This window comes from Humibacter soli (genome assembly GCF_054779035.1).
Window position 1 is genome coordinate 1 of sequence record NZ_BAAGYX010000002.1, and the last position, 55,627, is coordinate 55,627.

At 67.9% G+C, this 55,627-nt stretch carries 57 protein-coding genes (1 of these 57 cut by a window edge); 34 read left to right on the forward strand and 23 right to left on the reverse strand.

All coding sequences use genetic code 11. The features are described from left to right. Positions 1–349: 349 nt before the first annotated feature. The 10 genes from ACYVDN_RS13150 to ACYVDN_RS13195 all read left to right on the forward strand — a co-directional run bounded on the left by ACYVDN_RS13150 (position 350) and on the right by ACYVDN_RS13195 (position 12,401). Positions 350–1,294 carry an ABC transporter ATP-binding protein gene (locus tag ACYVDN_RS13150; protein WP_460572368.1) on the forward strand — a complete coding sequence of 315 codons (945 nt, stop codon included), beginning with the start codon at positions 350–352 and terminating at the stop codon, positions 1,292–1,294. Beyond that, positions 1,291–2,907, forward strand: coding sequence for an ABC transporter permease (locus ACYVDN_RS13155; RefSeq protein ID WP_460572370.1), 1,617 nt, complete (start codon positions 1,291–1,293; stop codon positions 2,905–2,907). Before ACYVDN_RS13150 ends, ACYVDN_RS13155 begins: the two co-directional genes overlap by 4 nt. A 76-nt stretch (positions 2,908–2,983) precedes the next feature. Continuing rightward, the gene (locus ACYVDN_RS13160) at positions 2,984–3,457 is read left to right on the forward strand and encodes a GbsR/MarR family transcriptional regulator (protein WP_460572372.1); all 474 of its coding nucleotides are present in this window, start codon (positions 2,984–2,986) and stop codon (positions 3,455–3,457) included. A gap of 123 nt (positions 3,458–3,580) precedes the next feature. After that, complete coding sequence (locus tag ACYVDN_RS13165) at positions 3,581–5,536, forward strand: M13 family metallopeptidase (protein WP_460573511.1); 1,956 nt, start codon at positions 3,581–3,583, stop codon at positions 5,534–5,536. Positions 5,537–5,728: 192 nt separating this feature from the next. Beyond that, complete coding sequence (locus tag ACYVDN_RS13170; RefSeq protein WP_460572374.1) at positions 5,729–6,625, forward strand: serine hydrolase; 897 nt, start codon at positions 5,729–5,731, stop codon at positions 6,623–6,625. 392 nt (positions 6,626–7,017) lie between these two features. Further along, the gene (locus tag ACYVDN_RS13175; RefSeq protein ID WP_460572376.1) at positions 7,018–8,238 is read left to right on the forward strand and encodes a branched-chain amino acid ABC transporter substrate-binding protein; all 1,221 of its coding nucleotides are present in this window, start codon (positions 7,018–7,020) and stop codon (positions 8,236–8,238) included. Between the two features lie 126 nt (positions 8,239–8,364). Beyond that, positions 8,365–9,393, forward strand: a complete 1,029-nt coding sequence (locus ACYVDN_RS13180) for a branched-chain amino acid ABC transporter permease (RefSeq protein WP_460572379.1) — start codon at positions 8,365–8,367, stop codon at positions 9,391–9,393. 110 nt (positions 9,394–9,503) lie between these two features. Then, positions 9,504–10,646 (forward strand): branched-chain amino acid ABC transporter permease, encoded by a 1,143-nt coding sequence (locus ACYVDN_RS13185; RefSeq protein ID WP_460573513.1) that lies wholly within the window; start codon positions 9,504–9,506, stop codon positions 10,644–10,646. A 203-nt stretch (positions 10,647–10,849) separates the two neighbouring features. Beyond that, positions 10,850–11,701 (forward strand): ABC transporter ATP-binding protein, encoded by an 852-nt coding sequence (locus tag ACYVDN_RS13190; protein ID WP_460573515.1) that lies wholly within the window; start codon positions 10,850–10,852, stop codon positions 11,699–11,701. Next, positions 11,685–12,401: an ABC transporter ATP-binding protein gene (locus ACYVDN_RS13195; protein WP_460572381.1), complete on the forward strand. Its 717-nt coding sequence runs from the start codon at positions 11,685–11,687 to the stop codon at positions 12,399–12,401. The genes ACYVDN_RS13190 and ACYVDN_RS13195 overlap by 17 nt, the downstream gene beginning before the upstream one ends. A gap of 16 nt (positions 12,402–12,417) precedes the next feature. Here the strand turns inward: ACYVDN_RS13195 and ACYVDN_RS13200 are convergent, their stop codons facing one another. The 5 genes from ACYVDN_RS13200 to ACYVDN_RS13220 all read right to left on the reverse strand — a co-directional run bounded on the left by ACYVDN_RS13200 (position 12,418) and on the right by ACYVDN_RS13220 (position 17,064). Then, positions 12,418–13,476 (reverse strand): Rossmann-fold NAD(P)-binding domain-containing protein, encoded by a 1,059-nt coding sequence (locus tag ACYVDN_RS13200; RefSeq protein WP_460572383.1) that lies wholly within the window; start codon positions 13,474–13,476, stop codon positions 12,418–12,420. Between the two features lie 76 nt (positions 13,477–13,552). Next, positions 13,553–14,275 carry a DUF4232 domain-containing protein gene (locus ACYVDN_RS13205; protein ID WP_460572385.1) on the reverse strand — a complete coding sequence of 241 codons (723 nt, stop codon included), beginning with the start codon at positions 14,273–14,275 and terminating at the stop codon, positions 13,553–13,555. An 80-nt stretch (positions 14,276–14,355) separates the two neighbouring features. Continuing rightward, a complete protein-coding gene (locus ACYVDN_RS13210) occupies positions 14,356–15,030 on the reverse strand; it encodes a trimeric intracellular cation channel family protein (protein ID WP_460572387.1) in 675 nt (224 codons plus the stop codon). Between the two features lie 65 nt (positions 15,031–15,095). After that, on the reverse strand, positions 15,096–15,773 hold the full coding sequence (locus tag ACYVDN_RS13215) for a GNAT family N-acetyltransferase (protein WP_460572389.1): 678 nt from the start codon (positions 15,771–15,773) through the stop codon (positions 15,096–15,098). Positions 15,774–15,777: 4 nt separating this feature from the next. Continuing rightward, positions 15,778–17,064, reverse strand: a complete 1,287-nt coding sequence (locus ACYVDN_RS13220) for a glutamyl-tRNA reductase (RefSeq protein WP_460572391.1) — start codon at positions 17,062–17,064, stop codon at positions 15,778–15,780. A 385-nt stretch (positions 17,065–17,449) separates the two neighbouring features. Between ACYVDN_RS13220 and hemE the strand changes: the two genes are divergently transcribed. Genes hemE through ACYVDN_RS13245 form a run of 5 tightly spaced genes read left to right on the forward strand, consistent with a single transcriptional unit; the run spans position 17,450 to position 21,286 of the window. Beyond that, positions 17,450–18,694: a uroporphyrinogen decarboxylase gene (gene hemE, locus ACYVDN_RS13225; RefSeq protein WP_460572393.1), complete on the forward strand. Its 1,245-nt coding sequence runs from the start codon at positions 17,450–17,452 to the stop codon at positions 18,692–18,694. Continuing rightward, positions 18,691–20,280, forward strand: a complete 1,590-nt coding sequence (locus ACYVDN_RS13230) for a protoporphyrinogen/coproporphyrinogen oxidase (RefSeq protein ID WP_460572395.1) — start codon at positions 18,691–18,693, stop codon at positions 20,278–20,280. Before hemE ends, ACYVDN_RS13230 begins: the two co-directional genes overlap by 4 nt. A 25-nt stretch (positions 20,281–20,305) precedes the next feature. Further along, positions 20,306–20,626 carry a hypothetical protein gene (locus ACYVDN_RS13235; RefSeq protein WP_460572397.1) on the forward strand — a complete coding sequence of 107 codons (321 nt, stop codon included), beginning with the start codon at positions 20,306–20,308 and terminating at the stop codon, positions 20,624–20,626. Continuing rightward, the gene (locus ACYVDN_RS13240) at positions 20,626–21,039 is read left to right on the forward strand and encodes a phage holin family protein (RefSeq protein WP_460572399.1); all 414 of its coding nucleotides are present in this window, start codon (positions 20,626–20,628) and stop codon (positions 21,037–21,039) included. Before ACYVDN_RS13235 ends, ACYVDN_RS13240 begins: the two co-directional genes overlap by 1 nt. Beyond that, entirely contained in the window at positions 21,029–21,286 is a 258-nt protein-coding gene (locus tag ACYVDN_RS13245) for a hypothetical protein (protein ID WP_460572401.1), read from the forward strand. The genes ACYVDN_RS13240 and ACYVDN_RS13245 overlap by 11 nt, the downstream gene beginning before the upstream one ends. A 24-nt stretch (positions 21,287–21,310) precedes the next feature. On the opposite strand, the gene ACYVDN_RS13250 is transcribed toward ACYVDN_RS13245, so the two are convergent. Together ACYVDN_RS13250 and ACYVDN_RS13255 are read right to left on the reverse strand one after the other, a co-directional pair. Beyond that, positions 21,311–21,886 (reverse strand): septum formation family protein, encoded by a 576-nt coding sequence (locus ACYVDN_RS13250; RefSeq protein WP_460572403.1) that lies wholly within the window; start codon positions 21,884–21,886, stop codon positions 21,311–21,313. Positions 21,887–21,936: 50 nt separating this feature from the next. Then, entirely contained in the window at positions 21,937–22,209 is a 273-nt protein-coding gene (locus tag ACYVDN_RS13255) for a hypothetical protein (protein WP_460572405.1), read from the reverse strand. A 213-nt stretch (positions 22,210–22,422) separates the two neighbouring features. Between ACYVDN_RS13255 and hemQ the strand changes: the two genes are divergently transcribed. From hemQ to idi, 5 genes are read left to right on the forward strand one after another with little or no spacing between them, the layout of a single operon-like run. Beyond that, positions 22,423–23,193, forward strand: a complete 771-nt coding sequence (hemQ, locus tag ACYVDN_RS13260; RefSeq protein ID WP_460572407.1) for a hydrogen peroxide-dependent heme synthase — start codon at positions 22,423–22,425, stop codon at positions 23,191–23,193. Continuing rightward, positions 23,190–24,332, forward strand: a complete 1,143-nt coding sequence (locus tag ACYVDN_RS13265) for a ferrochelatase (protein ID WP_460572409.1) — start codon at positions 23,190–23,192, stop codon at positions 24,330–24,332. The genes hemQ and ACYVDN_RS13265 overlap by 4 nt, the downstream gene beginning before the upstream one ends. Then, positions 24,329–25,321 (forward strand): hydroxymethylbilane synthase, encoded by a 993-nt coding sequence (hemC, locus tag ACYVDN_RS13270; protein WP_460572411.1) that lies wholly within the window; start codon positions 24,329–24,331, stop codon positions 25,319–25,321. The genes ACYVDN_RS13265 and hemC overlap by 4 nt, the downstream gene beginning before the upstream one ends. Continuing rightward, positions 25,318–26,115: a uroporphyrinogen-III synthase gene (locus ACYVDN_RS13275; protein WP_460572413.1), complete on the forward strand. Its 798-nt coding sequence runs from the start codon at positions 25,318–25,320 to the stop codon at positions 26,113–26,115. The genes hemC and ACYVDN_RS13275 overlap by 4 nt, the downstream gene beginning before the upstream one ends. Then, on the forward strand, positions 26,112–26,690 hold the full coding sequence (idi, locus tag ACYVDN_RS13280) for an isopentenyl-diphosphate delta-isomerase (protein WP_460572415.1): 579 nt from the start codon (positions 26,112–26,114) through the stop codon (positions 26,688–26,690). The genes ACYVDN_RS13275 and idi overlap by 4 nt, the downstream gene beginning before the upstream one ends. A gap of 27 nt (positions 26,691–26,717) precedes the next feature. Here the strand turns inward: idi and ACYVDN_RS13285 are convergent, their stop codons facing one another. Further along, the gene (locus ACYVDN_RS13285; RefSeq protein WP_460572417.1) at positions 26,718–27,290 is read right to left on the reverse strand and encodes a MarR family winged helix-turn-helix transcriptional regulator; all 573 of its coding nucleotides are present in this window, start codon (positions 27,288–27,290) and stop codon (positions 26,718–26,720) included. 81 nt (positions 27,291–27,371) lie between these two features. Between ACYVDN_RS13285 and ACYVDN_RS13290 the strand changes: the two genes are divergently transcribed. The 6 genes from ACYVDN_RS13290 to ACYVDN_RS13315 are packed head-to-tail and all read left to right on the forward strand — an operon-like array spanning position 27,372 to position 32,472. Then, the gene (locus tag ACYVDN_RS13290; RefSeq protein WP_460572418.1) at positions 27,372–28,370 is read left to right on the forward strand and encodes a polyprenyl synthetase family protein; all 999 of its coding nucleotides are present in this window, start codon (positions 27,372–27,374) and stop codon (positions 28,368–28,370) included. Continuing rightward, a complete protein-coding gene (locus ACYVDN_RS13295) occupies positions 28,367–29,293 on the forward strand; it encodes a phytoene/squalene synthase family protein (protein ID WP_460572419.1) in 927 nt (308 codons plus the stop codon). The genes ACYVDN_RS13290 and ACYVDN_RS13295 overlap by 4 nt, the downstream gene beginning before the upstream one ends. Continuing rightward, entirely contained in the window at positions 29,290–30,891 is a 1,602-nt protein-coding gene (gene crtI, locus ACYVDN_RS13300; RefSeq protein WP_460572420.1) for a phytoene desaturase family protein, read from the forward strand. Before ACYVDN_RS13295 ends, crtI begins: the two co-directional genes overlap by 4 nt. Continuing rightward, on the forward strand, positions 30,891–31,229 hold the full coding sequence (locus tag ACYVDN_RS13305; protein WP_460572421.1) for a lycopene cyclase domain-containing protein: 339 nt from the start codon (positions 30,891–30,893) through the stop codon (positions 31,227–31,229). The genes crtI and ACYVDN_RS13305 overlap by 1 nt, the downstream gene beginning before the upstream one ends. Further along, positions 31,226–31,582 carry a lycopene cyclase domain-containing protein gene (locus ACYVDN_RS13310; RefSeq protein ID WP_460572422.1) on the forward strand — a complete coding sequence of 119 codons (357 nt, stop codon included), beginning with the start codon at positions 31,226–31,228 and terminating at the stop codon, positions 31,580–31,582. Before ACYVDN_RS13305 ends, ACYVDN_RS13310 begins: the two co-directional genes overlap by 4 nt. Beyond that, positions 31,579–32,472, forward strand: a complete 894-nt coding sequence (locus tag ACYVDN_RS13315; RefSeq protein WP_460572423.1) for a prenyltransferase — start codon at positions 31,579–31,581, stop codon at positions 32,470–32,472. Before ACYVDN_RS13310 ends, ACYVDN_RS13315 begins: the two co-directional genes overlap by 4 nt. A 21-nt stretch (positions 32,473–32,493) precedes the next feature. Here ACYVDN_RS13315 and rimK read toward each other — a convergent pair whose 3' ends face one another. Continuing rightward, positions 32,494–33,690 (reverse strand): 30S ribosomal protein S6--L-glutamate ligase, encoded by a 1,197-nt coding sequence (gene rimK, locus ACYVDN_RS13320; protein ID WP_460572424.1) that lies wholly within the window; start codon positions 33,688–33,690, stop codon positions 32,494–32,496. A gap of 98 nt (positions 33,691–33,788) precedes the next feature. Between rimK and ACYVDN_RS13325 the strand changes: the two genes are divergently transcribed. After that, positions 33,789–34,262, forward strand: a complete 474-nt coding sequence (locus ACYVDN_RS13325; protein ID WP_460572425.1) for an ATP-dependent zinc protease family protein — start codon at positions 33,789–33,791, stop codon at positions 34,260–34,262. Between the two features lie 17 nt (positions 34,263–34,279). Here the strand turns inward: ACYVDN_RS13325 and ACYVDN_RS13330 are convergent, their stop codons facing one another. After that, positions 34,280–35,710: an MFS transporter gene (locus ACYVDN_RS13330; protein ID WP_460572426.1), complete on the reverse strand. Its 1,431-nt coding sequence runs from the start codon at positions 35,708–35,710 to the stop codon at positions 34,280–34,282. 47 nt (positions 35,711–35,757) lie between these two features. Continuing rightward, entirely contained in the window at positions 35,758–36,636 is an 879-nt protein-coding gene (locus tag ACYVDN_RS13335; RefSeq protein ID WP_460572427.1) for an SDR family oxidoreductase, read from the reverse strand. 75 nt (positions 36,637–36,711) lie between these two features. On the opposite strand from ACYVDN_RS13335, the gene hemB reads away from it, so the two are divergent. From hemB to ACYVDN_RS13350, 3 genes are all read left to right on the forward strand, one after another. Then, positions 36,712–37,638, forward strand: coding sequence for a porphobilinogen synthase (hemB, locus tag ACYVDN_RS13340; protein ID WP_460573517.1), 927 nt, complete (start codon positions 36,712–36,714; stop codon positions 37,636–37,638). Between the two features lie 41 nt (positions 37,639–37,679). Further along, positions 37,680–39,071, forward strand: a complete 1,392-nt coding sequence (hemL, locus tag ACYVDN_RS13345; RefSeq protein WP_460573518.1) for a glutamate-1-semialdehyde 2,1-aminomutase — start codon at positions 37,680–37,682, stop codon at positions 39,069–39,071. A gap of 345 nt (positions 39,072–39,416) precedes the next feature. Further along, the gene (locus ACYVDN_RS13350; RefSeq protein ID WP_460572428.1) at positions 39,417–40,571 is read left to right on the forward strand and encodes a hypothetical protein; all 1,155 of its coding nucleotides are present in this window, start codon (positions 39,417–39,419) and stop codon (positions 40,569–40,571) included. 251 nt (positions 40,572–40,822) lie between these two features. On the opposite strand, the gene ACYVDN_RS13355 is transcribed toward ACYVDN_RS13350, so the two are convergent. Genes ACYVDN_RS13355 through ACYVDN_RS13370 form a run of 4 tightly spaced genes read right to left on the reverse strand, consistent with a single transcriptional unit; the run spans position 40,823 to position 45,169 of the window. Continuing rightward, a complete protein-coding gene (locus ACYVDN_RS13355) occupies positions 40,823–42,031 on the reverse strand; it encodes a sugar ABC transporter permease (RefSeq protein ID WP_460572430.1) in 1,209 nt (402 codons plus the stop codon). 32 nt (positions 42,032–42,063) lie between these two features. Then, complete coding sequence (locus tag ACYVDN_RS13360) at positions 42,064–42,864, reverse strand: sugar ABC transporter ATP-binding protein (protein WP_460572432.1); 801 nt, start codon at positions 42,862–42,864, stop codon at positions 42,064–42,066. Continuing rightward, on the reverse strand, positions 42,861–43,958 hold the full coding sequence (locus ACYVDN_RS13365; RefSeq protein ID WP_460572434.1) for a sugar ABC transporter substrate-binding protein: 1,098 nt from the start codon (positions 43,956–43,958) through the stop codon (positions 42,861–42,863). Before ACYVDN_RS13365 ends, ACYVDN_RS13360 begins: the two co-directional genes overlap by 4 nt. Further along, on the reverse strand, positions 43,955–45,169 hold the full coding sequence (locus tag ACYVDN_RS13370; RefSeq protein WP_460572436.1) for an ROK family transcriptional regulator: 1,215 nt from the start codon (positions 45,167–45,169) through the stop codon (positions 43,955–43,957). Before ACYVDN_RS13370 ends, ACYVDN_RS13365 begins: the two co-directional genes overlap by 4 nt. Positions 45,170–45,297: 128 nt before the next feature. Between ACYVDN_RS13370 and ACYVDN_RS13375 the strand changes: the two genes are divergently transcribed. Next, entirely contained in the window at positions 45,298–45,813 is a 516-nt protein-coding gene (locus tag ACYVDN_RS13375) for a hypothetical protein (protein WP_460572438.1), read from the forward strand. Positions 45,814–45,815: 2 nt separating this feature from the next. Then, on the forward strand, positions 45,816–47,156 hold the full coding sequence (locus ACYVDN_RS13380; protein ID WP_460572440.1) for an FAD-dependent oxidoreductase: 1,341 nt from the start codon (positions 45,816–45,818) through the stop codon (positions 47,154–47,156). A gap of 119 nt (positions 47,157–47,275) precedes the next feature. Here ACYVDN_RS13380 and ACYVDN_RS13385 read toward each other — a convergent pair whose 3' ends face one another. The 6 genes from ACYVDN_RS13385 to ACYVDN_RS13410 all read right to left on the reverse strand — a co-directional run bounded on the left by ACYVDN_RS13385 (position 47,276) and on the right by ACYVDN_RS13410 (position 52,540). After that, positions 47,276–47,668 (reverse strand): DUF1304 domain-containing protein, encoded by a 393-nt coding sequence (locus ACYVDN_RS13385; RefSeq protein WP_460572442.1) that lies wholly within the window; start codon positions 47,666–47,668, stop codon positions 47,276–47,278. Positions 47,669–47,715: 47 nt separating this feature from the next. Next, on the reverse strand, positions 47,716–48,720 hold the full coding sequence (locus tag ACYVDN_RS13390) for an MDR family oxidoreductase (protein ID WP_460572444.1): 1,005 nt from the start codon (positions 48,718–48,720) through the stop codon (positions 47,716–47,718). A gap of 9 nt (positions 48,721–48,729) precedes the next feature. Then, positions 48,730–49,191 carry a hypothetical protein gene (locus tag ACYVDN_RS13395; RefSeq protein WP_460572448.1) on the reverse strand — a complete coding sequence of 154 codons (462 nt, stop codon included), beginning with the start codon at positions 49,189–49,191 and terminating at the stop codon, positions 48,730–48,732. 141 nt (positions 49,192–49,332) lie between these two features. Beyond that, on the reverse strand, positions 49,333–50,619 hold the full coding sequence (locus ACYVDN_RS13400; RefSeq protein WP_460572452.1) for a sugar ABC transporter permease: 1,287 nt from the start codon (positions 50,617–50,619) through the stop codon (positions 49,333–49,335). Beyond that, positions 50,616–51,368, reverse strand: a complete 753-nt coding sequence (locus tag ACYVDN_RS13405) for a sugar ABC transporter ATP-binding protein (RefSeq protein WP_460572456.1) — start codon at positions 51,366–51,368, stop codon at positions 50,616–50,618. Before ACYVDN_RS13405 ends, ACYVDN_RS13400 begins: the two co-directional genes overlap by 4 nt. A gap of 116 nt (positions 51,369–51,484) precedes the next feature. After that, entirely contained in the window at positions 51,485–52,540 is a 1,056-nt protein-coding gene (locus tag ACYVDN_RS13410) for a sugar ABC transporter substrate-binding protein (RefSeq protein WP_460572458.1), read from the reverse strand. A 173-nt stretch (positions 52,541–52,713) separates the two neighbouring features. On the opposite strand from ACYVDN_RS13410, the gene ACYVDN_RS13415 reads away from it, so the two are divergent. Beyond that, entirely contained in the window at positions 52,714–54,135 is a 1,422-nt protein-coding gene (locus tag ACYVDN_RS13415) for an LssY C-terminal domain-containing protein (RefSeq protein WP_460572460.1), read from the forward strand. Between the two features lie 110 nt (positions 54,136–54,245). Here the strand turns inward: ACYVDN_RS13415 and ACYVDN_RS13420 are convergent, their stop codons facing one another. After that, entirely contained in the window at positions 54,246–54,596 is a 351-nt protein-coding gene (locus tag ACYVDN_RS13420) for a metalloregulator ArsR/SmtB family transcription factor (protein ID WP_460572462.1), read from the reverse strand. Between the two features lie 259 nt (positions 54,597–54,855). On the opposite strand from ACYVDN_RS13420, the gene ACYVDN_RS13425 reads away from it, so the two are divergent. After that, positions 54,856–55,263 carry an arsenate-mycothiol transferase ArsC gene (locus ACYVDN_RS13425; protein ID WP_460572464.1) on the forward strand — a complete coding sequence of 136 codons (408 nt, stop codon included), beginning with the start codon at positions 54,856–54,858 and terminating at the stop codon, positions 55,261–55,263. A 184-nt stretch (positions 55,264–55,447) separates the two neighbouring features. On the opposite strand, the gene ACYVDN_RS13430 is transcribed toward ACYVDN_RS13425, so the two are convergent. After that, positions 55,448–55,627: the 3' end of a GNAT family N-acetyltransferase gene (locus ACYVDN_RS13430; protein ID WP_460572466.1), read on the reverse strand. It continues 360 nt past the right edge of the window; the window shows 180 of its 540 coding nt (coding positions 361–540); its start codon lies beyond the right edge, outside the window — the gene reads right to left on this strand; its stop codon occupies positions 55,448–55,450.

The window sequence follows — 55,627 nt, forward strand, 5'->3', positions numbered from 1 at the left end:
ACCCGTCCTTTCGCCACCCGCCCTCCTGCGCCTTCCCCGGCCCACCCTCCTGCGCATAATTCCTGCAGATCGTGGTAGCCGCCGCGGTACTACCCGGTGTTTCCAAGGCGGCGGTATGCTGCCGCCGGCGATCTGCAGGAGTTATGCGCACCGCGAGCCGCGCACCGCGAGCCGCGCACCGCGAGCCGGGCAGGGTGGGCCGCCCACCGCAGACCGCGCAGGGTGGGCCGCCCACCGCGGGCCGCGCACCCTGGCGAGGGCGGCGCAGGGGCCCGCAGGGCGGGCGGGTCCTGTAAGGAATCCGTTAGGAGTATTCACAAATTTGTGAATCGGGCGTAGCGTCACGCTCATGACCTCAGTGATAGAAACCCGCGGCCTGCAGAAGCGCTTCGGTCGCGTGCACGCTCTCGACGGTCTCGACCTTACGGTCGCAGGCGGAGAGGTGCACGGATTCCTCGGACCGAACGGTGCAGGCAAGTCCACGACGATTCGCGTGCTGCTCGGCCTGCTCCGCTCCAGCGGCGGAGAGGCGCGCGTGTTCGGCGAAGACCCCTGGTCCAAGGCGAGCAGCCTGCACCAGGACATCGCCTATGTGCCAGGCGACGTCGCGCTCTGGCCCAATCTCTCCGGCGGCGAGACCATCGACCTCATCGCGCGGCTGCGCGGCGCAGACACGCGCGCTGACGACTACCGGCAGCGCCGTGCACGGCTGGTCGAGGCGTTCCAGTTCGACCCCCGCAAGAAGGCCGGCACGTACTCGAAGGGCAACCGCCAGAAGGTCTCGCTGATCGCCGCGTTCGCTGTGCCGGCGCGGCTCTACATCCTCGACGAGCCGACGAGCGGACTCGACCCCGTGATGGAAGCGGTCTTCTCCGACGAGATCGCACGCATTCGAAGGGAGGATGGCGCAAGCATCCTGCTTTCCAGCCACATCCTCTCCGAGGTGGAGGCGCTCTGCGACCGGGTGACGATCATCCGCGCGGGCAAGGCGGTCGAGTCCGGCAGCCTCGCCGACCTGCGTCATCTCACCCGCACAGAGGTGTCGTTCGCCGACGACGGCGTGAACGTCGCCGCGGTCGCGGCGATCCCCTTCGCGCACGACGTGACCCAGGCATCCGACCGCATCCACTTCACGGTGGACAGCTCGGATGTCGCATCCATCCTTCCCAGCCTCGGCTCTTTGCACGTGCAGGGGCTGACCATCACGCCCCCTTCGCTCGAAGAGCTCTTCCTGCGCCACTACGGCGACGAGATCAGCGCGGCCGACAGCTCGCTCGAGAAGGTGTCCCGATGAATGTGACCGCCGCACTCCTGCGGTTCCGATTGCGCAGGGACCGCATCCTGGTCCCCGTCTGGGTCGTCGTGATGGCGTTCAGCGTGCTGTTCGTCGCCGCCGCCCTCGCGTCGACCTACAACACGGAGGCGCTGCGCACGGATGTCGTGCGTCTCGCCGCCACGAATCCGACCCTGCTCGCCCTGCGTGGCGACCCGGACGGCGCCTCGGCCGGCGCGTTCTTCATCATGGAGATCGGCGCCTACCTCGGCATCCTCGTCGGGTTCATGAACACCTTCCTCGCCGTTCGTCACACGCGAGCGGATGAGCAGGCCGGGCGCACCGAGCTGGTGCTCGCCACGCGAGCGTCGCGCGGGTCGATGACCGGGTCGACGCTGATGCTCGCCGTCATGGCCAACATCGCCGTCGGGCTCTTCGGGGCTCTCGCTGCGATGGCGACCGGATACGACCCGTACGGCTCGATCGTGCTCGGCTGGGCGCTTGCCACGACGGGTCTCGCGTTCTTCGCGATCGGCCTGCTGTTCGCGCAGATCTTCTCGACCTCGCGCGCCGCCAACGGTTGGGGCACTGCCGCGATCGGGCTGTTCTGGGTGCTCGCTGCGGCGGGCAACGCTGCCGGCAAGGTGTCGAGCGACGGTCTGCACGCGACACCGGGAGCTGCGATCTGGTTCGGCCCGATCGGCTGGGCCCTACGCACGCTGCCGTACACGCAGAACCTCTGGTGGCCGGGATTCCTGAGCCTCGCCCTCGCCGTCGTGCTCGTCGTGATCGCCGTGCTGCTGCAGAACGCGCGTGACACCGGAGCCGGACTGGTCGCTGCGCGACTGGGCAGGGCGACGGCGTCAGCGGTGCTCGGCGGTCCGATCGGACTCGCCTGGCGTCTGCAGCGCGGCTCGATCATCGGCTGGGGCATCGGCGCCGTGCTGGGCGCTGCGGCGATCGGCGGCCTTGGCAAGACCTTGAACGACACGATCAGCCAGAACGCGGACGTGTCGAAGGCCATCAAGGAGATGGGCACAGGGCACGGCACCGTGTTCGAGGTGTTCATCGGCGTGATGATCGCCTTGATCGGGCTGGTCGTCGCGGGAGCAGCTGTGCAGACCGCGATGCGGCTCCGGCAAGAAGAGGCGGCGACGACGGCAGAGACCGTGCTGTCGACCGGTGTCTCGAAGCTGCAGTGGTTCGTGTCGTACGTGGTCGTCGGGCTGGTGGCCTCCGCGGTCATCCTGCTGATCTCCGGCGTTGTCGCCGGTCTCGCCCTCGCGAACATCGACACCAACCTCGTCGGCCAGACGATCGTGCTGGCGATCGCGCAGCTTCCGGCCGTCGCGGTCTACATGGGTGTGACGGCCCTGGTGTTCGCCGTGCTGCCGAAGGCGACGATTCCCGTCGGATGGATCGTGTTCGGCTTCGGGCTGGTGCTCGGCGAGTTCGGCAGCCTGCTGAACCTCCCCGACTGGGTGCGGCAGATCGCGCCGACGGCTCACACGCCGGTTCCGCCGCTCTCCACAGCGGACTGGAGCGGGACCTGGTGGCTGATCGGCATCGCGATCGTGGCGTTCGTCGCCGCGGGTGCGATCTTCACCAGACGTGGCCTCGTGTCCAACGGCTGACCGCAGGCGCCCGCGCCGCTCCTCCCGCACAGACGGGGGAGCGGCGCGGGACCGGCAGAATAGAGGGGGAGGAAACGTGGCGCGTGACGAGCAGCAGGTGCGGGAGTACGTCGAACGCGCCGCAGCGCTGCTCACGGGCGCCGGTTTTCCCCGCATGCCTGCGAGAGTGCTCATGACGCTCACCGCGGCTGAGACGGGACTCACTGCCGCCGAGTTGGCGGAGCGACTGGATGCCAGTGCCGCAGCCATCTCGGGTGCCGTCCGTTACTTGCAGACCCTCGCCATGCTCAACCGGGTGTCGATCGCGGGCAGCCGCCGTGACCTCTACGTGCTGCCGCACAACGCCTGGTATGCCGCGTCGATGGCGGAGGGCCGCATCTTCGACGCGATGGTCGCGATGAGCGAGGCCGCCGTCGACGCGGTGGGAGGCATCGAGTCGGATGCCGGCCAGCGCGTGCAGGAGATGGCCGACTTCATGCGGTTCATCCAGCACCGCCTACCCGAGCTGCTCGGAGAGTGGGACGAGCAGCGCAGGAGGGAATGGGAGTAGGGCTGAGAGCCAGGCTCGCGCCGTAGTCTTGATGGCATGAGCGATGCGCTGCAGCAGCCTGACGATGACGCCGAGCCCACGACGCCCGCGGGCGGACCGGATGCACAGGCATCCGGTGTTCTGATGGATGAGCTCGACCCGAGCGTGCGCCCGCAGGACGACCTCTTCAGGCACGTCAACGGCAGCTGGATCGGGCGCACCGAGATTCCGGCGGACAAGGCGCGTTGGGGATCGTTCATGCTGCTCGCCGAGCAGTCGGAGCGGGCCGTTCGGCAGATCATCGATGACGCGCAGGGTGCCGAAGAGGGCTCGGACGCCCGCAAGTTCGGCGACCTCTTCACCAGCTTCATGGACACCGAGAGAGTCGAGGCGCTCGGCGTCTCACCCGTGCAGTCCCGCCTGGCGCTCGCCGGCAACGTGAGCTCGATTCCGAGCCTGCTCGAGACCATCGGTCGGCTGGAGAAGAGCGGCCTCAGCGGCTTCTACCAGCTGTTCGTCGACAACGATCCAGGCGACCCCGACCGCTACCTGGTGTTCTTCGAGCAGGGCGGCATCTCGCTCCCCGACGAGAGCTACTACCGCGAGGAGCGGTTCGCCGCCATCCGCGATTCCTTCGTCGCACACGTGCAGCGCATGTTCGAGCTGGCCGACATCACGGATGCCCCGCGTCGCGCTCAGAACGTGCTCGACCTCGAGACCGAGATCGCCGCCCAGCACTGGGACAACGTCGCCAGCCGCGACAGCGAGAAGACGTACAACCTGTTCGGCTGGAACGACGCGATCGCGTGCGCACAGGGAGTGAACCTCGACATCTGGGCGAAAGCCCTCGGTGCGCCGTCGGCCGCGTTCGACGAGGTCGTTCTGCGACAGCCGGGCTTCACCGCAGGTCTCGCGTCGCTGCTGACCGAGCACAAGTTGTCGCAGTGGCGAGACTGGCTGCGGTGGCGCGTGCTGCACGATGCGGCGCCGTACCTCAGCGCAGACTTCGTCAGCACGAACTTCGACTTCTACGGGCGCACCCTCACCGGAACCCCGCAGATCCGCGAACGGTGGAAGCGCGGCGTCTCGCTGGTCGAAGGCGCGATGGGCGAGGCCGTCGGTCGCGTGTACGTCGAGCGGCACTTTCCGCCGGAGTCGAAGCGACGCATGGACATCCTCGTCGGCAACCTCATCGAGGCGTACCGGCAGTCGATCGCCAAGCTGGAGTGGATGGGCGAGCGCACCAGGAGCCGCGCCCTCGAGAAGCTGTCGAAGTTCACGCCCAAGATCGGCTATCCCGTCAAGTGGCGCGATTACTCGGCGCTGCTGATCGACCCGACGGATCTGATCGGCAACGTGCGAAGGGCCGCGGAGTTCGAGTTCCACCGCGAGCTCGGCAAGATCGGCAAGCCGATCGACCGCGACGAGTGGTTCATGACCCCGCAGACGATCAACGCCTACTACAACCCCGGCTTCAACGAGATCGTGTTCCCCGCGGCCATCCTGCAGTTCCCGTTCTTCGATCCGGATCGGGATGACGCGGCGAACTACGGTGCCATCGGTGCGGTGATCGGTCACGAGATCGGCCACGGATTCGACGACCAGGGCTCGAAGTTCGACGGTGACGGCAAGCTGCAGGACTGGTGGACGCAGGCGGACCGCCGGGCGTTCGAGAAGCGCACGCACGCGCTCATCGCGCAGTACGACGCCCTCGCTCCGGCCCAGGTGCCCGACCACCACGTGAACGGCGCACTCACCATCGGCGAGAACATCGGCGACCTCGGCGGTCTGGGCATCGCCTGGAAGGCCTACCTCATCTCGCTCGACTCCTCGATGGGGTCCGGGCTGGCCGCAGCAGAGCCCGAGGTCATCGACGGGCTGACCGGCGCCGAGCGGTTCTTCCTCTCCTGGGCGCAGGCCTGGCAGCAGAAGAGCCGCGACGCCGAGGTGATCAGGCTGCTCGCGATCGATCCGCACTCGCCCAACGAGTTCCGGTGCAACCAGATCGTGCGCAACATCGACGCCTACTACGACGCCTTCGACGTGCAGCCGACGGACGCCGCGTGGCTCGACCCCGACCAGCGCGTCACCATCTGGTGACATCCGCAGTGCCGCGTTCTTCGGGACGACTGCTGACCCATTTTTGAGAATGCCGCGAGGGTGGCGCAGGCGTCATGAGCACCCTCCTGCGCGTGGTTTGATGGAGACATCGTCGGATGCCCCGCAGGGGGTACGAGGTGTCCGATTCCAGCGCTGATTCCCGACCAGGATGACCACACCGTGAGTTCCCCCGTGCAAAGCTCCGAGCGTCGCGCCCGGCACATGACGCCGCGCCGCGGAAAGCACCGCGGGCGCGACACGGGTGACAGCTTCACGAGGGGATTCACCGCACTCGGCGAGCTCGCGCTGGCAGGCGTGCAGGTCTCGGCCCGTGCCGTCGACTTGGCGACCGGTGCCGTGCTGTTCTCGGTGGACGACCACGTGGTGATGCCGACAGCGTCGATCGGCAAGGTTCTGCTGCTCGTCGAGGTCGCGGCTCGGCTCGAGTCCAGGGAGACCAGCCCGCTCAGCCTTGTCGACCGGCTGCACACCGACGCCGTCGGCTCGTCGGGCATCTGGCAGCACCTCGCGGTTCCGTCGCTCCCGCTCGCCGACCTCGCTGCGCTGGTCGGCGCCACCAGCGACAACCTCGCCACCAACGTGCTGCTGCGCCGCATCGGCCTCGACTCGGTCGGTGCACGCACCCAGGAGCTCGGCCTCACCCGCACCGCGCTGCTCGACCTGGTGCGCGACCATCGCGGTCCTGACGACGCCCCGCAGCTCTCCGTCGGCAGCGCCAAAGAGCTGACCTGGCTCTTCTCAGCGCTCGCGAGGGGCGAGGTTGTCGATGCGCGCACCAGCAAGCGCGTCGTCGGCTGGCTCTCGCTCAACTACGACCTCTCCATGGTCGCGAGCGCGTTCGGCCTCGACCCGCTCGCACATCGCGTTCCGGATCACGGCGTGCTGCTGATGAACAAGACCGGGTCCGAACTCGGTGTCCGAAGCGAGGTCGGTGTGCTCCGCGGCCCCCGCGCTGGCGTCGCCTACGCGGTGTCGACGCACTACGACGACACCGATCTCGTTGCGCGGCTCGGCGTGCTAGACGGCATGCGCGCGGTCGGCCGCGACCTGCTGGAGTATGTGCACTGACCTGTTTTGCACGCCGGTCCCCGCCCGGCGTGCCGCGGTTGGCTGAGTGGATGGGTTGGTTCGGCGGCGGCGGAGCCCCCGCCTGTGGAGCGTGTTTCGTTCTGGGGATGGCGCCGGTCCCCGCCCGGCGTGCCGCGGTTGGCGGAGTGGATGGTTTGGTTCGGCGACGGCGGAGCCCCCGCCTTGTGGAGCGTGTTGCGTTCTGGAGATGGTGCCGGTCCCTCCTCGGCGTACCACCTGTTGCACGCGTATGAGCACTTTGTAAAGATTTGGGGCAAGACGCGAACTTTTCATTGCGTCGCCTTTTGACCGTCGTCTAGCGTTCAGGACATTGCAACCGTGCAACGCAGGGGTCTGACACCCCCCTTCAACGACGTGAAAGGCAATACAAGATGCGATCGAAGAGGATCATCGGGGCGGTGGCCGCGGCAGCAGCGGTCGCGCTCCTCACCGCAGGATGCGTGAACCAGGCGTCGACCGGAGGATCGACCAGCGGAGCGAGCAAAGTGGACCTGCCCGTTCAAACATCGATCACCGTGCCGAAGGACGCCGTGCTCCCGGCGGGCGACGGCAATGCCAAGTGCCCGAGCGGTCTCACCATCGCCTACATCGGCGCGGAGACCGGCGCCAACGCCCAGCTCGGCATCAACATCTACAACGGCGTTCAGCTGGCGATCGACCAGCACAACAAGGCGAACCCCGGCTGTCAGGTGACCTTCAAGAAGTTCGACACCGAGGGTGACCCAGGCAAGGCTCCCGGCGTGGTGACGCAGGCGGTCAACGAGAAGGACATCATCGGCGTCGTCGGTCTCCCGTTCTCCGGTGAGTCCCAGGCCACCGGCGGCATCTTCCAGCAGGCGGACCTGGTGCACATCACCGCGTCGGCCACGAACCCGCAGCTGACCCAGAACGGCTGGACGACGTTCTTCCGTGCACTCGGCAACGACAACGTGCAGGGCCCGGCCGCCTCGACCTTCATCACGAAGGAGCTGAAGGACAAGAAGGTCTACGTCGTTCAGGATGACTCCGACTACGGCATCGGCCTGTCGAACGCCATCCAGAAGGCGCTCGGCTCCGACGTCGTCGGCACCGACAAGGTGACGACCGGTCAGAAGGACTTCTCGGCGACGGTCAGCAAGATCGTCAACGCCAAGCCCGACGCGGTCTTCTACTCCGGCTACTACGCGGAGGGTGCGCCGTTCGACCAGCAGCTCGTCAACAAGGGCTACAAGGGCGCCTTCGTCGGCCCGGACGGCGTGAAGGATGACCAGTTCATCAAGCTCGCGGGTGACGCGTCGAACAACGCGTACTTCACCTGCCCGTGCATCCCCGGCGAGCTGATCACCTCGTTCTCCGACCAATACCAGTCGGCGTTCAACGCGGCGCCGGGAACGTATTCGGTCGAGGGCTACGACTCGGCGACCATCCTGCTCGCAGGCATCGACAAGGGCAACACCGACCGCAGCAAGCTCCAGAGCTGGGTCAAGAACTACAACGCCGATGGTCTGAGCAAGCACTACCAGTGGGATTCAACCGGTGAGCTGGCCAAGTCGACGGTGTACGGCTACAAGGTCGACAACGGCAAGATCGTCTCGGTCGGTGTGATCGGCTAGACGGGGCAGCCATATCGAGCCGCGCCGTGGGGCGGACGCACTCCGCCCCACGGCGCGACCATGCTTGACCTGTAACAACCGAGCCCCGACGACGCGGTCGAGGTTCGACGTCACCGGAAGAACCACATGCTCGCGACCCTGTTCTCCCTGTCGGCGGTCCTGCCGGCATCCGTCCACACCGACAACTCCTGGATCAACTTCGACGTCACGTCGCTTCTCCAGAACTTCTGGCCCGCCACTTTCGACGGCCTCACCTTCGGCGCCATCTACGCGCTGATCGCCCTCGGGTACACGCTCGTCTACGGCGTGCTGAACCTCATCAACTTCGCGCACTCCGAGGTCTTCATCATGGGGTGCTACGGGGTGGTCTTCACCCTGACGAGCCTCGGCTTCGGGCCGAACCCTCCGAACCTCTCGATCTGGGCGATCATCTTCAATCTCATCCTCGCCATGCTCGTCGGCATGGTGTTCTCCGTCGCCACCGCGTTCATCGTCGAACGGGTCGCGTACCGACCGCTTCGCCGAAGGGGTGGGTCGAGGCTCGCGTTCCTCATCACGGCGATCGGTGCCTCGTTCGCCATCCAGTACACGATCTTCCTGATCCGTGGCGGCAATGCGGAGCCGGCGGTCACGATGTTCATCCCGACGCCGATCTTCCAGGTGTTCGGGGCCATCATCGACAGCCAGCAGCTCACGATCGTGATCGCGGCGGTCGTCATGATGATCGGCGTCGACCAGTACATCCGACGCACCAGGGTGGGCCGCGGCATCCGCGCAGTCGCCCAGGATCCCGACACCGCGACGCTGATGGGCGTCAACAAGGACCGCATCATCGTGACGACGTTCGTGATCGGCGGCATCCTCGCCGGTGCGGCTGCGCTGTTCTACGTGATGAAGGTACCGAGCGGCGTCATCTTCAACGGCGGCTTCGTGCTGGGCGTCAAGGCGTTCGCCGCCGCCGTGCTCGGCGGCATCGGCAACGTGCGCGGCGCGCTCCTGGGTGGCCTGCTGCTCGGCGTGATCGGCAACTACGGTCAGCTGCTGCTCGGCGATTCGCAGTGGACGGATGTCGTCGCGTTCATCGTGCTCGTGCTGGTGCTGCTGGTGAGACCTCAAGGCATCCTCGGACAGACGCTGGGAAGGAGTCGCGCATGAGCGAGCAGGTTCCCGTACCCACCTCGCGAGTGGATCAGAAGATCGATGCGCACGAGGCGTTCGACGGCCGCAGGCGACCCTTCGGCGGGGTGCGGCGGTGGTGGAACCGCATGGCGCGCTGGCAGCAGTGGCTGTTCCTGCTCATCGTGCTCGCTGCGGTGTACTACCTGCCGGTGGCCGATCCGTGGCTCATCACGACCGAACCCGGCACGAACTTCCCGATCGCGTGCTTCCAGATGGCGGTGTACGCGCTGGTGGCCGTCGGCCTGAACGTCGTGGTCGGATTCGCCGGTCTGCTCGACCTCGGGTACATCGCGTTCTTCGCGATCGGCTCGTACACGGCGGCGTTCTTCACGTCACCCGACTCGACGCTGATCCACATCCCCTACCTGTGGACTCTGCCGCTCGCGATCGTGATCGCGATGCTGTTCGGGGTCGCGCTCGGCCTGCCCACCCTGCGGCTGCGCGGCGACTATCTGGCGATCGTCACCCTCGGATTCGGCGAGATCATCCGCATCCTCGCCACGATCATCCCCGCCGCGCGCGGCCAGGTCGGGTTCAAGGAGGTCGGGCATCCGCCGGGGACCGGTGCGAACGGCCAGCCGATCTTCTCCGTCTCCAACGGCACTCCGTGGTACTGGCTGGCGGTGACGATCATCGTGATCATCCTGCTGCTCGTCGGAAACCTGGAGCGCAGCCGGGTGGGCCGCTCCTGGATCGCCATCCGCGAAGACGAGGACGCGGCCGAGATCATGGGCGTTCCGACGTTCAGGTTCAAGCTGTGGGCGTTCGCGATCGGCGCGGGCGTCGGCGGTCTCTCCGGTGCGCTCTTCGCAGGCCAGGTAGGGTTCGTGAACAACCAGAAGTTCGACGTGGCGACGTCCATCCTGTTCGTCGCGGCCGTGGTCCTAGGCGGATCGGGCAACAAGGTGGGAGCCATCCTCGGCGGAGCCATCGTGGCGTACATCCCGCTGCGGTTCACCGCGATCGCCGACTACAAGTACCTGATCTTCGGCGTGGCGCTCATCGTGCTGATGATCTTCCGTCCGCAGGGCCTGGTCGCGGCGAAGGCGCACCTGCTCACCTACGCGCGAGCCGCCACCGACAGGGTGAGCGAGCTGAGAGCGGCGAGGGCCGAGCAGGCCGAACGCGAAGCTGTCGCGGCCCGAACCGGCGGCGTGGGTACCAGCGGCATCCAGGGCGGCGGGGCCCAGAGCGGTGGCACAGGGACGGCGAAGGGAGGCTCGGAATGAGCGACCCACGCGACGGCGCGGGCACCGACGACCCGCGCGACGAGCGGCCGGAGCGCGTTCCCATCGAGAACGATCCGGGCGTCGGAGCCGTTCCGCATCCTGTGCCCAACCGGGGGCCGGAGGATGCCGACCTCACCGACATCGGACCGGAGCCGTCTGCGGAGGACGACGCCGACGTGCCGAGCGCGGCAGAGAACGCCGCTGTGCTCGCCGAGGCCGGAGTCGAGGAAGAGGTAGCGGAGGCCGCGGCATCCGAGCGCACCATCGCGGTCGACGTCGGCGAGAAGATCATCGAGGTGAGGGCCGTCACGGTGAAGTTCGGGGGCCTCACGGCGCTCGATGACGTCAGCTTCCACATCAATCGAGGTGAGATCCTCGGCCTGATCGGCCCCAACGGCGCGGGCAAGACGACGGCGTTCAACGCGATGACCGGCGTCTACCGGCCCACCAGCGGAGACGTGCTGCTCGAGGGGCAGTCGATCAAGGGCAAGAAGCAGCACAAGATCACGCGGGCCGGCCTGGCACGCACGTTCCAGAACGTGCGGCTCTTCGGCGAGATGACAGCGCTCGAGAACGTCGTGGTTGGCCTGGATGCCCGGCACAAGACGAGCGTGCCCGGCGCGCTGGTGCGGAGCCCCAGGCATTACCGCGAGGAACGGTCATCCGTCGAGCGCGGATTCGCGCTTCTGGAGTTCGTCGGCATCGCCGAGTCGGCGAACACCCTCTCGCGGCACCTGCCGTACGGCAGCCAGCGCCGGCTCGAGATCGCGCGTGCGCTCGCGACAGACCCGAAGGTGCTGTGTCTCGACGAGCCGGCTGCAGGGTTCAACCCGCACGAGAAGGACCAGCTGATGGACCTCATCCGCACCATCCGTGCTGACGGATACACCGTGCTGCTCATCGAGCACGACATGCGTCTCGTGATGGGGGTGTGCGACCGCATCGTCGTGCTCGAGTTCGGAAAGAAGATCGCCGATGGATCGCCCGCCGAGGTGCGGGCCGACCCGCGCGTGATCTCGGCCTACCTGGGAGAGCCTGATGACGACGTTGCTTGAGCTGAAGGATGTCGTCGTCGGGTACGGCCGCATCGAGGCGCTGCACGGCCTGTCCTTCACGGTCGAGGAGGGGGAGATCGTCACCCTGATCGGTGCGAACGGCGCGGGCAAGACCACGACGATGAAGGCGGTCTCCGGGCTGCTCAACCTGACAAAGGGGTCGATCTCGTTCGACGGCCGCGACATCACCAAGGTGAAAGCGCACACCAGGGTGGCGATGGGCATCTCGCAGGCGCCGGAGGGCCGCGGCATCTTCCCCGGGATGACCGTGTACGAGAACCTCGACATGGGCGCGTACGGGCGCAAGGACCGTGCGGGCATCAAGCAGGACCTCGAGCGCGTCTTCTCGCTCTTCCCCCGGCTCGAGGAACGCAGAACCCAAGTGGGCGGCACGATGTCGGGCGGCGAGCAGCAGATGCTCGCGATCGGCCGTGCTCTGATGGGACGGCCTCGACTGCTTCTGCTCGACGAGCCGTCGATGGGGCTCGCTCCACAGTTCATCAAGCAGATCTTCCGCATCATCACGGAGATCAACGAGCAGGGAACCACCATCCTCCTGGTCGAGCAGAACGCGAACCAGGCGCTGGCTCGTGCACATCGCGCCTATGTTCTGGAGACCGGAACGATCACCCACACGGGCACGGGTCGCGAGCTCCTCGACGACGCCGCGATCAAGGAGGCCTACCTGGGCGTGGCGTGACCCTCCCGCGTGCTCCTCAACCAGCGGTTGAACCGAGGTACGCGTCCTCCGCTGCGTAGTCGAACCAGGCATCCGCGCCGTAGCGTCGCACCAGGTGAGGAAAGAGGTCGCGCCAGCCGAGCTGCCTGTGCTTCGCGCCGTCGACGACATCCACGATCCACTCGATGTCGTCGCGCACCGAACGACAGTAAGGAGCGGGCAGTTCGAAGCCGAGCTCGTCACGGGCGCGCGCCATGCTGAGAACGACGGGCGTCGGCGTCGACCACGGAGTGCCGCCAACGCCGCCTTCTGGTGCCCCGGGCAGGGTGATCAGCTCCATGTCCGCTCTCATCGCGTCGAGCACAGCGTGCGCGATGTCGGTCACCGTCACGTCGTCGTCCGCCACGTTGAGCACGCGCTTGCCTGGCCGTTCGCCGCAGAGTCTGGTGAGCTCGGCGATGGCGGCGGTGGATGTCGGATTGAACCGACTCTGCCCGTCATAGGCCAGCAGCACGTGCTTCCTCCGGTCTCGAACGCGACCGATGAAGAACCACTCGCGCAGCGCCTCGCTGAACGGCCCGTGCACCGCTCCGGGACGAAGGATGCTCACCGGCAGGTCTTCGACATCCAGCAGCGCACGCTCCAGCTGGGCTTTGAGCACGCCGTACGTCGGCGGCCCATCGGTCACGGTCGGCTGCTCCTCATCGAGTGGGACCGGAAAGCGCGGGAACTGCGCCTCATCGGCGGCGCCGTCGATGTTGCGACCCTGGGCATCCCGGTAGACCGCGCCGGTCGAGATGACCACGATCGAGCCGACCGACCCGGAGAGCTGGGCGAGCTGCTCGGCGTGCTTCGGCTCGTAGGCAACCGTGTCGAGCACGAGATCGTGGCCGTCGGCAAGCTGGATGAGCGACTCGGTGTCTTCCCGATCGACGCGCACGCTGGTGACGTCGAGCTCCGCGAGCGAGGTGTCGCCCTCGTGCACCCCGCGATGCCCGATCAGCACCGACCAGCCGGCCTCCGCGAGATGTCGCGCGGCCGCTGCACCGATCTGACCCGTTCCGCCGATGATGAAGGCCGTCTTGGCGTTCTCCATGTCACGACACTAGATCGCCGGGTGCCCGCCCGTCTTCCCGTTCGTCTCTCAGGAGAACCCGTCGCGCCTCAACGACTCACTTCTGCGGGGCGACCGGCGTGGTGACCGTGAGCAGGTGCACCGAGGAGTTCTGGCACGCCGTCTGGTTGGTCGTCTTCACGAAGGCCGACTCCGTCGAGTGCGGCGGGTAGATCCTCAGACCGTCGGCTGCGAGCGGCTGGCACTCCGATGCGTCGTAGTTGCCCGCGAAGGCGATCTGCAGGTTCGCGACGACCGTGGCGTTCGGCTGAAGTGTGTTCTGCACGATCGGCTTCGAGGTGTCCCAGTCCGCCGCTGCACCGAGTTGGGTGCCGTTGCCCTTGCCGACGAACGAGACGCCCGGGAATCCGTGCAGCTCGCACGACGACGATGAGGTGTTCGTGAACTGGATCGGAACGTACTCGCTGCCCGCCGTTCCGTTGAATTGGCCAAGGGTCACCGAAAGGTCGTCGACGGTGCACCTGTGCGAGTCATCCGTCGTCGTCGGAGTGGGCGTCGGGCTCTGAGTCGGGCTGGTGCTCGGCTCGGTCGGCGTGACGATGGGGCTGGCGGTGGGCTGGATCTTCGTCCCTTCGGCGAACACCAGCGATGCCACGACGAGGATCAGCACCACGACGGCGATCGAGAGCACGATGATGGCGATCGTGCGCCCGCGGACGCCCCGCCTGTTGTTCGGACCCTCCGGCCCACCGCCCCCGGTGCCGCTACCCGAACTGCCGTCATCCCCGAACGGATCGGGGAACCCCTGCTGATCGCTCATGCCCCCATCGTGCAGCAGAAGTGGCGTCGCACGACGGGGGCTCGCCCGAGCGACGCGCCATCGCGTTCACGCGACCCCGGTCATCCGTCGAGCCGTGGCAGCTCCCAGTGCAGCAGGATCGCGAGCACGCGCAGCACGAGGCAGACCGCGAAACCGGCCGCCATCGCCGGCAGGGGCTTCCACTTGAACCGCAGCGCGACGCCGACGACGAGCGAGCCCGCGGCCGCGGCCGTCGCGTAGACATCGGTGTTCAGGATGAGCGGCAATCTGTTCAGCAGAACGTCGCGCAGCACCCCGCCGCCCGCCGCGGTCACGGTGCCGAGCAGGGTGACCACCCAGAGGTTGCATCCCCGAACCGCCGCCTTCTCGGCTCCGGTCACCGCGAAGAGGGCGAGGGCGCCTGCGTCGACCATGAGGATGGCCTCGTGCGGCAACGTGATGTGAGCAACGTCGAGCGCATAGGCGAGGGCGCTGGCGAGCAGGGCCGCCACGATGCGCGCAGGCGATCCGAACGCGGCGGGCGGCAGGTCTCCGAGCAGAACGTCGCGCAGGATGCCTCCCGCAAGCGCTGTGGCGAACCCGATGATGGCGATGCCGAAGATGTCGAGCCCCGAGGCCGTGGCGGTGAGGCCTCCCTCCAGACCGAAGAGAGCCGTCGCCGCGACGTCGACGACGAGAAAGCTCGTCGCGCCGATCGAGCGACGATCGGGGTCGAGTCGTCGTGCCAGCGGGCGTTGGGCAGCAGAGTCCGTCATGCCCTTGGTCTATCGCGTCGGTAGCCGGCTGGCAGCGAGGCACGCGATGACGGCAGGGCTACAGGTCAGGCGTTCTCCGCCGCCGTGAACTCGCGGTCGAGCAGGCCGAAGATGGCCACGTCGCGCCAGTCGCCGTCGAGGTGGTCCCGCTCGCGCAGCAGGGCCTCCCGGGTCATCCCGAGAATCTCGCACAGCCTGGCGGAGGCCTCGTTGGCGGCATCCAGTTCCGCGTACACCCGGTGTGCTCCGAGCTCGCCGAACGCCACGCCCAGGAGGGCCTTCGTCGCCTCGGTCGCGTAGCCGCGACCGTGGACGGCGGGGTGGAAGACCCATCCGATCTCGACCTGGGCGTCCTTGGCGCTCTTCACGAACAGGCTCACGTCACCGATCGTCCTGTGGTCGTCGGAGTCGTCGGTCGCGCACAGCTCGACGGCGAAGATGAGGCCGTCGCCGTCGTTGGCGAGCCGGTCAAGCGCGATGCGCTTCTCGAGGTTCTTCGCAGGCTCGTCGTGGTCGTGCACCTCCCAGCGGAGGTAGCGCACGACGTCGGTGCGCGTCTGGTAGTTCTCGCTGCGGTGCTCGAGATCGCTCTTCGTGAGGGGCCGCAGCCGGAGCCGCTCGGTCCTCAGCTCGCGCGTCTCGAACGGCAGTGCCAGCAACCCGGCATCGCCGTGCGTGGTGCCCGTCTCCGTGCTCATGCGCCCTGTCTCCTCATCGTGCAGGTCGTCGTGCTCCGTCGTCACCGGCTCAGGATGCTCGGCCTTCGTCAGCAACGATACGCAGGCTTGGCGTCGCGTCCGAATCGAGCCCGAACACCGCGGCGACCCCGGCCACGAAGGCGTCGGCATCACCGTCGCGGGAGAGCTCTCGCGCCTGCAACGACGGCGTGTGCAGGAGCACACCAGCGAGGTGCCGAAGCGCTGCCTCGGTCTGCTGCGAGGCATCCCCGCGCTCGCGCGCACGGGCAACCTCGGCCTCGACAAGGCCCAGCACGTGACTGCGCAGGGCCACCAGGGCGGGTTCGGCCGCGCGCTCGTCGCCCTTCGCCGCGAACTCCGCCGCGGCGTTGCTCACGATCGAGCGCGCGCGGTCTGTGGCCTGGAAGTCTTCGAGCGGCGCGTGCAACCCGATGGTCTCGAGGTCGAGCAGTTCGGTGCCGGTGACCCAGGTGACGTCGCGGTCGACGTTGCGTGGGAGCCCCAGGTCGACGATGAGGCGGTGGACCACAGCGTCGTCGCGCCTGCTGGCCTGCTCGACCAGCTCGCGATCGAGCAGAACCGTCGGGGCGACACTGCAGGTGACGACGAGCTGGGACGTCGCGACGGCTTCGGTGAGCCCGTCGCGCTCGACCGCCTCGATGCCGTGCTTGGTGGCGAACGCCTGAGCCCTGCCGGTGCGCGACCACACCCGAACGTCTTCTGCGCCACGGTCCCGCAGGGCCTTCAGGCTCGCGGCCGCGTAGTTGCCGGTGCCGACGAGCAGGATGCGCGCGCTCGACCAGTCGGCGATGCGGCTCTCCGCCAGCTCGAGAGCGAGCCGAACGATCGACCGCCCGGCCGAGCCGACCTTCGTGCCGTTCTTGACCTCGCGCGAGACGCGGGATGCGTTCTGGAACAGCCTCTCGAGATCACGGGATGCACTGCCGTGCGAACGCGCCGTCTCGAGTGCCCGCCGCACCTGCCCTGCGATCTCGCCCTCGCCGACGACGAGGGACTCGAGTCCGCTCGCCACGGAGAAGAGGTGATCGGCGACGGCACCCTCGTGCACGACCGCGGTCGACGCCTGGAGATCGTCGTGGGAAACGCCGGTGATCGCGCTGACGGTGTCGAGCACGAGTTCGGAAGCATGCGCACGGGCGTCATCCGTCACATCGAGGTAGGTCTCGAAACGGTTGCACGTGGCCAAGACGACGGCGCCCGCGAAGGCATCCGTGCGCTCTCGCAGTGCCGCGTCGACGTCGCCCGCGTGCCGTTCGAGCCGCTCGAGAAGCTCGAAATCGGCCGTGCGGTGGCTTGCGGTGAAGCAGAGAAGCACGGGTTCGATGGTACGCCGACGAATCTGTGAGCGCGGACCATGCCAGGGGACCATGGCGGCCCCGATCGAGCAGCAGGAGACATCCCCTGAATGGAGGTCTGTCACCCGGTGCCAATGCGAGTACGATTCTGAGAAAGTCTCATTTTGAAGTGTCTCGGCGAGCGGAGTTCCGAGTTCACCAAGACGCTGCGCCGGTCGTCGCGACGTCCGACGCCCAGGTACCGCCGGTCGGTACGAACGCAGCTCGCAATCGGGACGCCAGGACGCAGCGCCCCCTGCCTCAGTCGCGCAGGCCGGGCGCCGCCCGGGTCGGCGATGCTGCCTCGTATCGGCCGGTGTACAGAGCCGGCGCGCGGAGCCACTGCCCGAGCCGGTGCCAGAGCCGATGTCCGGACAGGCGCTCGCCGCGCCCCGTTCAGGTGCAGGTGTGAGAATCGAGAGCGTGACTTTCAGCCCCTCGCAGCCGCACGCCGCACCCGAGACGGAGCAGACGACACGCGAAGGTGCACTCGGCGCCGAGCATCCACTCGTCGACGGCCGCACCTCTCGCTCCCCTTTGATCACCGCGTACTCCGGGCGGCGGCCCGACGTGCTTCCCGTCTGGTTCATGCGTCAGGCAGGGCGCTCGCTGCCCGAATACCGCGAGCTGCGCATCGGCACCGCGATGCTGGACGCCTGCCTCGAACCGGCGATGTCGAGCGAGATCTCGCTGCAGCCGGTGCGCAGGCACGGAGTGGACGCCGGCATCTTCTTCAGCGACATCGTGGTGCCGCTCAAGCTCGCCGGCGTCGGTGTCGACATCGTGCCGGGCAAGGGACCCGTGCTCGGCGCCCCCGTTCGCACCGCTGCGGATGTCGCCGCGCTGCCGACCCTCGAGCCCGAGGCGCTCGCGCCGATCGCCGAAGGAGTCCGGCAGACGGTCGCGGGTCTTGGCGAGCTGGGCGACATTCCGCTCATCGGCTTCGCGGGTGCACCGTTCACGCTTGCGGCCTACCTGGTCGAGGGCGGTCCGTCGAAGGATCACATCCGCGCTCGCACCCTGATGCACGCCGATCCGGATGCCTGGCACGCCCTCATGACGTGGGCTGCCGACATCACGGGCACGTTCCTCCGCGCCCAGGTGCTCGCCGGCGCCAGCGCGGCGCAACTGTTCGACTCCTGGGCGGGTGCGCTGTCGCTCGACGACTACACACGACACGTCGCCCCCGCGTCGGCGCGGGCGCTCTCCTACGTGCGCGATCTCGCCTTCCCCGACCCGGAGCGGGCATCCGACCCCGTCTCGTCGACCCCGGTCGAGCGCAACGTGCCCATCGTGCACTTCGGCGTCGGCACCAGCGAGCTGTTGAGGGCCATGCACGACATCGGCACCGACGTGGTCGGCGTCGACTACCGGGTGCCGCTCGACGAGGCCAGCAGGCGTCTCGGCAACATCGTGCCGCTGCAGGGCAACATCGACCCCGCGCTGCTGGATGCCCCGTGGCCGATCATCGAGGCCCACGTGCGCGACGTGGTGGAGCGTGGCCGCAGCGCGCCATCGCACGTGCTCAACCTCGGTCACGGTGTGCCGCCGGAGACCGACCCGACCGTGCTCACCCGCATCGTCGAGCTCGTTCACGGACTGGCGGCATGAGCGATTCGGCAGAGGACTTCGCCCGTTCCGTTCTCGAGAACCCGACGCGCGTCGTCGTGATCGGCGGTGGCGCGGCCGGGCTGGTGGCGGCTCGCGAGATCGCACGCCCCGGGTTCGAGGTCACCGTGGTCGAGGGCCGCTCCGAGCTCGGTGGAAGTGTCGCGCGGCACGAGCTGGCTGGCATCCGACTGGATGCCGGAGCGGAGAGCTTCGCCACCCGCGGGGGTCATGTCGCTGAGCTGCTCGGCGAACTGGGCCTCGGCGACGAGGTCGTCGAGCCCCTCGCGGCCGGAGCCTGGCTGCAGCTGCCCGGCGGCGCCGTGCCTACTCCGAAGGCCGGCATCCTCGGCATACCGAGCTCGCCGCTCGCGGAGGACGTGATCGCGGCGATCGGCTGGCGGGCCGCCTTCCGCGCTTACTACGACCGACTCTTCCCGCCGATGAAGATCGGCAAGGAGCGCAATCTCGGCCGGTTGGTGCAACGCCGCATGGGGCGTGCAGTGGTCGACAACCTCGTCGCCCCCGTGACGACAGGGGTGTACTCGGCGTCGCCGTACGACATCGACGTCGCGGTCGCTGCACCAGGGCTCAATGAGGCGATGACCAGGGCCGGTTCGCTCTCCGGGGCGGTCTCGACCCTTCGGGGTGCGTCGAAGGCCGGCTCCGCGGTCGGAGGCATTCGCGGCGGCATGGCCCGACTGATCGACGCGCTCGCCGAGGATGCCGTCGCACGCGGCGCCGTGATGCGCACGGGCGTGACCGTAGTGGCGGTGCGTCCCGCGGACGCACCCGACGAGGAGGTCGCTGAGGACGGCGAGCCAGGCCTCGAGGATCAGATCGCCGCCTCGATCGACTCGGTGTTCGGCGAAGCTGTAACCGGTGACGCAGGTGACAAGCCGCCCCTGGCGGGGCGCTGGAAGGTGCGACTCTCCGACGGCGGAATGCTCGATGCGGATGTCGTGGTGGTGGCGGTGCCGGCCGATACGGCTCTGAGGCTGATGGCACAGGCATCCGACTCGCTCGCACCCTTCGCGGAACTCGAATGGCCTGCGCCGTCGACGGTCGACATCGTCACGCTGGTCGTCGATGACGATCGGCTGGATGCGGCGCCGAGGGGAACGGGCCTGCTCGTCGCCGAGACGGTTCCTGCCACGAAGGTCGCGGCCAAGGCGATGACGCACGTGACCGCCAAGTGGCCATGGGTCGCCGAGCAGCTCCCGAAGGGGCGGCACGTGCTGCGGCTGTCCTACAGCAGGGCCGGTTCACCGAGTCCGCTGAGGGGCTTGCGCCCCGAGGAAATCCGTGCAAGAGCGCTCGCCGATGCGTCGGCCCTCTTGAATATTCCGATTGCGGAATCTAGTGTCGTCGCATCGGACGTGGTGCGGTGGACCAACGCTCTTCCCGTTGCGGCGGAAGGGGAGCGGGAACGTATCGACTCGGTGCTCGAGGCCGTCGGGAAGGTGGACGGACTCGAGGTGACGGGGTCGTGGATCACCGGCACAGGGCTTGCTTCGGTGGTGCCGGATGCCCGCAAGGCAGCCGAACGCGTTCGAGCACTACGCTGGAACATGCTGACCGAAGACTGAACGCAGCGAGGGGCGGGGGACACCAATGAGAGGCAAGGTTCTCTTCGTCGTCGGACTGGGGGTCGGGTACGTTCTCGGCACTCGCGCCGGACGACGCAGGTACGAGCAGATCAAGTCGGTGGCGCGAAGCTTCTGGGACTCGCCCACCGTGCAGAAGCAGAGGCAGACGGTTCAGGACTACGCCTCCGATCGCATGAGCGACCTCGGGGCAGTGGTGACGGAAGGCGTCAAGCGCGCCGTCTCCAGGTCGGGCGGTAACGCGCCGTCAAGCGAGTCATCGGCTTCGTCATCCACGTCGGACGGTTCGTCGAGCGGCTCAGCCGAGTCTGGCGGGCAGGCCTCCTGATGTCCGGGGGCACGCAGCCGCGCGACAGACGCTCGCTCATCCAGCTGCTGCGGGAGTTGCCCGGCCTGGTGGTCGCGCTGCTCAAGGCGGAGCTGGCGCAGCTCAAGGCCGAGCTCATCCGCAAAGCGATGAATGTCGGTGTCGGCGTCGGGCTGTTCCTGGTTGCGGCGGTTCTGCTGTTCTTCATGGTCGGAACGCTCGTCGCCGCGGCCGTTCTCGGGATCGCCGTCGCTCTGCCCGCCTGGGCGGCTGCGCTGATCGTGGCCGCCGGCCTGCTGATCCTCGCGGCGATCGTCGCCCTGATCGGCGTGATGGTCTTCAGGCGGGGCATGCCTCCGGCGCCCACGGAGACCATCGAGAGCATCAAACAAGACGTGAACGCGGTGAAGGGGCTGGGCGACTATGACCACTGAGCCGGTTGGTGTCCCGGACCCGAATCCGAGCCTGAATTCGAATCCCGATCCGGAAGCAGACGTGCGTGCGGCCCGGGCAGAACTCGTCGCGGCGCTCGATGCGATCCAGGACAAGTTCAACGTGTCCAAGCGCATCCGCATCGCCACCGAGGAGAACCCCATCGGGCTGGCGGCCGTCGGCGTCGGTGTCGCTGCTGCGATCGCGGGAGCCGTCTGGCTGATCGTGCGGGCCGCCCGGTCGAAGTGAGCTTGCTCGCGATGAACTAGCGCGTCATCCGGCGACCTGGGGTATCCCGCCTCCGACGCCCTTCGCGCTGCCGATGGTGTCGCTCGCGGGATAGAACACGACGCAGGCCGCCGTGTGAGTGCCGGCGTTCCACTCGGCTTGGCTCGGCGTGAAGATCGTGACGTCGAAGTGGCTGCCCTCGGTGTCGACCCCGACATAGGACGTGAAGTCGTTCGAGCAGGTGTCGAATGCCTGCTCGGTGACGGCCTCATCGCCCGGATAGGCACCGTCCCCCAGTTGCGGGAAGGCGAAGACCTCCGACGAGTGGGGTTGGGTGCACGGAACGACGGCGATCGTTGCGGGTTCGGTCTGTGCAGAGCCGGCCGGAGCAGTGAGGCAGTCGCCGACGGCGAGAGACGAGAACGCGACGGTGCTGCCTGCGGACGCAGGCGCTCCCGTCGCGGTGGGGGATGGTGTCGGGGTGGGTGTCGCGGTCGCGGTGACCGCGGGAGTCGTGCTCGGGCTTGCCGCCGGCGCCGAGGCGCTGCAGCCCGCAAGGAGCAGCACGACAACGGCCGCCGGCAGGACGGCCGCACGGGCAGAGCGGAACGCGTGGGTCACGAACCGAGAGGTTAGACCCTGTCAGCGAACCCTTGGCTGGAGACGCAGCTTTACGCGACGCGACGTGAGCGCTGCTTCCACGAAAGGATGAGCGCCTCGAGCTGTCCGTTCGGCAAGTCCCGCGGGTGGTGGGCGAGTTCGTCCGCAAACTGCTGCTGCTCGGCGTAGGAGAGGTTCTGCGCCCACGGGAACGCAGAGATCACCTTCGCGCGGGCATCCATGATGGGCCGCGCCTTCGCACGGCTCGGGCGCTTGCGGCGGGGGGTCGTGTTCGTGGAGGTCTGCTCCGCGACACGGCTGGAGTTCTTCAACGATTCAGACATTTGTATCTATCAACACCACGAGGTCGGCTTTTATTCGGTTCATCCCAGAGTTTTCGTCCGATTTGTCCAGCCTGCGTTCAAATTGACTGTCGGGCAAGGGGTAGACGGATGTACGGCGGGTGTACATCCTTCGCACCGGCAGGTCTCGCGGTGGCGATGGCATGCTTTGTCCTCCTTTTGCCCGACAGGGCGCAACGGGGGAGACTGGATGCCATGACACACCCGGCGGCCGCCGACGCGGCATCCGAATCCCCCGCCCCCCACGCAGCAGCAGACGACTCGACACCCCAGCCCGACGGCTTCACGCTGTGGGCCGTGTGGCGTCGTGACCCCCGGAGTCCCGTCCGGTCGGGCGTGGATGCTGCCGCGCCCGATGCAGACGCGAGCGCTCGCGCTGTCGCCGAACTGGCCGCGGCAGTCGAGGAGGTCGAGGCATCCGGCGTCACCGTGCGCGGGTTCTACGACGTCTCGGGGCTCAAGGCCGACGCCGACCTCATGGTCTGGGTGCACGGCCCCGTCGCCGAGGATCTGCAGGCAGGCTTGCGCCGACTGAGGCGCACCGCACTGCTGCGCGACCTGCTCCCCACCTGGAATGCGATGGGCGTCCACAGGGCGGCCGAGTTCAACAAGGCGCACGTCCCCGCCTTCCTGCGCGGCATCGAGCCGCGAGGGTGGCTCACCGTGTACCCCTTCGTGCGCAGCTACGAGTGGTATCTTCTCCCCGACGCCGAGCGAAGCCGCATGCTCGCCGACCACGGTCGGAAGGGTGCAGCGTTCCGCTCGGTGCTGGCCAACACGGTCGCCGCCTTCGCACTCGGCGACTACGAGTGGCTTCTGCCGATGGAGTCAGATCAGCTCGTCGATCTCGTCGACATGATGCGAGACCTTCGCGCCACGGATGCCCGCAGGCACGTGCGCGAGGAGGTCCCCTTCTTCACGGGTCGGCGTATTCCTGTGACAGACATTCCTGAGGTCTTGCAATGACGAATTACGACGCGATCCTGCTCTCCAGCTTCGGCGGTCCAGAGGGTCAGGACGACGTCATCCCGTTCCTGCGCAACGTGACGCGGGGGCGGGGAATCCCCGACGAACGGCTCGAAGAGGTCGCGCACCATTACCGTGCGCACGGTGGAGTGAGCCCCATCAACGAGCAGAACCGGCAGCTCAAGGCAGCTCTCGAGGCCGAACTCGCCCTGCGCGACATCCACCTCCCGATCTACTGGGGCAACCGCAACTGGGACCCGTACTTCGCGGATGCCGTGCGCGATGCCCACGAGGCAGGCAACGACCGGCTGCTCGCCCTGGTGACCAGCGCCTACACGTCGTACTCGGGCGTCGGGCAGTACCGCGAGGACTTCGAGAAGGCGCTCGCCGACACGGGCCTCACGGAGGTCATGACCATCGACCGCGTCCGCGAGTACTTCGACCACCCCGGCTTCGTCACTCCGCTCATCGAGGGCGTCGAGGCGGCGATCTCCGAGCTCACGTCTGAATCGAGCGTGGGCGCAGGCGATGCGGTCGAGCGCGACGACATCCACCTGTTGTTCGTGACGCACTCCATTCCCTCTGCGGCGGCCGAGGCGTCCGGCCCTCAGTTCGGGACCGGTGGCGCCTACGTCGCCCAGCACTGCGCCGTTGCGCATGTCATCTCGGAGCGGGCGGCGGCGGGCATCCCGTGGTCGCTCGTCTACCAGTCGCGCTCCGGCGACCCTCGCATGCCGTGGCTGGAGCCGGACATCAACGACGCGATCATCGACCTCGCAGCCGGTGCGCCAGAGGTCGGTGGAGGCGGGTCTGAGCCCGCGCGTACCCGCGCGGTGATCATCGTGCCGTTCGGTTTCGTCAGCGATCACATGGAAGTGGTATGGGATCTCGACAACGAGGCCCTCACGACCGCGGCCGAGAATGACCTGAGGGCTGTTCGCGTGCCGACCGCCGGCACGCACCCTGCTTTCGTCTCCGGACTCGTCGACCTGATCGAGGAGCGACTGAACGACGTCGCGCCCGATGATCGGCCGCACCTGACCGACCTCGGCCCGTGGCCGGACCACGAGGCGGTCGGCGTCGCACTCCACACTGCTGAGCCGGTCGCTGCCGGCGCGAAAGGGGTCGAGACCCGATGACCGTTCTGCGGGTCGGCACACGCGGCAGCGCACTCGCGCTGGCCCAGACACGTCAGGTCGCCGACTCGCTGGCGAAGGCGTCGGGGCTCGAGATCGAGCTCGTCACCATCACGACCCACGGCGACACCGCCACGGAGCCGGTGTCGCGGCTGGGTGGTACTGGCGCGTTCACGGGTGCCCTGCGCGACGCCCTGCTGAACGGCGAGATCGACCTTGCCGTGCACTCGCTCAAAGACCTGCCGACCGCGCCGCATCCCGACATCGCGCTCGCGGCGGTGCCGAGGAGAGCGGATGCCCGCGACGCACTCTGCGCACGTGACGGCCTCACGCTCGACACGCTTCCCGCCGGAGCACGGGTCGGCACCGGGTCGCCGCGGCGCATCGCGCAACTGCTGTCGACACGGCCGGATGTCGAGGTCGTCGACATCCGCGGCAACATCGACACGCGCCTCGGCCGCGTGTTCGCCACGGACGACCAGCCGATCGACGACGACCGCCGACTCGATGCCATCCTGCTCGCCGCCGCCGGTCTCGGTCGACTCGGTCGCGCGGATGCCGCGACGCAGCACCTCGAGCTGACGGACTGGCCGACCGCCCCCGGCCAGGGAGCCCTCGCGCTCGAGACGCGCAGGGAGAAGGACAACTCGGCCGACGGCCGGGCCATCGCCAAGGCGCTCACCTCGATCAACCACGTGACGACGCGCGCAAGCGTGGTCGCCGAACGCGGCGTGCTCGCAGGGCTCGAAGCCGGATGTGCAGCGCCACTCGGTGCAACCGCCCTGGTCGAAGACGGCCTGCTGTTCGTGACCGCGACGATCTACAGCCTCGACGGCACGCAGAAGCTGACCTCGTCGCACGCCGCGAGCCTCGAAGGCAACGGGCAGACGGCGCTGCTGGAGGCCGCGGAGGATGCCTCGCAGCGCGTCGTCGAGGAGCTCCTCGACGCCGGTGCCGCAGAGTTGGCGCCGCTCGGGGGTGCATCCCGATGACGACAGGTCCGATTCCGACCCAAGGTCCGAAACCCCTCGCCGGATGGCGCGTGCTGGTGCCGCGCGGCGGCCCATGGGGTGACTCGGTCGCCGCGGACATCCGCGGGCACGGCGGCATCCCCGTCGTCGCGCCGATGATCAACTTCGCGCCGACGGCAGACGAGCCCGCACTCGAAGAAGCACTGACGGCTCTCGCCGCAGGTGACTTCGACTGGGTGACCGTCACGAGCGCCACCACCGTCGACGTGCTGTCGGCGCATCAGGCGCGCATCCCGTTGCACACGCGCATCGCCGCCGTCGGCGAGACCACCGCCGCCGCGCTGCTCGCGGCCGGCTATCGCGCCGATCTGGTGCCCGCCGACGACAACTCCGCGCATGGCCTGCTCGAGGAGTGGCGAGAGGCCACCCGCGGCGTCGTTCCGCTCAAAGTGCTCACGCTGCGCAGCGAGATCGCGAAGCCGACGCTCACCGAGGGGCTCTCGCGCCTGGGGCACGATGTGCTGTCCGTCGTCGCGTACCGCACGGTGGGCATCCCGGTGGCAGCGCAGGTCATCGGAGACGTCGCATCCGGTCGCATCAACGCGATCCTGGTCACGTCGGGCAGCGTCGCCGAGCAGGTGCAGGAGCAACTCGGCCCCGTGCCGTCGTCGACTCTGGTCGCGGCGATCGGGCCTCGTACCGCACGGGACGCGCGAGCGGCCGGCTTGCGCGTCGACGTGATCGCGCCGGACCGTACCGCAGAGTCGCTCGTCGACACGGTCGCGGACTCCGCGGCGCGCCGAGCCGCATCATGACGCACTTCATCGGCTCGACCACTGTCGGATCGACCCCTGTCGGCTCGATCCCTGTCGACTCCACCCTCGTCGTGCTCCTCGACGAGGCGGGCGCGCCGATCGGCGCTGCGGCGAAGGCCTCCGTTCACGGCGCAGAGACGCCGCTGCACCTCGGGTTCTCGTGCCACGTCGTCCTGGATGACGGGCGAGTGCTCGTCACGCGGCGTGCGTTGTCGAAGCTCACATTCCCCGGCGTGTGGACGAACGCGTTCTGCGGGCATCCCGCGCCTGGCGAAGAGGTGGCGGATGCCGTGGGCAGGCACGCCCGCGACGAACTGGGTCTCGAGCTGACCGACCTCGAGCTCGCGCTTCCCGACTTCCGATACCGGGCATCAGACGTGAGCGGTGTCATCGAGTACGAGATCTGCCCGGTGTTCGTCGCGCGGGCGGTCGGGGAACCGACGCCGAACCCGCACGAAGTCGCTGAGGTCGCCGTGGTCGCTCCGGCCGAGCTCGGCGCGTCGCTGCGGAGCACCCCGTGGGCGTTCAGTCCGTGGCTGGTCGAGCAGGCGAAGAGTCTGCCGCTGTACGCCTAGTCCCGGCGGCTATCCGCGCGTCCCACGTCACGTCTCGCTGAGGGCGTTCAGAAAGCGGATGACCGTCTCGCGCTCGTCCGGGCGAAGCTCTCGTGCGAGGTCGAATCGCCGGCCGTGCCGGCGACCGATCACTTCGCGCACGCGATGGTGCGAGTCGGGCGAGAGCACGATCACGACGCCGCGGCGGTCGGTGGGATGCCGTTGACGCTGGATGTGCCCGGCGGCCTCGAGGCGGTCGAGGAGTTTCGTCACCGAGGCGGTTGAGATGCCGAGGTGGGCGGCGAGGCCACCCGGCGTCGCCGGCTCGCCTCTGCCTTTCATGACAGCGAGATAGCGCATCGCCCGCATGTCGGTCGGGCCGAGGTGCATGGTCCGCCTCGACTCGTCGAGCGACGCCTCCTCGGACTCTCGCCAGCGGCGCAGCGCTGCCAGCACGCGAACGATCTGGTCGATCTCCCGGTCGTCGAGGCCCGACGTGTCGACGACGTCGCGCTCGGGGTCGAGCACTCGGGGGTCGATGAACGCGTCCGGGCGGCCGCTCGTGTCCACGGCGCCGCCTCCCGACCGGCCGTCGGGGTCGTTGGCATGCGGATCATTCATGGGCAAGGCCTTGCTGCATATTGCTAGCCGTACTACTTTCTAGACAGGCTAGCTACTTTACGGTGAGGATGAACTGACGAAATGAGCGTACTGACTCCACTCGATGACGCGTCCCTCCTGACTGTTGCTCGGGTCGAACAGCGTCTCGAGGCGTTCTTCGACGACCAGGAAGCACGTGCCGCGACCCTGGGCGAGCGGTATGCCGACCTCTGGCGCGGGCTGCGATCGAGCGCCCGAGGAGGCAAGAAGCTGCGACCCCGTCTCGTGGTCGAGGCGTTCGACGCGCTAAGGGACGAGCGCACACAGGTCGCCGATGCCGCCGTGGTCGACGTCGCGGCGGCGTTCGAATTACTGCACACGGCGTTCCTGTTGCACGACGACGTGATGGACGGCGACGTCATGCGGCGGGGTCGGCCCAACCTGATCGGCGCGCTGGTCGCCGGCGCCGAGGCGCGTGGAGTGGACCTCGCACGCGCACGCAGATGGGGCGAGGCATCCGCCATTCTGGGCGGGGATCTTCTCATCCACGGCGCGCACGCGGTCGTGAGCTCGGCGGATCTGCCGAACGCGCTGCGAGTGAGGATCGACGATCTGCTCGACGACGCGATCTTCCGCACGGCGGAAGGGCAACACAGCGACGTGGCGTTCGCGTGCGGCGTCGGGCTGCCTGATCTCATCGACCTGTTGAGGATGGCGGAGGGGAAGACCGCGTTCTACACGTTCGTCGATCCCCTTCGCGCCGGCGCCCTGCTCGCGGGAGCCGACGACGAGCTCGTCGAGCTGCTCGGCGAGTACGGCAAGGCGATCGGCGTGGCATTCCAGCTCCGCGATGACGTGCTCGGATCGTTCGGAGACGAGCGGGTGCTGGGCAAGAGCGCGACCAGCGATCGGCGCAATGGGGCCGCGACGGTTCTGTCGGCATCGATCGGAGTTCCAAGGGATGCTCGCGAGTCGGCCGAAGCGCTGATCGCCGGCAATCGGGATGTCGCCCTGCGGCTGGCGGCATCCGAGATCGTGCCTCAGCGGCTGAGGGCAGTGTTGGAGGAGCACGCCGTCCGCGCGACGGAGCGGGAATCATGAGCGTGCTCTCCGACCGGATCGCACGTCGAGATTCGATGGCGGCGACGGACCTCGCGCTGTACACCCGAACGGCCGAGGAGAGTGCGGCGCGCGTCATCCGCCGCTATTCGACGTCTTTCGGTGCCGCCGTGCGTCTCTTGGCACCCGAGTACCGCACGGGGGTGACGTCGATCTATGCGCTCGTGCGTGTCGCCGACGAGCTGGTGGACGGCGTCGCACAGCAGGCAGGGCTCAGGCCGCAAGAGCAACGGGCCGCGCTCGATCTGCTGGAAGCGGAGATGGAGCGAGCCATGACGAGCGGGTTCAGCTCGAACCTGGTGGTGCACGCGTTCGCGCACACGGCGAGACGAGCGGGCATCCGCCGCGATCTGACCGTGCCGTTCTTCGCGTCGATGCGCTCCGACCTGGAGTGCACGCGCTTTGCGAACGAGGAATTCGACCGGTACGTGTACGGCTCTGCCGAGGTGGTCGGACTGATGTGCCTTCGGGTGTTCCTCGCCGAGGCCCCGTCAGGGACGAGCTGTGATCCCGTCACCAGGGCGCGACTCACCGAGGGCGCTCGCCGCCTCGGAGCCGCGTTCCAGAAGATCAACTTTCTGCGCGACCTCGGCAGCGACGTGCGCGACAGGGGCAGGCACTACCTACCTGGAATCTCCGAGAGCGGCATCACCGAGCAGGTGAAGGACGGGTTCGTCGCGGAGATCGCGGACGACCTGTCGGCGGCGCGATCCGTCCTGCCAGACCTGCCAGAGGGATGCCGCACCGCCGTCACCGCGGCGCACGACCTCTTCGCCGCGCTCCTGCGCCGCGTGGCCCGCACGCCTGCGGACGAGCTGATGACCACAAGGGTTCGGGTGCCAGACGCGCAGAAGGTCGCCATCCTGCTTCGCGTGGTCGGCACCCGCCGCACGGGAGAGCGATGACCGATCGACGACGCACGGTCGTGATCGGAGGCGGCATCGCCGGGATCGCGGCGGCGGCCCTGCTGGCGCGTGAAGGCGATTCGGTGACCCTGCTCGAGGCATCCGAGTCGCTCGGCGGTCGCGTCGGCACCTGGTCGAGCGGCGGATTCAGATTCGACACCGGGCCGTCCTGGTATCTGATGCCGGAGGTGTTCGAGCACTTCTATCGCATGCTCGGAACCGACGTCCGCACCGAGCTCGACCTCGTCGACCTCGACCCCGGATACCGCGTCTACTACGAAGGTCGGCGTATCCCGCTCGACGTTCCACGAGGCCGGGATCGGGTGCGGGCGCTTTTCGAGCAGATCGAGCCGAACAGCGGCGATGCTCTTGACGCCTATCTCGATTCGGCGTCCGACGTGTACGACCTCGCGTTGCGCCGCTTCCTCTACACGTCGTTCGAGTCCGGGCGCAGCCTGCTCTCGCGCGACATCCTGATCAGAACCCCTCGCCTGGCGGGCATGATGAGCAGGTCGCTGAAGGAGCACGCAGCGCGCACCTTCTCCGACGAGCGCCTCCGCCAGCTGCTCGGCTACCCGGCGGTCTTCCTCGGCTCCGCGCCGTCGATGACTCCTGCGCTCTACCACCTGATGAGCCATCTCGACCTCGATGCCGGCGTGCTCTACCCGCGCGGCGGATTCCGCACCATCATCGATGGGATGGTGCGCCTCGCCGAATCGTTCGGCGTCCGCATCATGCCCGGGGCGCCCGTCTCGCGGATTCTGACCCGGGATGGCGGCGGCACGCGGAGATCGCGGCGGGCGATCGTGAGAGGCGTTCGGTACCGCGACGACGGGATCGAACACGAGCTCGCCGCTGACGTTGTGGTGAGCGCGGCGGATCTGCACCACACCGAGACGGCCCTTCTTCCGGAGCGGCTGCAGACCTACCCGGAGTCGTGGTGGGAACACCGGGTGGCAGGCCCAGGGGCCGTGCTGGCGATGCTCGGCGTGCGCGGGCGCCTGCCCCAGCTCGCGCACCACACGCTGTTCTTCGCCAGGGACTGGGACGCCAACTTCCGGGCGATCTTCCAGCAGCCGACAGCGGTGCCCGACCCGGCATCCGTCTACGTCAGCCGGCCGAGCGCCACCGACGCCTCCGTCGCGCCGGAAGGGGACGACAACCTCTTCGTGCTGATCCCGGTTCCGGCGGATCCCTCGCTCGGGGTGGGCGGAATCGGCGGCGCGGGCTCCGCGGAGGTCGAGCGCACGGCCGACGTGGCGATCGCGCAGATCGCCACGTGGGCAGGCATCCCCGACCTCGCCGATCGCATCGTCGTTCGCCGCGTGCTCGGCCCCGGGGACTTCGAACTCGACCTGCACTCCTGGAAGGGAACGGCACTCGGGCCGGCCCACACGCTGCGCCAGAGCGCGTTCCTGCGCGGGAGCAACGCATCGAAGCGGGTCGCAGGCCTCTACTACGCGGGTGGATCGACCCTCCCCGGCATCGGGCTGCCGATGTGCCTGATCAGCGCTGAACTGGTGCTCAAGCGGCTCCGTGGCGACCGCAGCACGGGACCACTGCCTGAGCCAGAGCCGCTCAGCGCGGAGGCACGCTGATGAGACTCGCCTATCTCGGTTCGTTGCTGGTGGCATCCGGATGCCTGTGCCTGCTCGACGCGCGCTGGCACCTCTTCTTCTGGCGCGCTCCGGTGCGCGCCGCGGTGACCACGGCGGTCGTGACGGCATTCCTGCTGGTGTGGGACGCCTCGGGCATCTCGTTGGGGATCTTCCTGCGCGGCGATTCCCCTGTTACCACCGGGGTTGAACTGGCGCCACAGCTGCCGCTGGAGGAACCGGTGTTCCTTGCGTTCCTGGTCTACCTCGTCGCGATCACGCTGTTCGGCACGCGCAGGATGCTCGATGCCGTGCGCTCTCCGCGGAGCCCCCGCACGTGAACGCACGGGGTGCTACGTATCCGCTCCTGGCCATCACGTTCTTGGCCATCGCGCTCGCGGTCGCCGCCGTCGCGCTGGCCAGCGTCGGCCACCGTCGTCCTGCTCTCGTACGCCGCTGGTGGCTTCCTACCACGATCGCCTTCGTGGTCGTGGCAGTGCTCACGGCCGTGTTCGACTCTGCGCTGATCGCCGTGGAGGTCATGAGGTACGACGAGACCCTGATGTCGGACATCCATCTCGGGCTGGCACCTATCGAGGACTTCGCCTACCCCTTGGCCGTTGTGCTGCTGGTGCCGTCTGTGTGGTCCCTCCTGTCGTCATCACCGCTCTCACGGGAAGGGCGTCGTCGATGACGGGGGTGACGACACCGAGCGGTGTCGCTCGTCGCCTGCTCGTGGCATCTCGGCCGGTGAGCTGGGTGAACACGGCATTCCCGTTCGCGGCCGCGTACGTGCTCACGGAGGGGGCCGTCGACGTCACGCTCGTCGTCGGCACGATCTTCTTCCTCGTGCCGTACAACCTGGCGATGTACGGCATCAACGACGTCTTCGACTACGAGTCCGACGCCGCGAACCCGCGCAAAGGAGGCGTGGAGGGCGCCCTGCTCGACCGCCGCCTGCACGGCGTCACCATCGCCGCCGCTCTTGCGCTCTGCGTGCCCTTCGTCATCGCGCTGATCGTCCTCGGCGACCCGCTCTCATGGCTGGTGCTCGCCGTGAGCCTCTTCGCCGTCGTGGCGTACTCGGTGCCCGGTCTGCGGTTCAAGGAGGTCCCGTTCCTGGATTCGGTCACGTCGAGCATCCATTTCGTGTCCCCAGCCGTCTATGGGCTGGTGCTGGCGGGTGCGGTCTTCACCCCTCCGCTCGCGATGCTGCTTCTCGCGTTCTTCCTCTGGGGTGTGGCGTCGCACGCCTTCGGCGCGGTGCAGGATGTCGAGCCCGACCGTGCAGGTGGCATCGCGTCCATCGCAACGGTGATGGGAGCGGCGTGGACCGTGCGATTCGCGATCGGGTGCTGGACCGCGGCCGGAGCGTTGATGCTCACGACGCAATGGCCGGGGCCGCTCGGTGCGGTCCTCATCGTTCCGTACATCCTTCTGGCGGCGCCGTACGTGAACATCGCCGACGCGGACGCCGCTGAAGCCCACCGCGGGTGGCGGCGGTTCCTCGTCGTGAACTACGTCTGCGGCTTTCTCACGACCCTCTTGCTCATCCTCTTCGCGCTTCTACGATCACGGACCTGAACGCCGACACGAGCACCGGCGTCAATGCGCCTCGGCTGCCAGGGCATCCTTCGGCAGCTTGCGCACCTTCGCGCGACGTCGACGGCGAGCGGGGATCATCGAGCGCATCTCCTCGAGCTTGCCGAAGCACAGCAGCCGGTCGCCGGCCTCGAGCTCCGTCGCGCCTCGGGGATTCGGGATGACCATCGCACCGCGATGCAGCGTGAGCACGGTGATGTCCCTGTCGTCGAGCCCCGAGTCGCGCAACCGCTTGCCGACCAGGTCGGCTCCCACGCCGACCGCCAGCTCAGCGACACCGTATCCGGTCGAAACGCTGAGCCGCTGGCGCACGTCGATCTCGGGGAACGCCACCTGGTTGTCGATGTGGTCGACGATCGCGCCGGCGACATCCAGGCCCGTCGCGGCCTCGATGCCCTGCAGGCCGGGCGACGAGTTGACCTCCATGACGAGTGGCCCTTCGCTGCTCTCCAGCATGTCGACGCCCGCGACCCGCAGTCCCATGATCTGGGCGGAGCGCACCGCCACCTGCTCGTACTCCGGGGTGAGCGCCACCCGTTCGACCGAGCCGCCGCGGTGCACGTTCGAGCGGAACTCGTCGCCGTTCGCCGTGCGCCGCATCGCCGCGACCACCCGGTCGCCGACGACCAGGGCACGGATGTCGCGTCCGCGGCTCTCCGCGATGAACGCCTGTACGAGCACGTTCTGCTTCGTCGAGTGCAGCGTCTCGATGATCGCCTCTGCGATCTTCGCCTCCGGTGCCAGGATGACGCCGATGCCCTGCGTGCCCTCGAGCAGCTTGATCACGACGGGGGCCCCACCGACCGACTCGATTGCCGTGCGCACGTCGGCGCGGCTGTGCACGAACGCGGTCGCGGGCATTCCGATGTTGTGTCGCGAGAGGATCTGCGTGGCACGCAGCTTGTCACGCGAGTTCGTGATGCCGTTCGCGGTGTTGGGAGTGTAGACATCCATCTGCTCGAACTGGCGGACGACGGCCGTGCCGAAGTAGGTGATGGAGTTGCCGATGCGGGGGAGGATCGCGTCGTAGTCCGACAACAGCCGACCGCGGTACTGCAGATCGGGCTCTTCGCCGGAGAGGTCGATGGAGAACCGCAGGGTGTCGAGCACCTTCACCCGATGGCCGCGATCGTGAGCGGCCGCACGCAGACGCTGCGTCGAGTAGGAGTGCGGTGCCCGCGAGAGGATGGCCAACTTCACGTCATGGCTCCTGGGAGGATGGGGGTATGGGACAAAGTGGTGAATCGGCGAAGCACGCCACGACTCACCGTGTGCACCTGGCGGGCAAGGGTGCGCATGTGGGGACAGTCCATTCAAGCACCGTGTTGGGGTGGCGCGAGTGGGTCACTCTGCCGCGCATCGGAGTTCCTTGGGTGAAGGCCAAGCTCGACACAGGAGCACGGAGCTCGGCGCTGCACGCCTTCGACATCGAGGAGCTGGATGACGGTGCCCGAGTGCGCTTCAGGGTGCGCCCCTGGCAGGACTCCAACCGCGACGCCGTGACCGTCGAGTGCGCTGTCTACGACCGCCGCATTGTGCGCAGCTCCACAGGGCACGCGCAGCGCCGCTACGTCGTGCTGCTCGAGCTGGAGATCAACGGCCGAACAGTCCAGGCCGAGACGACACTCACCAACCGCGATCAGATGGGCTTCAGGATGCTCGTCGGTCGACAGGCCCTTCGGCAGGGCGGCTTCGTGGTCGACCCCGGCCGCTCGTTCATCGGCGGCCGTGCGCCGCGCCCCATCCGCCGCCGCAACCGCGGTCGCGTCTAGTTTCGAGACGCGCGCGGCTACGCAGCATGCTCCTCAACCAGCGGAGACGAGCGCGGATGCCACGCCGCGAGGAGCCCAGCGTGCACGACAGCGAGCGCGGTGGCGATCGCGACGATCGTGATCCATTGCACCGCGGCATCCGGCCCAGACCCGCCGACGAAGACGATGCCGAGCAGCGTGGTCGCGAGGATCGCCCCGACATAGCGCGAGGTCTGGAAGATACCCGCGGCGACGCCGGCGTCCCGAGGCGCGGCGGAGGCGTAGAGCGCCTGGCTCATCGCGATGCTCACGACGCAGTACGGAGCGCCCATCGCGGCCGTGATGAGCAGGATGGCGATGGGGTTCACCGTCACGGTGGCGACCGCGAGCAGTCCGGTGCCGAAGATCAGCCCGACGCCACCCGTGATGAGCGTGAAGCGCAGGCCGCGCCTCTCGATCCAGCGAGCACCGAGCGGGGTGAGTCCGATCGTGACGGCGGCGAGCGGGAACATGAGCAGCCCGGTGATGCCCGCGTTGTAGTGCCCGTGTTCCTGCAGCAGCTGGGGCAGCCCGAAGAACGCCGTGTAATACACGAGGTTGAACACCGCGAAGCACAGATAGACCATCATCAGCGGACGGTTCTTGGCGAGCAGGCGCAGGTCGAGGAACGGCACCTTCGCCGTCAGCTCGCGCCACACGAACGCCGCTCCTGCCAGGGCGGCCACGGGAAGCAGCCACCAGATCGGCGCCGGGGTGAGCCCGAGCAGGAACACCAGCAGAGCGACCAGGGTGCCGACGAACAGCGCGATTCCGGGGATGTCGGACTCTCTCACCATCGTGCGCACGCGTTCGCGTGCTCGGGAGGCGTCGGCAGGGGCGAGCATCCGCGTGCCGATCAGCGCCAGCGCGGCGAGCGGCACGTTGACCGCGAAGATGGCCTGCCAGCCGAGTGTGCTCACGAGCAAGCCGCCGAGCACGGGGCCGATCGCCGCGCCGGCGGTGTTGGCGATCTGGATGCGCCCCAGCAGCCGCGGTGTCGACCTGCCGGTGCGTGCGCTGAGCGGCCGCACCATCGCAACTGCCGAAGGGAAGGCCGTCGCCGTGCCGATCGCGAGACCGACGCGTCCAGCGCAGACGAGGGCGAACGATGGCGCGAAGGGCGTCAGAGCGCTCACGACGATCACGATCCCCATGCCGAACACGAAGAGCCTGCGCGGCCCGAAACGGTCGCCCAAGCGGCCCATCAGGGGCTGAGCGACGGCGGAGGCCAGGTAGAACGACGTGATGACCCACGTCGCCTCGGCTATGCCGAGCGAGAACGTCTTCTGCAGGTCGAACAGCGCGACGGCGATCATCGACGAGTTCAGCGGGTTGAGCAGCGTGCCGAGGCTGATGCTGCCGAGGGCCCACGTCGCCCGCCGTTTGCTGTCGTGAGGCGGGGATCCCTCGTCGCCCGCTCCGTCAGCCATGAGTTCGATCGTATGCCGGGTGCTGGACGCTGTTGGACGGAGGGTCGTCAGGCGAGAGAGAAGCCCCCGTCGCTCGTGATCACCTGGCCGACGACCCATGCTCCGGCATCCGTCGACAGCCAGGCGATGAGCTCGGCGGGGTCATCCGGTCGCCCGTAGCGCCCGAAGGGGGTGCCGGCGACGAGAGCCTGCAGGTCCTCGAGCGGTCGGTCGGTCGACTCGGGGTCGAGGTATCCGGTGTTCACGGGGCCGGGGTTGATCGTGTTGAGCACGATGCCCGACTCCAGCAGCTCGGCGGCGACGGTCGCGGTGACGCCCGCGAGGGCGGCCTTGCTCGTCGCGTAGGCGACCTCTCCGCGCATCGCGCCGTGGATCTGCCCGGACGTCATCCAGAAGACTCGTCCGGTGGGAGCAGGGAACGGCTCGCGCTCGACTCGCTCGCCCGGCTTCCGCGGTTCGCCGCCCGCGAAGCCGGAGGTGCGGCGCGCGTACTCGGCCGTGAGCAGCAGCGTCGACCGGGTGTTGGTGCTCCAGAACGCGTCGAGGCGCTCGGGCGTCATGTCGAGGATGCCGCCGTCGTCACCGCTCTTCGCGTGGTTGCAGACGAGGATGTCGAGGCTTCCGGTCAACCCGTAGGCAGCGTCGAGCAGGGTCGCGATCGAGTCGTCCTGCTGCAGGTCGGCACCGAGGTCGCTCGTCGTGGCGTCGGGCGCGAGGGCCGAACGGATGCCGTCGCGCACGGCATCCAGATCGTCGCCGCCCCACGGCTGGCCGACGTCATGGGGCCGGTAGTGGTGGATGAACACGCTCGCGCCTAGCGACGCGAACGTGCTGGCGACGGCGTAGCCGATGCCACGACGACGTGAGACGCCGGTGACGAGAGCGGTCTTTCCGAGAAGGGGGAGGGAAGGGAGCTCCTTGTGCATGTAACCTAGTCTTGTCTGGTGAACGACGTGCTGCATCCGACTGTTCGCCCCCGCCGACTCCGCGCCACCCCGGCCATGCGCCGGCTCACCGCCGAGACGCGACTGCACCCCGCTGAGCTGATCCTGCCGGTGTTCGTGCGCGAGGGCATCCGCGAACCGCAGCCCATCGCGTCGATGCCAGGAGTCGTGCAGCACACGATCGACAGCCTCAAGGCGGCCGCGAACGAGGCCGCGGAGGCCGGGATCGGCGGGCTGATGCTGTTCGGGGTGCCCGAGGTGCGCGATGCGGTCGGCAGCGGTGCGACCGACCCCGACGGCATCCTGAACGTGGCCACCCGTGCGCTGGCGGCCGAGGTCGGCGACGCCCTCGTGGTGCAGGCCGACCTCTGTCTCGACGAGTTCACCGACCACGGGCACTGCGGGGTGCTGGATGCCGCGGGCCGCGTCGACAACGACGCCACGCTGGAGCGCTACCGCGACATGGCGATCGCGCAGGCGTCGTCCGGATCGCAGCTCCTCGGCCTCAGCGGCATGATGGATGGCCAGGTCGCTGCGGTGCGCGACGTGCTCGACTCCGAGGGATTCACCGAGACGGCGGTGCTTGCATACGCCGCGAAGTATGCGTCAGGTTTCTACGGTCCGTTCCGCGAGGCGGTCGACTCGCAGCTGCAGGGAGACCGTCGCAGCTACCAACAGGATCCGGCCAATCGGCGAGAAGGCCTGCGAGAGGCGCGGCTCGATCTCGACGAGGGTGCGGACATCCTGATGGTCAAGCCGGCGCTCTCGTACCTCGACGTGCTGGCGGATGTCGCCGCGATCAGTGATATTCCGGTTTGGGCATATCAGGTGAGCGGAGAGTACTCGATGGTCGAGGCCGCAGCCGCGAACGGATGGATCGACCGTGAGCGCGCGGTGCTCGAGACGTTGACGAGCATCCGTCGCGCCGGCGCCGACGCGGTGCTCACGTACTGGGCGGTCGAGGTCGCCGGGTGGTTGAAGTGACCGCGGGGCAGTCGCGCGACGAGGTGACCTCGAACGACGCGGTGATCTCGAACGACGCAGCGTTCGAGCAGGCCAGACGCGTCATCCCGGGTGGCGTGAACTCGCCGGTGCGTGCCTTCCGCTCCGTCGGCGGAACGCCACGTTTCCTGGTCGCTGCGCAAGGGCCATACGTGACGGATGTCGAGGGTCGCGACTACGTCGACCTGGTCGCCTCGTGGGGGCCGGCAATTCTCGGGCATGCGCATCCTGAGGTCGTGGCGGCCGTGCAGGACGCCGCAGCACGCGGACTGAGCTTCGGTGCGTCGACCCCCGCCGAGACGGAGCTCGCTGAGCTCGTGGTCGACCGGCTCACGGTGACGCCGGGATCGCACCATCTGAGCGGAAAGTCGATCGTCACGACGCGGCTGGTCGACGAACTGCGCCTGGTCTCCACCGGCACAGAAGCGACGATGACGGCGATTCGTCTCGCGCGGGGTTTCACCGGGCGCGATCTCGTCGTGAAGTTCTCCGGCCTGTATCACGGGCACTCGGACGGCCTGCTGGCAGACGCCGGCAGCGGCTTGGCGACTCTGGCGTTGCCGGCCTCGGCGGGAGTGCCCGCGCCGATCGCAGCGCAGACGGTGGTCATCCCGTACAACGACCGCGACGCCGTGCGCGCGGTGTTCACCGAGCTCGGCGACCGCATCGCCGCGATCATCACCGAGGCTGCTCCCGCGAACATGGGCGTCGTGCCGCCCGCACCGGGCTTCAACGCGTTCCTCGCCGACATGGCGCACGACAACGGCGCGCTGCTCATCCTCGACGAGGTGCTCACCGGGTTCCGCATCGGCCCTGCCGGATGGTGGGGCGAATCCGCCTTCGCCATCCGCGAGGAGGATGACGGCACCCGCCACCTCGCCTCGCCCACCTACGTGCCCGATCTGGTCACGTTCGGCAAGGTGATCGGTGGAGGGATGCCGCTGGCCGCCCTCGGCGGACGCCGCGAGATCATGGAGCGGCTGGCTCCCGTCGGGCCGGTCTACCAGGCAGGAACCCTGTCAGGAAATCCGGTCGCTGTCGCGGCGGGCTTGGCCACACTGCGCCTGGCTGATGCGTCGGTCTACGCACGGCTCGACAGTGTCGCCGAGACGATCTCGGATGCCGTCGACGAGGCACTGACCGCGGCGGGCGTTCCGCACTTCATCTCGCGAGCCGGCAACCTGTTCAGCATCCAGTTCCGCGAGACCCCCGCCATCGACTACGCGGGCGTCCAGGCACAGGATGCCTTCCGCTACGGTCCCTTGTTCCACGCCATGCTCGACGCCGGGGTCTCGCTGCCGCCGAGCGTCTTCGAGGCTTGGTTCGTCACCGCGGTCCACGACGACACCGCCGTGAATCGCGTGCTGGACGCCCTCCCCGCCGCGGCCCGAGCCGCAGCCGCCGCCCGCCCCTGACATCCCGTCTGCCTCGCCGCGCCCCGGTGCCCGCCCCGCCCTGCCGTCGCGAAAACCGCAGATGGCACCGAAAACCGGAGAAGTTCTGCTGTTTTCGGCGCGAGAGCGCGATCACTCCGGTTTTCAGTGCCGGTGGCGGGTGGGTTATGAGTGCCGGTGGCGGGTGGGTTTTCTGTCCCGGGAGCGGGTTATCGGCGCCGTTTTCGGTGCCGGCAGTCAGCGCTGTTTCGGCGTAGTGATAGCGACGTCATAGAAACTCGACGATCGTCAAAATAGACCTTGCGCTAGATAACGAATGTCAACTAACGTGACGCTGCCCCCAACCGCACTACAGACTGGACACAGTTGTCTCGCCCCCGAATTCTGACCGTTTCGGCCGTCGCGCTCGCCGCCCTGGCCTCTGCCCTTTTCCTGGGTGCCGCCCCGGCATCCGCTGCTCCCGCGACCGTCACCAGCACGTCCCCAGGCACGATCTTCGTCGGTAACGTTGTCGACGCGCAGATCCAGGTGAACATCCCGGCGAACGCCACTCCCGCTGAGCTGCCCACCTCCTTCTCATGGTCGACGGCATCCGGCTCCAACCCAAGCACCTCTGCCATTCGGTTCACCCTCGAGACAGTCACGCCGGGACTGGGTCCCTGCGTCCTCAATTCGAGCGGCACGGGTGGAACGTGTGACCTACCGGGCGCCGCTCCCGGCGAATCCGAGACGCTCAACGTGCAGGAGACCGCGACCGCCAGCCCGATCGGCGTGCAGCACCTCACGTTCTCGCAGCAGACGCCGGGTGGAACCCAGTCGGCGGGTGCCCAGGACATCAACGTGATCGATTCCGTCGGCACCGCAAGCGCCGTGGTCTCGACACACACGGTCGCGATCGGCGGCACTGTGACCGTCACGGCGACGATCACTCTCGCGAAGGATGCGGCAAACTACCTGCCGCCCTCCGTCGGCGTCTGGACGGCGACGGATCTGGGTTCTGGTGCAACCTCACTGAGCTTCACTAGGGTGTCATCGACCGGCCCGGCGTCGTCGTGCGGTATCGGCCCGGACACCAGAGAAATCGGATGCCAGCTCGTGAACGCACATCCCGGCGACACCATCACCATCACCGGTGTCGCGACCGCGACGCTCAAGTCGCTCGGCGACTTCGGGGCGAGCCCGCTCGGACTCCACCACGTGTTCGTCGGATTTGGTGCCACGGTGTTCCCCATCCCCGCGATCCAGACCGACCAGGACATCACCGTGACCGCCGCTTCTGCCGGCTCCGGCGGCTCCGGCTCGACGGGCACGCCGTCCACCGGCGCCACCCCGACGGACCCCTCCGACCCGTCGCAGGGTGCAACCGTCAGCGACCCGTCAACCACCACCACGACGGCGACCGACCCGACCTCGGCTCAGCTCGCAGACACCGGATCGGATGTCTGGCCCGCGACGATCGCGGCAGTGCTGTTCCTCGGTGCCGGTGCGGTTCTCTTCACGAGGTCGCGCCGCCGCGCCTGACGAGCTACACCGAGTCTCGGTCGGGTCCTGGATTGTGATCCGGGCCCGACCGAGACTCGTGAGAGCACCGTCGCGAAAACCGCAGATGGCGCCGAAAACCGGAGATATTCTGCTGTTTTCGGCGCGAGAGCGCGATCACTCCGGTTTTCAGTGCCGGCGGCCGGTGGGTTTTCAGTGCCGGCGGCCGGTGGGTTTTCCGTGCCGTGGCGGGTTTTCGGTGGCGGTTGGGTTATCGGCGCCGGTTCGCGAAACTAGGCGCGGCCGTGACTCGTGCGTGAGCGCCGGGACAGCGAGTCCGCGATGACCGCGAGCAGCAGCACGGCGCCCGTCACCATGTAGCGCACGGAGGCGTCGAGGTTGAGCAGGGTGAGTCCGCTCGAGATCGCCGAGATCACCAGCACACCGAGCACGGCGGACCACGCGTTGCCGCGACCACCGAAGAGGCTCGTGCCACCGATGATCGCCGCGGCGATCGCGTTGAGGTTCGTGTCGGCAGTCCCCGTCAAGGTGGTCGCCGAGCCGAGTCGCGCAGCCGAGAGCACACCGCCGAGCGCCGCGAACGCCGAGCAGATCACGAACGCCGCCACGAGGGTCCGAGTGATGCGGATGCCCGCCCGCCTCGCCGCCTCGACGTTGCCGCCGACGGCGTAGACCGACCGTCCCCACCTGGTACGCCGCAGCAGGTAGGACATGACGACGACGAGCAGAACGAACAGCACGGGCATGATCTCCGTGCCGCGGTCCAGCGACAGGTACCAGACCGCGAGGCTGAGCAGCACGAAGAGCGAGACGGCCTTCACGATCGTGATCGAGATGTGCGAAAGCGGAAGGTCGGCGCGCGCGCGTCGGCGTCGTCTGGCGAGGCCCTCCCCGAGCATCCCGATGGCGGCGATCGCCACGATCGTGTACGCGGCCCACGGCGGCAGGAACCAGGTGTTCGCGAACTGCACGAGCGGGTTCGAGAACGGGATGTTGATCGATCCGGATGGCCCGAGCAGAGCCAGCTGCAGTCCGAGGAATCCGAGCAGTCCGGCCAGCGTGATGAGAAAGCTCGGAACGCCGAACCGGCTGAGCAGGAACCCGTAGAAGGCTCCGATCAGCGCACCTGCGGCGACGGCGATCACCACGCCGACCAGCACGGGCATCTGAAGCCGCATGATGCAGACGCCGACGATGGCGCTCGCCAGTCCGCTCACCGAACCGACCGAGAGGTCGATCTGCGCGGCGAGCAGCACGACGACGATGCCGATCGCGATGACCCCGAGCGGAGCGGCCTGCAGCGTGAGGTTCACCAGGTTGCCCGGCGCGAGGAACCGCGGGTTGAGCGCCTGGAAGAGCGCGGCGATCACGATGAGGCCGATCACGACCGGCAAGGAGCCGAGGTCGCCACCGCGCAGCTTTGCCGTGAAGGTCGCGAATGCGTCGCGGATGGTGCCGCTGTCGTCTCCGCGGTCCGCCACGGCGCGCTCCTGCGCGCGTTCCTGTGCCGCGCTCACAGCGGACCACCGCCGTCCGGCGAGTGCTCGCCGAGGTTCATCGCCCCGGTGATCGACGCGATGATGTCTTCGTAGCTCATCTCCGGCGCACGGAACCGCCCGTTGACCCGCCCGAGACGCAGCACGATCACGCGGTCGGCGACCGCCTGAACGTCGGCCATGTTGTGACTGATCAGCACGACGCAGAGGCCACGATCGCGGAGCAGCTCGATGAGGTTGAGCACCTCGGCCGTCTGCGCGATGCCCAGCGCGGCGGTCGGCTCGTCGAGGATGACCACGCTCGGCTCACCGATCAGCGACCTCGCGATCGCCACGGTCTGCCGTTGTCCGCCGGAGAGCGTCGCCACCGCCACACGCACAGAGGGCACACGCGCCCCGAGCTGCCGCAGCAGCTCCCACGACCGCTGCTCCATGGCCTCCTCGTCGAGCGGGCCGCGTCCGAGTTCCCGCCCGAGAAAGAGGTTCGCCACCACGTCGAGGTTGTCGCATAGCGCGAGGTCCTGGTAGACGGTCGCGATGCCGAGGTCGTGGGATGCCGCGGGTGACGGAATCGAGACATCCGTGCCGTCGAACGCGATGCTGCCAGAGTCATGCGGATGCACACCGGCGAGGATCTTCACGAGTGTCGACTTGCCTGCCCCGTTGTCACCGACAAGGGCGACGACCTCTCCGCGATAGAGGTCGAGGTCGACGTTGCGCAGCGCCTGGATGTGCCCGAACGACTTGCTGATGCCGCGCATGCTGATCACGGGATCGAGCATCCGATCCCGCACCGCACTGGTGTCGTATGCGGTCATGAGATGCCGTGTTCTTTGCAGTAGACCTCGTATGCAGGGGTGCAGATCTGCTCAACGGTGTGGAATCCGGAGTCGATAACGACCTTCTTCAGGTTGTCGATGGTCACGGCGACCGGCATCAGGGTAACGGTCGGGATGTGCTTGCCGCCGATCGTCGTCGTCCCGGTGCCCTTCGGGCTCTCCCCGCGCGCCAGAGTGAGGGCGGCGTCCGCGGCGAGCTGCGCCTGCTTGCGGATCGGCTTGTACACGGTCATGTATTGGGTGCCGGCCAGGATGCGCTGCGCGGCCGCCACTTCGGCATCCTGCCCGGTGACAGGGGGAAGCGGGTTCGTCCCCGCGGCCTGCAGCGCCGCGATGGCGCCCTGCGCGAGCCCGTCGTTCGCCGCGTAGACGCCTGCGATGCGATCGCCGAATTGCGTGATCTGACCGGCGACCCACGTCTGGGCCTCTGAGCCGTCCCAGTCGGGGGTGTCGTACTCGGCGAGCACCTTGTACCCGGAGCTGTCGATCACCGAGTGCGCTCCCTCTTTGAAGTGGATCGCGTTGTTGTCGGTGGGGGAGCCGTTGACCATCAGGATGCCCGAGTCGGGCTTCGCGCCCAGCGCGTGCAGCCGGTCCACGAGGGCCTGCGCCTGCAGCTCCCCGACCTTGCCGTTGTCTGCCGAGACGAAGTACGCAAGATCGGGGCTGTCGATGATGCGGTCGTAGGCGATCACCGGGACGCCCTTGGCGGAGGCCTCGTTGACGATGGATGCCGCTGCCTCGCCATCCACGGCGTCGAGCACGAGAACGGAGACGCCCTGCGCGAGCATCGACTCCGCCTGGGTCTGCTGGCGCGCGGCATCCGCCGAGGCGTTCTGATAGGCCACCTTGCAGCCCGGGCAGCGCTCGGCGACGCGCGCCTCGAACGCCGGCCGGTCAGTCGACTCGTAACGGGTCGTCGTCGAATCGGGCAGGAGAAGGCCGATTGTGGCGTGGTCGGGGTCCACCGTCGCATGCGACGAGTCCCCCGGTGCGACGGCATTGGTGCAACCGACGATGGTGAACAGGCAGGCGACAGCGACGAGCACGGAACTCGCGCGGAGCAGCCTCATTCCAGGGTTACCTCCGCTGCGATCTGTGTCTGATCGGCGTTGAGGTCGGCGTTCAGCGAGACACGGTCGACGGCCATGGCCACGGCACCCATTGCCGCGGCGTTCTGGCCGAGTTGTCCTTGCACGATCTCAGGGGCGAACCTCGCGCCCGCCAGCACGGCGCGTTCGACCTCACGGCGCATCGGCCCGAGCAGCAACTCGCCCGCGCGACCCAGCTCTCCACCGATGACCAGACGCTCGGGGTCGAGCAGGTTGCACAGGTTGGCGGTCGCCACACCGATGGCGGTACCCGCGTCGGCGATGGCGCGGATGGCATCCGAATCTCCCGCCATCGCGCGAACGATGACGTCTTGCAGCTTGAGACCGCGGTTGTTGGTCTGCAGCTTCTGGATCAGCGCGTTGCCGCCCGCGATCGCCTGCACGCAACCGCGGTTGCCGCATTCGCAGGGCGGACCATCTTCTTGGATGACCGTGTGCCCGAGCTCGCCTGCCATACCGCCGTGACCCGAGTAGATGCGTCCGCCGAGCACCAGACCCGCACCGATGCGGTCGCCGACGTCGACGAACACCACGTCGTTCTTTCCACGGGCGGCGCCCATGCGCAGCTCGCCGAGGGCGGCCGCGTTGGCATCCGTGTCGATGAAGACCGGGCGCTTGAGGGATCGCTGCAGCACGTCGGCGACCTCGACGCCGTCCCACCCGCGCAGGATGCCGCGCCTCGCCACCGTGCCGGTGCGTTGGTCGACGGGGGCGGGAAGCGCCACTCCGACGGCGAGCAGGTCGAGCATGCCGGCCCCCGCCGTGTCGAGCATGTCGGCGAGCAACAGGGTGAGACGGTCGAGCTCGCTGTCGGCCCTGTGATCCTTGGCGAGCGGCATGTGCGTCTCGGCGACGACGGTGTAGCTGGCGTCGGAGACGGCGATGCGCAGGTGCCTGGTGGAGAAGTGCACGCCGGCGACGAGGCCGAGCGCGTGCGCCAGCGTGACGTTCTGCGCGCGGCGGCCGCTGCGAGTGCCGGGCGCGGTGGTGAGCACGCCGGCGCCGGAGAGCTCCTTGACGATGTTGGACACCGTCGCGGGGGAGAGTCCGGTGAGACCGGCGAGCTCGATCTGACTCAGCCCGCCGTACTTCTTCACCGCGTCGACGATGCGGCCGCGATTGGCTTCACGAAGTGAAGTCTGCGACCCCGGCGTTCGACGGTGGGCTTCCACGGCTCAACGATACGGTAAGCACCCGCTGGTCGAGTAGCGGAGGAGTCCGCGCCTTTCAGTTCGGTAACGTCTCGCGATGCCCCGGTCGCATGCCTGACCCGTTCATGTCCACCCGGCAGACTAGAGGCATGGCCGACTTCCACGTGTACCGCGATCGTCTCGAGATCCGCCTCACCCGTGCGGAGAAGCTGCTCGCGCTGCGACGCGACGACATCGTGGTGCCGCGTGAGAACATCCGCTCGGTCGCCATCACCGCCGACCCGTGGATCTGGATCCGCGGCGTGCGCGCCCCTGGCAACAGCGTTCCGCTCACGCTGGCCGTGGGCACCTGGAAGTTCCACGGCGGCAAGGACTTCCTCGTGCTGAAGGGCAAGCAGCGGTCGGCGGTCGTGATCGACATCGAGCAGCCGGATGTCGAGCCCGACAGCGGCGCGGGCGCGAAGTCCGACGTCGAATCCGGCAGCGATGCCGCCACCGACTCGGCCGCCGAAGCAGGCAACGAACCAAGCGACCAGGAGCCAACGACCGTGGCCGAGGGCTTCTCCCGAGTCATCGTGTCGACGCAGCACGCGTCGAAGCTGGTCGAGGCCCTGCGCGACATCCGGCCGGGCTTCGAAGGGCCGATCGACGAGGTGATCGGCTAACCATGGCACAGTGGCCGGCCGGTGGTCGCCGTCGGGGGCGCGCGCCAGCCGAGCAGCCTCCCGTCGGGGTCGACTGCTGCATCGTCGGCGGCGGCCCGGGCGGCATCATGCTCGGGATGCTCCTCGCCAGGGCCGGCGTCGAGGTCGCAGTGCTCGAGAAGCACGGCGATTTCCTGCGTGATTTCCGCGGTGACACCATCCACCCGTCGACGCTGCAGGTGCTCGACGAGCTCGGCCTGCGCGATGCGTTCCTGACCCTTCCGCACACAGCGGTGTCGCGCCTCGACGCCGTGGTCGACGGCACCCGCATCACGCCGGTGGACTTCGACACCCTGGGCGGACGCAACGACTTCCTGGTGCTGATGCCGCAGTGGGACTTCCTCGACTTCATCGCGGAGCACGCGAACGCCTACCCGGGCTTCCACCTGCTCATGAACACGGATGCCACCGAGCTCGTCACCGAGGGCGACCGGCCAGGGGCGCCGGGGAGCGGTCGGGTGACCGGGGTTCGCGCGACAGGCCCGCACGGACGCTTCGAGGTTCGAGCAGCGCTCACGGTGGCGGCGGATGGCAGGGACTCGGTGCTGCGGCAGGCATCCGGTCTTCCCTCCACCGACTTCGGGGCGCCCATCGACGTGGTCTGGTTCCGGCTGCCCTATCCGACGGAGCGCCCGCCGGACACGCTCGGTTACATCGACTCGCACCGGCTCGTGCTGACCATTCCGCGCGAGGGCTACTACCAGATGGGACTCGTCATCCCGAAGGGCGGCTTCGAGTCACTGCGCAAGCAGGGGTTGCAGTCCGTGCGCGAGGCGATCACTCAGACGGCGCCGTCCCTGGCACCCGTCGTCGGCGAGCTCGACTCGTTCAAGCAGCTCAAGCTGCTGTCCGTGCAGATCAACCGCCTCGAGACGTGGTGGCGTGCAGGACTGCTGTGCATCGGCGACGCTGCACACGCTATGTCTCCTGCGTTTGGGGTCGGCGTGAACTTCGCGGTGCAGGATGCCGTCGCATCGGCGAACAAGCTCGCGCCCCTGTTGCGAGGGGCGGGGCCGGATGCCGGGGCACGGGCATCCGCGCTCGATGAGGCCTGCTCTGATATCCAACGAAGACGGATGCCGCCCGTGCGTGCGATGCAGGCGGTTCAGCTCGCAGCCCACCACGCGATCAACGGGCCGGGTGTGTCTGCACTTCCCGATCCGCTGCCGGAGCCGCGACGCATCGTGCTCTCGGCGGTGATGCCGCTCGTGCAGCGCGTCGCCGCGCGGGTGATCGGCCGCGGATTCCGCCCCGAGCATGTCTCGCCGCAGGTGCGGGGCGCAACGACGCGCCCCCTCCGCTAGCAGTACTTCGGCCCCGACATCCCCACTACTGCGCCAGTTGCGCTCTATTGCGCCACCTGAACTGGCGCAATAGAGCGCACATGGCGCTCTTGCGGAACCGTCGGGTCGAAGTAGCCAGCTCAGACCAGCGGGTCGCTGAGGAAGATCAGGATGATGCCGGCGAGCGGCAGGATGCCCTGGATGATCGCGGCCCGAATGTAGCGCGCCCCCGTGGTCACCAGCACGATCGACGCCAGCAGCATGCAGCCCAGCGAGAAGAACACCAGCGTGAGGCCGATGTCGTGCTGGCCGACGCCGTAGACGACGATGCCGACAAACGCTCCGATCGCGAGAAAGAGGTTGTAGAACCCCTGGTTGTACGCCATCGGTCTCGTGATGTCCGCCGCCGCCTGGTCGGCGACGCCGAATCGCTTCCAGATGGCAGGGCGCGTCCAGAACACGCTCTCGAACAGGAAGATCACGACGTGCAGCACGGCGGCGAGGGCGACGATCAGGGTGGCGATCACGATCATGCCGCCAGCCTAGGGGTGACGGAGCCGCAGCGGCCCGTGGCGCAGCGCTAGTGCCGCACGTCCACGACGGTGCGGCCACGGATCTGGCCGGCGAGGATCCTGTCGGCGGCACCCACGGCATCCGCGAGGCCGATCGTCGAGGTCATCGCGTCGAGCAGCCGAACGTCGAGGTCGCTGGCCAGACGATGCCACGCCTCTTCGCGCAGCGCCCGCGGCGCCTCGACGGAGTTGATGCCTGCAAGTGTCACACCGCGAAGGATGAACGGCATCACGGTCGCAGGCAGGTCGGCCCCGCCCGCAAGGCCGCACGACGCGACGACCCCGCCGTACAAGGTCTGCGCGAGCACGTTCGCCAGTGTCACGCCACCGACGGCATCCACCGCGCCCGCCCAGCGTGCCTTCTGCAGCGGCCGTCCCTGCTCGGTGAAGTCGGCACGGTTGACGATGGCGGATGCCCCGAGCGCACGCAGATAGTCCGACTCGGAATCCCCGCGGCCCGTGGACGCCGTCACCGAGTACCCGAGCCTGGCGAGCACGGCGATCGCCACCGATCCGACGCCGCCGGCAGCACCGGTGACGAGCACGTCGCCCGAGCCCGGGGTGACCCCTCCGCGCTCGACTGCGAGCACGGCCAGCATGGCGGTGAAGCCCGCCGTGCCGATGCCTGCGGCGTGCGACGAGCTGAAGACATCCGGAACGCGTACAAGGGGCTCGGCGCGAACGGCGGCGAGTTCGGCGAGCCCGCCGTTCTTCGTCTCGCCGATGCCGTCGCCGTTCAGCACGACGCGGTCTCCCGGTGCGAACCGAGCGTCGGCGGATTCTCGCACCCTGCCGACCAGGTCGATGCCAGGGATGAGCGGCGAGGCCCTGAGCACGCCCGGTCTGCCGGCGAGCGCGAGGCCGTCCTTATAGTTCAGTGTCGAGTGGTCGACCTCGACGGTGACCTCCGCCGCATCGAGGTAGTCGTCGTCGAGCGTTCGCAGAGCGACGGAGTGCTCGACAACGGCACCGCCCTCGAGTTTCTGATCGACGACGAGCGCGCGGAACGACATGTCCTAAGGCTACGACTGGGCTATCGCGGCGGTGCTGCTCGCACGGAAGTAGGCGTTCGACGCCGGCACATACATCAGGATGATCGCCAGCAGCAGCACCACGATGTCGACGATGTTCCACGCCGACGTCGAGTTCCACCCTCCGGCGATCCACGGCCCGATCGTGCCGAGCAGCGACAGGATGCCCAGCACCAGCAACGTCACGCGCGCCCAGTTGCGGCCGTCCCGCATGCGGTTCACGATGATCAGAGCGATGATCGCGATGATCAGCACGAAGATCGCGAACAGCAGAACGACCGACCCCGCGGCCGCTCCGGCGATGCCGCCGAACACGGCGCCACCCGTGATGGCGAGGATGCCGACGAAGACGGCGAAGATCGCACCGACCAGCGACAGGATCGCGCCGATCAGCCAGATGACGTACGCGGCGGTGACGGCGCCAGGACGGCGCGCAGGTGTTGCAGTGCTCATGTGACTTCCCCCTCGGTCAGTCGCGATCGTACTCGCACCCTTCGTCGCTGAGCGAGCAGCACGCGCCGAAGCCGTACGCGTATCGAGACCCGCCGATTCGGCGTGGTGGCGGGTCTCGATACACGAGTCTCAGCGCGGGTGTCAGCGCGTGAAGAGGCTGCCCCCTGCGCGAACGCGTGAGACGGCATCCACCGTCGCGGCCAGGATCAGCACGCCACCGGTGACGGCGTAGTTGACGCCGGCCGGCAGGTTGAGCAGACCCAGTCCGTTGGTGATGACGGCGATGACGAGCGCGCCGATCGCTGCGTGCATCAGGCGCCCGCGTCCGCCGAAGAGGCTGACTCCACCGACCACGGCGGCAGCGACACCGCTCAGCACGATCGAGACGCCGGCGGACGGGTCGACCGACCCGACCTTCGAGATGCTGAACAGCTGCGAGACGACCGCGAGGAAGGAACAGACGATGAACGCGATCCAGCGGATCCTGATGACGTTCACGCCGGACCTGCGCGCGGCCTCCGCGTTGCCGCCGACGGCGTAGAGGTAGCGGCCGTACTTGGTGCGGTCGAGCACGAAGGTGCCGATCCAGAGGATGGCCAGCGTGATCGGCACGACGATCGGCACGCCCTCCACCTTGATGAACCCGGTGCCTCGGTTCTGGCTGAGCAGCCCCACCACGATGGCGCCGATCACGGCGACGACGATCACCTTGATCCACACCAGGATGATCGCCCGGTTCGGCACTCCCGCCCGTGTGCGCCTGCTGCGGTCCCAGAACGAGGTGCCGAGCGAGATCAGCACCATGATCGCGAGCATGACCCAGCCGCCCCAGATGGGGAGGTTGTTGTTCATGATCGCGAGGATGGCCGGGTCCTGCACGTTGTACAGGCCGCCGTTGCCGATGATGATCAGCTCGATGCCCTGGAAGCCCAAGAACAGGCCCAACGTCACGACGAATGACGGTATGCCGACTCTCGCGACGAAGAACCCGATGAACGCACCGGTCGCGATGCCGATCAGGAAGCCGACGCCGAGCGCCAGCCAGGTGTTCCACTTCGCGACGTCGACCAGCACGATGAACGCACACATCGCGACACCGCCGGTGACGCCGGCCGAGAGGTCGATCTCACCGAGCAGGATGACGAACACCAGCGCCATCCCGAGCATGACGAGCGTCGCAGCCTGCGTGAGCAGGTTGGCGAAGTTGCGTTCCGTCAAGAAGTAGGGACTGAGGAAGGCGAACAGGATGGCGAGCACGACGAGTCCGCCGATGGCGGGCAGCGCACCCATCTCCCCGCCGCGGAGGCGCTGGAAGTACGCACGTACCTGGTCACGGACGCCGCCTTCGACGCCGCTGCCGATCATGTCTGCGACGACGGGATCCGGCGCGGCATCCGTGGTCTGTGCTTCGCGTTCGGTGGTGCTCATGCCGGTTCTCCTGCGTAGGTCTTGCTGCCGGTGATGTAGCCGATGACGTCGTCGTACGTGGTCTCCACCGTCTTCACCGACGCCACCATCTGGCCCAGGTAGAGCACGCTGATGTAGTCGGCGACCTTGAACACGTCGGCGAGGTTGTGGCTGATGATGATGACCGCGACGTTCTGCTCTGCCAGACGCTTGACGAGGCTGAGCACCTGCTCGGTCTGGGCGACGCCGAGCGCGGCGGTCGGCTCGTCGAGGATGACCAGGCGCGACTTGTTGATCACCGAACGGGCGATCGCGACGGTCTGCCGCTGGCCACCCGAGAGCGACGCGACCTTCTGCCGCACCGACTTCACGGTGCGAACGGAGAGCTGTCGAAGCGCCTTGCTCGTCTCGAGCTCCATGCGGCCCTCGTCGAACGTGCCCCACCTGGTCTCTTCGCGGCCGAGGAACATGTTCTGAACGATGTCGAGGTTGTCGGCGAGCGCGAGGTCCTGGTACACGACCTCGATGCCGAGACGGGATGCCTCACGAGGGTTGTGGAGCGTCACGACCTCACCGTCGAAGCGCACCTCGCCATCGTCGTACGGCTGAACTCCTGCCAGGCCCTTGATGAGTGTCGACTTTCCGGCGCCGTTGTCGCCGACCAGGGCGGTCACCTTGCCCGGGTATGCCTTGAGGTCCACACCACGGAGCACGCTGACCGGCCCGAAGCTCTTCTTCACTCCCGTCAACGAGATGAGCGGCTCATCCATGCGTTGTGTTTCCTTTCATCGGGATGGATGTCTGGGGATCGCTCGCACGGCCAAAGGGGCTTCGCGACGGACCGAGCGGTCCGAGCACGAAGCCCCCTTCGTCCGAGTGGAGCGCTCTAGTGCACGCCGTACTTGGTGCAGGCGGCCGCAACGGCAGCCGTGCAGATGTCGCTCGCCTTGGCGTTGCCGTCGTCGATCACCTTCTGCACGTTCTGCGTGGTGATCAGCTGAGGCGTCTCTGCGATGAACGGAACGCCGTCCACGCTCTGCGACTCCGTCGGGTGCTTACCCTTCAGCAGCTGGATTGCGAGGTCGGACGCGGCCTTCGCCTCGTCCTGGTACGGCTTGTAGACCGTCGAGGTCTGCTTGCCGAGCAGCACGTTCTGCAGACCGGCCGTCGAGGCATCCTGGCCAGTGACCGGAACCTTCAGGCCGTTCTTGTCGAGCACCGAGATGACGCCGGACGCGTTCGTGTCGTTCGCGACCCAGACGGCGTCGACCTTGCCGCCGAGCGAGGTGAGAGCCTGCTCGAAGTTGGTCGCCGACTTGTCTGCGTCCCAGATCCCCGGCGGCTCGGCGGCCGGCTTGATCCCGGCCGCAGACATGATCTTCACGGCGCCGTCGTGGAACATCTTGGCGTTGCCGTCGGTCGGGTCGCCGCCCATGTAGACGACCTTGGCCGTCGCCGGGTCCTTACCCTCCGCCTTCAGCGCGTCGACGATCGACTGACCCTGCAGCTCGCCGACCTTCTCGTTGTCGAACGACACGTAGTAGTCGGCACCCGCGATGGGACGGTCATAGGCGATGACAGGGATTCCCTGAGCCTTCGCCTTCTTGGCGACGGTCACCCCCGCGCCGTTGTAGTCGACGAGCAGCATCACGCCGCAGCCCTTGTTCAGCTGCTGGTCGGCGATGGTGGCGTACTTGCTGGTGTCGCCCTGCGCGTTCTGGATGTCGGCCTGGAAGCCTGCTGCCGTGATGGCCTTTTCCAGGGCCGGACGGTCGCCGTTCTCCCACCGCGGTGATGAAACCGCGTCGGGAAGGATTACGCACGCACGCGTCGAGGCCTTTGCGGTGCTTCCGCCGCCGCTGCCTCCGCTCGAACAACCCGCCAGCAGAAGTGCTGACGCGCTGGCGAGAACGGCGAGCGAAATCATCGATGATTTCTTCACGTCTCTTTCTCCTTTGATGAGACTCGGACTCCTCCGGGTTCGCCGCGTTCAACTAATGAATGCGGCATACGAGATACTGCACTGTTTTGTGCGGCGATGACATCCCTCGGAGGCACATTCTGATAACGGTTGGATAACTTACGAACTCATCGTCGACGGATAGCATTGGCCCCATGTCGGCAGGGGGAGCTGGGCAATCGGCGGTCGGCGCCGCGGATGAGGCGGGAGCGCCTTCCGGCGCGGAGCGCGAGCCGCGCAAGCGGCCCGCACGCAACTTCCGTCTGCGTTTCTCGAAGACAGTGGACTACGTCTTCTTCTTGTTCGCGACGCTGGCGGCCATCTGGCTGGCCTGGCTGCTGGTGACCGAGAGCTTCAGCTGGGGATGGTGGCTCATCCTCTTCTTCGTACTGTTCTGGGCGCTGCTCGCGTACCTTCTGCTGCCCCGGTTGCACAGCATCCTGACGCGCATCTACGTGCCGAACTACTTCATCGGGCGCGCGCGAACGAGCGACGGCCTGCTCGGCGACCCGATCAACTTGGCGCTGCTGGGCAGCCAGGCGCAGCTGGAGTCGGTGATGGCGGAGGCGGGGTGGACCCGCGCCGACCCGGTCACCCTGGCCTCGAGCTGGCGCATCGTCACGTCGACTCTGCTGCGGCGCAGCTACGACGAGGCGCCGGTGAGCCCGTTGCTGCTGTTCGAGCGCCAGCAGGATCTTGCGTATCAGCAGGAGGTGCGCGGCAACCCGGCCAAGCGGCACCACGTGCGCTTCTGGAAGTGCCCACCGGACTGGTATCTGCCGGGCGGCGCGCCCGCTGACTGGCTGGGGGCCGCGACGTTCGACCGCAGCGTCGGCTTGTCCCTCTTCACCCTGCAGGTGACGCACCGCATCGACGCCAACACCGACATCGAGCGCGATCACGTCGTGAAGTCGATCGAGTCGTCGGATGACGCGGTCGCGGTCAGCGCCATCCGCGACTTCTCGACGGGCTACCACGCACGCAACGGCGGCGGCGACTCGATCATCACCGACGGCGACCTACCGGTACTCGACCTGCGGGGCATCCGTGCCCGTGCGGAGTTCGAGAAGGAGCCGGACGTCGTGGAGAGCGCCGCAGACAAGCGCCCGGTGTCGATCGTTCTCGGGTGCGCCCTTCTCGGTCTACGGGTGCTCGCCGGCCTGATCGGCATCGCGATCGCGGTCATCGGATGGCGTGCGTACGTGCAGTCGGTGAGCGTCGACCTGGACGGCACGGAGCTCGCCGGAACTCTCAACACGACCTTCGCGGTGATCGCCGTCAGCGCGTCCGCCCTGGCCGTGCTCGTTCAGCTGGGGATCGTCACACTGATCTTCCGGGGCAGCAACTGGGCGAGGTTGCTCGCCATGCTCGTGAGCGCCCTCACGGTGACCTTCGCCGCGATCGACTACTTCAACGGCGGACCCCAGGTGAGTCTGCGTGCCAACCTGCTCGGGCTTCCGCTGGACATCCTGGTCCTGCTCGCGCTGTCATCCGAGCAGTCCAGCGCGTGGGCACGGCGCATCAGGTACCTGAAGATCGAGCGGAAGTGGGCGAAGCGTCACCCGTCGACGCTGTGAACTCCGAGCTGTGTGATCGAGGGCTCGCTGTGATCAAGGGCTCTGCGAGAACGAAACAGGGTCGAGGCCGTGATCGCCAGCGGGCCGGCTGGTGTGTAGTGCTGGAGCGCTCAGACCGTCGCGAGCAGGGTGGCCACGGCATCCAGTGAGCCGGGCACAAGACGGTAGTAGTGCCAGGTGCCGCGCTTGGTGCTCGTGAGGTATCCGGCGTCGACGAGCACCTTCAGGTGGTGCGAGACGGTCGACTGGCTCAGTCCGAGCGGGTCGGTGAGATCGCAGACGCACGCCTCGCGGTCCGCATGCGCTGCCACCATCGATACGAGACGGATCCTGGCCGGGTCGGCCAGCGCCTTGAGTGATTTGGCCAGGGACTCCGCGTTCCCCTGGGCGATCGGCTCCCTCGTGATGGGCGCGCAGCACGCCTGCAGATCGCGGATCGGCAACAGCTCGGCGACGGACATGCGACCAGCTTCCCACATACATTGACAGTTATCGATGTTTAATCGCAGACTGTGTGCATCGACGCCTGTCGATGGAAGGAGGTTCGATCATGAACGAATGTTGTGAGGACCAGGAAATCTGCGAGTCCGGCTACTGTGAGCCGGACTGCTGCTGATTCCCGGTGACCTTCGGCCGGCCGTCCCGGGGGCGCCCTGGCGGCCGGTTCACCACAGATCGCCGACGATGTGACCAACCCATCGAGCTGAACGCGGGGAAGTCATGACAGAGAAGCCCACCGTCCTCTTCGTCTGCGTGCACAACGCCGGTCGGTCCCAGATGGCTGCCGGCTACGCCCGTGAGCTCTCCGATGGCGCGGTGCGAGTACTCTCCGGTGGATCCGAGCCGGGGGACTCGATCAACCCCGTCGCGGCGCAGGCCATGGCCGAAGACGGTGTCGACATCACCGGCACCGTGCCGCAGTTGCTTCAGACCGAACAGGTTCGGGAATCCGACGTCGTGATCACGATGGGTTGCGGCGACGCCTGCCCCATCTTCCCCGGCAAGCGTTACGAGGACTGGGAGCTCACCGACCCCGCCGGCAAGTCGCTCGATGAAGTGCGTCTGATCCGCGATGAGATCAAGCGCCGCATCACGAGCCTGCTGAACGAGATCCTGCCGACCGCCTGACCTGTGGACAGGTGTCACTCGGGGCGGGTTTCGAGACGCGCCGCTGCGCGGTGCTCCTCAACCAGCGGCAGGGGGGCGCCAGGTCGTTCTGCAGGCGGTGGTCCTCAACTAACGGCAGGGAGGCGCCAGGTCGTTCTGCAGGCAACGCTCGTCAACCCGCGGGAATCGCCTGGGGCCTTGTCGGCTACAGATCCTTGCGGTAAAACAGCGAGTCGCCGTAAGCGGCGTCGGATTCCACTCGATCGGTCTCGACGAATCCGAGTCGGTCCGCCACATGGCGAGAGGGCGCATTCCACTCGCGGATGGTGGCCCAGAGGCGTCGAAAGCCCGACTCGCGAGCCCAGTCGAGCACCGCCGACGCTGC

Bases quoted from the DNA above. Each gene is read 5' to 3' on its own strand.
- ACYVDN_RS13150 (WP_460572368.1), top strand. From the start codon at position 350: ATGACCTCAGTGATAGAAACCCGCGGCCTGCAGAAGCGCTTCGGTCGC.
- ACYVDN_RS13155 (WP_460572370.1), top strand. From the start codon at position 1,291: ATGAATGTGACCGCCGCACTCCTGCGGTTCCGATTGCGCAGGGACCGC.
- ACYVDN_RS13165 (WP_460573511.1), top strand. From the start codon at position 3,581: ATGGATGAGCTCGACCCGAGCGTGCGCCCGCAGGACGACCTCTTCAGG.
- ACYVDN_RS13175 (WP_460572376.1), top strand. From the start codon at position 7,018: ATGCGATCGAAGAGGATCATCGGGGCGGTGGCCGCGGCAGCAGCGGTC.
- ACYVDN_RS13180 (WP_460572379.1), top strand. From the start codon at position 8,365: ATGCTCGCGACCCTGTTCTCCCTGTCGGCGGTCCTGCCGGCATCCGTC.
- ACYVDN_RS13185 (WP_460573513.1), top strand. From the start codon at position 9,504: ATGGCGCGCTGGCAGCAGTGGCTGTTCCTGCTCATCGTGCTCGCTGCG.
- ACYVDN_RS13195 (WP_460572381.1), top strand. From the start codon at position 11,685: ATGACGACGTTGCTTGAGCTGAAGGATGTCGTCGTCGGGTACGGCCGC.
- ACYVDN_RS13200 (WP_460572383.1), bottom strand. From the start codon at position 13,476: ATGGAGAACGCCAAGACGGCCTTCATCATCGGCGGAACGGGTCAGATC.
- ACYVDN_RS13205 (WP_460572385.1), bottom strand. From the start codon at position 14,275: ATGAGCGATCAGCAGGGGTTCCCCGATCCGTTCGGGGATGACGGCAGT.
- ACYVDN_RS13210 (WP_460572387.1), bottom strand. From the start codon at position 15,030: ATGACGGACTCTGCTGCCCAACGCCCGCTGGCACGACGACTCGACCCC.
- hemE (WP_460572393.1), top strand. From the start codon at position 17,450: ATGTCCGGACAGGCGCTCGCCGCGCCCCGTTCAGGTGCAGGTGTGAGA.
- ACYVDN_RS13230 (WP_460572395.1), top strand. From the start codon at position 18,691: ATGAGCGATTCGGCAGAGGACTTCGCCCGTTCCGTTCTCGAGAACCCG.
- ACYVDN_RS13235 (WP_460572397.1), top strand. From the start codon at position 20,306: ATGAGAGGCAAGGTTCTCTTCGTCGTCGGACTGGGGGTCGGGTACGTT.
- ACYVDN_RS13240 (WP_460572399.1), top strand. From the start codon at position 20,626: ATGTCCGGGGGCACGCAGCCGCGCGACAGACGCTCGCTCATCCAGCTG.
- ACYVDN_RS13245 (WP_460572401.1), top strand. From the start codon at position 21,029: ATGACCACTGAGCCGGTTGGTGTCCCGGACCCGAATCCGAGCCTGAAT.
- ACYVDN_RS13255 (WP_460572405.1), bottom strand. From the start codon at position 22,209: ATGTCTGAATCGTTGAAGAACTCCAGCCGTGTCGCGGAGCAGACCTCC.
- hemQ (WP_460572407.1), top strand. From the start codon at position 22,423: ATGACACACCCGGCGGCCGCCGACGCGGCATCCGAATCCCCCGCCCCC.
- ACYVDN_RS13265 (WP_460572409.1), top strand. From the start codon at position 23,190: ATGACGAATTACGACGCGATCCTGCTCTCCAGCTTCGGCGGTCCAGAG.
- hemC (WP_460572411.1), top strand. From the start codon at position 24,329: ATGACCGTTCTGCGGGTCGGCACACGCGGCAGCGCACTCGCGCTGGCC.
- ACYVDN_RS13275 (WP_460572413.1), top strand. From the start codon at position 25,318: ATGACGACAGGTCCGATTCCGACCCAAGGTCCGAAACCCCTCGCCGGA.
- idi (WP_460572415.1), top strand. From the start codon at position 26,112: ATGACGCACTTCATCGGCTCGACCACTGTCGGATCGACCCCTGTCGGC.
- ACYVDN_RS13285 (WP_460572417.1), bottom strand. From the start codon at position 27,290: ATGAATGATCCGCATGCCAACGACCCCGACGGCCGGTCGGGAGGCGGC.
- ACYVDN_RS13290 (WP_460572418.1), top strand. From the start codon at position 27,372: ATGAGCGTACTGACTCCACTCGATGACGCGTCCCTCCTGACTGTTGCT.
- ACYVDN_RS13295 (WP_460572419.1), top strand. From the start codon at position 28,367: ATGAGCGTGCTCTCCGACCGGATCGCACGTCGAGATTCGATGGCGGCG.
- crtI (WP_460572420.1), top strand. From the start codon at position 29,290: ATGACCGATCGACGACGCACGGTCGTGATCGGAGGCGGCATCGCCGGG.
- ACYVDN_RS13305 (WP_460572421.1), top strand. From the start codon at position 30,891: ATGAGACTCGCCTATCTCGGTTCGTTGCTGGTGGCATCCGGATGCCTG.
- ACYVDN_RS13315 (WP_460572423.1), top strand. From the start codon at position 31,579: ATGACGGGGGTGACGACACCGAGCGGTGTCGCTCGTCGCCTGCTCGTG.
- ACYVDN_RS13330 (WP_460572426.1), bottom strand. From the start codon at position 35,710: ATGGCTGACGGAGCGGGCGACGAGGGATCCCCGCCTCACGACAGCAAA.
- ACYVDN_RS13335 (WP_460572427.1), bottom strand. From the start codon at position 36,636: ATGCACAAGGAGCTCCCTTCCCTCCCCCTTCTCGGAAAGACCGCTCTC.
- hemB (WP_460573517.1), top strand. From the start codon at position 36,712: ATGCGCCGGCTCACCGCCGAGACGCGACTGCACCCCGCTGAGCTGATC.
- ACYVDN_RS13360 (WP_460572432.1), bottom strand. From the start codon at position 42,864: ATGACCGCATACGACACCAGTGCGGTGCGGGATCGGATGCTCGATCCC.
- ACYVDN_RS13365 (WP_460572434.1), bottom strand. From the start codon at position 43,958: ATGAGGCTGCTCCGCGCGAGTTCCGTGCTCGTCGCTGTCGCCTGCCTG.
- ACYVDN_RS13375 (WP_460572438.1), top strand. From the start codon at position 45,298: ATGGCCGACTTCCACGTGTACCGCGATCGTCTCGAGATCCGCCTCACC.
- ACYVDN_RS13380 (WP_460572440.1), top strand. From the start codon at position 45,816: ATGGCACAGTGGCCGGCCGGTGGTCGCCGTCGGGGGCGCGCGCCAGCC.
- ACYVDN_RS13385 (WP_460572442.1), bottom strand. From the start codon at position 47,668: ATGATCGTGATCGCCACCCTGATCGTCGCCCTCGCCGCCGTGCTGCAC.
- ACYVDN_RS13390 (WP_460572444.1), bottom strand. From the start codon at position 48,720: ATGTCGTTCCGCGCGCTCGTCGTCGATCAGAAACTCGAGGGCGGTGCC.
- ACYVDN_RS13395 (WP_460572448.1), bottom strand. From the start codon at position 49,191: ATGAGCACTGCAACACCTGCGCGCCGTCCTGGCGCCGTCACCGCCGCG.
- ACYVDN_RS13400 (WP_460572452.1), bottom strand. From the start codon at position 50,619: ATGAGCACCACCGAACGCGAAGCACAGACCACGGATGCCGCGCCGGAT.
- ACYVDN_RS13405 (WP_460572456.1), bottom strand. From the start codon at position 51,368: ATGGATGAGCCGCTCATCTCGTTGACGGGAGTGAAGAAGAGCTTCGGG.
- ACYVDN_RS13415 (WP_460572460.1), top strand. From the start codon at position 52,714: ATGTCGGCAGGGGGAGCTGGGCAATCGGCGGTCGGCGCCGCGGATGAG.
- ACYVDN_RS13420 (WP_460572462.1), bottom strand. From the start codon at position 54,596: ATGTCCGTCGCCGAGCTGTTGCCGATCCGCGATCTGCAGGCGTGCTGC.
- ACYVDN_RS13425 (WP_460572464.1), top strand. From the start codon at position 54,856: ATGACAGAGAAGCCCACCGTCCTCTTCGTCTGCGTGCACAACGCCGGT.